This is a genomic window from Levilactobacillus yonginensis, assembly GCF_003946265.1.
Taxonomy (GTDB): domain Bacteria; phylum Bacillota; class Bacilli; order Lactobacillales; family Lactobacillaceae; genus Levilactobacillus; species Levilactobacillus yonginensis.
On sequence record NZ_RHNO01000001.1, the window covers coordinates 1 to 57,671 of the forward strand.

The following is a 57,671-nucleotide window of genomic DNA, read 5'->3' on the forward strand; positions in this document are numbered from 1 at the left end:
ATACCGCGGTGAAGCCGCTTAATCAAATCTACAAAAATTATAGTATTTCATCCGTCAACTTGACAGGGACTAGTACACACGGTCATTCCCGTGAACCATCACGTCCTTATTTAATAGGCTAGTCCATTCACGTTAGCCCGCCGCGTCTTATTGGAGGTCCAAGCTGGTACCTTCACAACGCCTAAAACCTTGTCCTTATTAACGAATCCCCAGTAACGGCTATCGTTAGACACGCTCCGGTGGTCACCAAGCACAAAGTACTTACCCTTAGGAACAACCGTGGTGCCATTACCCCAACCATTACTCTTCTGCAGACTAGCTAAGGTCCAGTTACCGGTCCCAGCATTCCGTTCGGATTCGCTGATAAAACTCTGCTTAATTTTCTTCTTATTCACGTAGATGTAGCCATTCTTACTCGTAACCGTATCACCTGGTAACCCAATGACCCGCTTAACGTAATTGGTATTTGCCTTAGCAGATGGGTCCTCACCATGGGCGTCAAAAACGATGACACTCAGGTGTTTAACCTTCGATTGCTTAAAGGCAAAAACCTTTTCGTTATTTTGTAGGTTTGGTTCCATGGATGGCCCGTCGACCCGCACCCGGGTAAAGACGAACTGTTTGATGGCAAAGGCGATAGCCAGCCCGATAATCACGGGGATGATCCAACTCATGACTTCCTTTAATACTTTCATGATGAGGCTCCTTATGTTCAGAAATATTAATATACTGTTATCATACACCCGCAACGAAATCAGACAACCGGTTCCGTTTTTATGGTCGAGTCTAATCTTACCATTTACTGGCTAAAACCCCCATGCTTTTTCCCAAGTTTATTTTAAATGTTACGAAAATGATATCCCTCGTAGAAAAACTGAGCTTGCAAATTCGTTTTTTTCCAGCAATAATGGACAAATACATAACGAATAGCCATTTCATCCGCTGGACCGCCATTCTGCCCGACAGAGTAGCGGTCCAGCGGTGGTTTGTGCCATCATTAATTTCATAATATCTCTAGAAAGGGCTGACAGTCTTTGAATTCTACACACTCACGACAGCGTCAAATCTGGCTAACCTTACTCCTGGGAACCGTTAGCGCAACGGGTCCCCTGGCTATCGACCTTTATTTGCCGGCCCTACCTCAAATGAAAGTTCAGTTCGCAACCAACGCTTCCCTCATGCAGCTCAGTATCACGGCCTGCCTGATTGGTCTGGCCCTATGTCAACTGATTGCGGGGCCGCTGTCTGACCAATATGGCCGCCGTAAACCACTAATCACTGGTTTTATCATCTTCGGCCTGGTCTCACTAGCAATGGCCTTTATCCATTCGATTGGTCTCCTAATTGGCCTCCGGTTCATTCAGGGGCTGGCTGGGGCCACTGGTCAGGTACTCGCTCGGGCAGTGGCTCGGGACCTCTTCTCTGGTAAAAAGCTGACGAAGTTCTACGCCCTCCTCAATACCGTCAACGGTGTTTTTCCCATCATCGCCCCCATTATTGGTGGCTTCATGATTCGTTACGTTGACTGGCAAGCCATCTTCATCCTGCTAGCCGTAATTGGCTGGGTCATCGCCCTCGCCGTTGCCTTTGGCCTCCGCGAATCTCTGCCAGTTGCTGACCGTCAAACGGGTGGGTTCCACACGTCCCTGTTGTCGATGGGCAGCCTGCTGATCAAACCGGCTTTCTGGCCGTTGATTCTCGCAACGGGTCTCGTTTACGGTGCCCTGTTCAGTTATATTTCTGCGTCGACCTTCGTCTTCCAGACCGGCTTCGGCATGGCTCCGCAAATGTTTAGTTTACTCTACGCCTTTAACGGGCTCGGAATCGTTGTCGGGAGTAATCTCCCCGGGCAACTGGCTGGGCGCTTCTCTAACCGGCAACAGGTCACGACCCTGTTGACGTTGGCTGCGCTAACCAGTCTGATTCTAATCGGCTCACTGCTCTTCCCCGCCAACGTCTGGCTAGTGAGTGGCTTGATTCTCATTCTTGTAATTTTAATTGGGGCCCTCCTCACTTTGACCGTCACCATTATCATGGACCAGGCTACTAGCAACGCCGGTGGCGCATCAGCTGTCATTGGTCTCTCCCAAAATGCCTGTGGGGGCTTAGCCTCACCACTGGTTGGTCTAACCGGTAGTTCCTACGCGGCAATGGCTGTCATGCTATTCATTTGTAACGTGGGCGCCCTTGGACTCGTCAAAGTGCAAGGTAAACTCGCCAAAGCTTAAACGACTGCTCTCACCCATCCGGTGGGGGCTTTTTTGATCGTTCATTTAGCCATAACCAGTTCTGCCATAACAAAAAGAGCGATTGACAACCATCGACCGCCCCGCTACCTTAACCAGGTTTACCACATGTATTCAATTGGATCTTTAATATATTTATCGTAAACATCCGTGACAATGGCCATCTGTTGGCTGGTCAACGGTTCAGCGTCCGCAGCAATCGTGTTCCGTTCAATCTGGTTAGGCGTGCTAGCCCCCGGAATAACGGCGGAAACAGCGTCAAACATCAAAATATAACGCAAGGCCGTGGTTGCCAAGTTATCCGTCCCCAATCGTTCCTTCAATTCATTGGCGGCCTTAACCCCCGTTAAGTAGTCGACACCAGAGAACGTCTCCCCTTTGCTAAAGAGCTCACCATTCCGGTTAGACATCCGATGATCATTGGGCTCAAAGTGCGTGTCCGCCGTAAACTTCCCAGTCAACAGGCCACTAGCCAGGGGGACCCGTGCCAAGATTCCCACGTTAGCCTGCTTAGCTAGATCAAAGAACAACTTAGCGGGCCGTAACCGGAACATGTTGAAGATAATTTCGACACTGGAGATGTCGTAATCCAGCGACTTAATGGCTTCCTCAACCCGTTCAACACTGACACCGTAGTTAGCGATTTTCCCTTCCTGCTTGAGATCATCCAACGTTTTAAACGTTTCTGGTTGGTAGTACACGCTCATTGGTGGGCAGTGCAGCAATACCTGATCAAGCGAATCGACTTGCATGTTCTGCAGGCTCTCTTCAACGTATCGTCTGATAAACTTGGGACTAAAATGTTCCACTGACAGGGGCATTTCCTTGCGGCCGACCTTGGTTGAATAGTGGACGTCGGGGTGGCGTTTGATGAACTGACCGAGCACCTTTTCACTTAACCCATCCTGGTAACCATCGGCGGTATCAAAGAAGTTGACGCCATGGTCATAGGCGGCCTCTAGCGTCTCACTAGCATCCTTTTCACTAAATGGGGCACCCCACTTGCCACCGAGTTGCCAAGTCCCCAACGAGACTTCACTGATGTTATAACCCGTCTTTCCTAATGTTCTAAATTTCATATTTATTAACCTGCCCTTCTACTTGTTTCTAACATACCACTTGAAGTACACTTCAAGTAAAGTAGTTTCTCTATCAAAGAATAGGACGGATAAATAATGACCGAATTAACCATCTCCGAAGTTGCCAAGGCGTATAACCTGGCCCCCTCGACCCTCAGATATTATGAACGCCTAGGGTTGATTCCTAACGTCCAGCAAAGGGGCAACCACCGCGTCTACAACGAAGCTAATCTTGAAAAATTAAACAGTATCATTTGTTTCAAAAATTCTGGCATGAGCATGAGTGAGCTTCAGACCCTGTTGAGCTATCAGGAAACCGGGGACGACCTGAACGAGATTTTAAACGTTCTGAATGAACACGCCATCAGTGTGGCCCAGCAGCTGACCAAGCTCAAGAAGTATCAACGACATATCACACAAAAGGTGGCCTTCTATTCAGCCATCAAAGAGGCCGAAGCTAAGGGCGACCCGCGACCAGACTGGGCGGATTATAAACCGACTTACGAAAAATAATATGTATAAAAATAGGACCTAAAAATTGCTTTCAGGTCCAACCGATTACGCCTCGTGGCTCCACTGTGTTAACTGAGCCACGACGTTTTTTAAAATTTTAATGCCTAATTGATAGTCGGGTTCGGACCCCATCATCCGAAAAGCCAACGTCCACGCATCGTGATACACGCTGACTGTCAATTGAAAATGCGGCATTGTCCGATAAGCACCGGCAAAGTAAATCTGGGTAACGGTGATTCCAGAGAAGTTGAGCCGCGTATGATCAATGTGACCGAAGTTCGCAAAGGAAATGGCCGCCTGAGGCCGATGTTTCCCAGCTAACCGCCGCACCAACTGTGGTGGCAAGGCTCGACTCATCCGATTGATTTCTACTAGGGGCGGTAGGTAGGCTAATTCATCACGCATTTGCGTGACCGTCGCCTGCGTCCGCTGAACCACGGCCCCTAAGGTATCACCATCCTTAACCGTCATGGCCACGGGCATTTCACTGGTCAAGTTGGCTACCTGAACAATGTTCGTTGCCGCCACCGGTCCGTGTAATCGTAAATCAACCTGATACGGGATGACTAACCGTTTTTCACCAGTCAAAGCAAATAACGCGAGCGCGTAAGCAGAAAGGAGCACAGCATTCATCGTGACCCCCTGCTCACGCGCTTTTTGCCGGAGTAACCGGCTCTCGACTCGGGGAATAGTGGCTTCACCACGGTGATGGTGAATGTCCCCACTCAACTGTGGGAAAGCTTCCTTCGCATTATCATGCAAGAGTGGCAACGCCCGGTGCGGATGACGCAAGTGTGCTAAAATTTTACGCACACTACGCTCATTCGTGAAATTCGTTAAGTCCTGACCATCATATGCTGCAGCCAGGAGATACAGGTAATGTTTGAATCCTTCTCCATCAGCCAGCAAACGACTCATTGCCAGTCGTAGTTGATCATAGGCAGCATAGTGAATCACTTGAATTTTTAACTGTGGTCCCGCTAGGACGTCGAGTTGAACGCGGCCGGGATCATGACTAGCAGCATATTCTTCTACCACATCTGTTGCCACGTCCGGTTCAACTTCAAATCGGTTCCATTTCAAATTATACCGACCCAAAATCTGGGGAACCACCGTTTGAGTCGTCTCAATCGCTTCTTGTAACCGTGCCAAATCAATGGGGTGCGTCAAACTCAGTGTACATTCAAGCAGTGGATACGTCTGTGCCGTGTCCAACGTTGGCATCAAATCTAACGGTTCACCGTGGTAAATCATGCAACACCCCTCCTTACTCATTTATCCATAGTATAGCAAGCCAACTGACCGACCTCTAGGAATTCGCTGAGTCATTGTGAAAAATTAATAGTCCTGTAATCTTTGCCAGAGTCGCCGGGATGCACGGACTCTGGTAGAATAGAGGGAGACAAATTAACTGATGAGGTGAAGCTTTTGATGAATCGAACCACGCCCGTGTCCTGCAACGCCACCCTAATCGTGACCAGTCACCGGGTTTTTCAACCAGATTTAAACGAACATGAATCCGTCTTTGGCGGTAAGATTTTGTCGCTAGTAGATGATAGCGCTTCCGTGGCCGCTGTACGACTGACCCACAAGACGGTGGTCACAGCCTCCTTTGACCACGTTAGTTTCCTAGAACCCTTCCATTTAGATGATTCCATGTTCTTGGAAGCCTATGTAACTGGGACGGGAACTCGTTCCCTAGAGGTCTTCGTTAAAATTATCGGCGAAAATCTCACGACCAGTGAACGCTTCGTTGGCTTCACATGCTTCATTACCTACGTCATTGAGGACTCCCGGTCAACGCAACCACTGCCACCGGTCAAACCCGTCACAGAGGAACAACGTTACATTGTCTCGGGTTACGAGAAGCGTACCGCGCAACGTAAACAACGTCGGGCAGAACAAGCCAGCCTGAACCATCACGTTTCAACTGAATTCCCTTGGCCTCTTTAATGTTTCACATGAAACATTCTGAGTTCGTTGTCACACCTCGTAGGTGCGCTGACGAACTTTTTTAGTTTTCTGTTTCACGTGAAACAGCGCGCCATTCACTTGCTAAAATCCCATATGAATAGAGATCCAACCAGTGTCCATCCTGAAAAATCGCTTCTCGATTGACCCCTTCTCTCGTAAAGCCAACTGCCTCGTAAGCGTGAATGGCCAAAGGATTATTGGCATTGACCTCCAAATTGACCTTATGGAGACCCAACTCATTAAATGCAAACGACAAGATTGTCTGAATGGCATCCTGCCCATAACCTTGCCCCCGGTCACTGACCACGGGTAAGGCGATTCCCATGGATGCCCGCCGATTTTTGAAATAGACGTTATTCAAAACGACTGATCCTAACAAGCCATCGTCCGCATTAGCCCGCACCATAAAGAAGTAGTGATCATCACTGTCCGGATCCGTTGCCCATTCTGCATACTCCTGCGCCGTCAGTGGGTGCAGGGCATCAGCGGATAGATTCCGCAACAGACCAGGCTCCCATTGGGTATCCTGCAACCACTCTGCATCCCCGTCTCTCATTTCTGTTAAATGAACCAACCGGCCTTGTACCACATCTTTCATTTCTGTGACCCCCTCGGTGTTTTCTCCACTGTACCATACGGTTACAATGAAGGGTCAAAATAGTTGGCGATTGACCAAACTTCCTCTATACTAATCACAATTCAAAAGGAGGACGATTTTTTATGAAAATTACAATTATTGGCGCCACCGGTATGGCCGGTAGCGCACTGGTTGCCGAGGCACTCAAGCGGGGGCATCAAGTAACCGCTCTGGCCCGCTCCACTGAAAAATTGGCCGCCTTACCCACGAACCCTAATCTTACGACCCGAGCCGTAGACGCCTTTGGTGTCACCGCCGCTGACTTACAGACGGCCGACGTCGTGGTCGACGCTTTCGCCACGGCTCCAGCTCAGGCTTACCTGCACGTAGACTTAGCCGCTCACCTGGTCCACGTTCTCCGCGAAACAACAACGCCGCGCTTAGTCTTCATTTTAGGCGCTGGTAGCCTTCTCACGGGTGATGACCGCCACTTGTTCGTCAACGATATTGCAAAGGATCCCCATGCCGCTAGCTTTATCAGTGTCCCTCAGAATCAACTGAAGGAACTCAACTTCCTCCGCGAAGTTGAGGACGTCAACTGGGTCGGCGTTTCTCCCGCTGCTAATTTTCACCCTGGAGAAGCTACCGCAGCACTTTTGGGCGAAGACGACCTGCTCTTCAATGCGCAACAAGAATCGGGTACTTCAGCTGGTACGATGGCCGTTGCCATCTTAGATGAAATTGAAGACCCACAACACCATAATAGTCGCTTCACCGTAGCCGATAAGTAAGTTTCTGACGCTCGCCGTTTCTTCGGCGGGCGTTTTTTGGTATGCTAGTCGTTGATTATGCATAGACACTGTCTGAAACTTAATAGAAAGTTGCGATTACATTGAAAACTAAATTATCCGGTCGCGAGTTACTCATCATTGGGATGATGCTCTTTGGCCTCTTCTTCGGTGCCGGTAACCTGATTTTTCCGGTCTTCTTGGGACAACAGGCTGGGCATCACGTCTGGACGGCAGTTATTGGCCTGTTGTTAACGGGAATTGGCCTGCCACTCCTAGGGGTCGCAGGTATCGGCTTAACTCGTAGTGAGGGGGTCTTCGACCTAGCAACGAAGGTCAATCGACCGTTTGCCTACGTCTTCACCATCCTCCTTTACCTCACCATTGGACCGTTCTTTGCTCTGCCACGACTGGCGACGACGTCCTTCCAAATTGGTTTAGCACCCTTTGCCAGTCAGGGGGCCCAACCCGCTGTTCTGGCTATTTTCTCCGTGATTTTCTTCTTCACCGCTTGGTGGCTGGCTCGAAATCCCGGCAAGCTCATGGTCTACGTTGGGAAATGGCTGACGCCAACCTTCCTAATTCTACTAGGTATCCTGTTGCTTGCCGCCTTTATCAAACCTATGGGGGGCTTTGCCGCCGCTGCCCGTGGCACCTACATTACCGAGCCAATTCTCAGTGGGTTCACCGAGGGCTACAACACCATGGACGCCCTCGCCTCACTGGCCTTTGGTATCGTCATCATCAATAGTATTCGTGCCCTTGGCGTCACTGAACCCGGCCAAATTGCCCGTGACGTCATTAAAGGGGGGACGATTAGTATCGTCCTCATGGGCCTGATCTATACGCTGCTAGCCTTAATGGGAACCATGAGTGTTGGGAAATTCTCACCAGCCGCCAACGGGGGCATCACCCTGGCTCAGGTGGCCGCCTATTACTTCGGTACCTTTGGTAACGCCCTGTTGGCATTGATTGTCATCATTGCCTGCCTCAAGACGGCTATTGGCCTGATTTCAGCCTTTGGGGATACCGTGCATGAAATGTTTCCGCGGATACCCTACGCTGCTTTGATTGCAGCGGCCAGCATCCTGCCCTGCTTGTTTGCCAACATTGGACTGACCAAGCTCATTACCTACTCAACACCGGTCCTCATGTTTCTCTACCCGCTGGCCATCGTGTTGATCTTCTTAGCAGTTCTATCACCGATTCTGGGAACGTCCCGTTGGTTATTTGGAACCAGCACCCTGATTACCTTAATTCCAGCCATCTTCTCCGCAGTAGCCGCCTTACCGGCTAATCTGCAGCAAACCGGTTGGGGTCACGCAATAATTAGCCTCAACGACCGGTTACCCTTTGCAGCAGCTGGGTTTAGCTGGGTTGTCCCAGCACTACTAGCCATTGCCCTTGGCTGGCTACTTGGTCGTCTGTTTGACAAATCAGTGGGTTAACTGACAATCCAATGGTTTTATCTCCCCTTTTACCCCAACTTCTGTTAAAATAAGAGCAAGCTATAACCAAAATCTCATACTCTCATTTAAACGAAACGAGGTAATTCGGATGACCGATACAAAGTACCCAGTCACCCCGCTTAAAATTGGCGTACCAATTCTGACGGTGGTGCTCTTACTAGCTATGTTATTTCTTCAAGACCCCGTTACTGTCGCGTTTTTATGTTTTAGCTCACTAATTACTGCTATGCTTCACTTTAACGTCTTTGAAAGTACTGCTGACAAGAGTCCTTTGAACCGGATCGACCTTGGCATTCAAGTTGCCTTTCTGGTTCTATCCGTCGTCCGGGCCTTGGCCATGGGCGGTCACCCTTAACAGCTAGGTTTCGCTATCCACCAACGGATAACGGAACCTTTTTTTATGCCTAGATTTTACCTAGCGTCAAACTATGCTAAACTCTGGTAAACCACCTTGAAAGGACCGTAACCATGCTAAAATACGCTATCTTCGACCTCGATGACACCCTGCTTGATTTCACCCGCGGCGAAAATGAAGGCATTACCCATTTGCTAAAAAAATACGGCGTGACTGATATTCAAGCTGGATTTAAGACCTACCTGAATATCAATCACGCCGTCTGGCAAGCTATTGAGCAAGGCGCCCCCCGTGAGCAATTACTAAATGAGCGGTTCACGCGAACCTTTGCTGCCATGGGCCTAGCTGTGGATGGTGCCACCGTCGAAGAACAATACAACGTCATTCTCGACCATAATTACTATATCCTAGCTGGTGCGGACTCCCTATTACAAACGCTGCGGGCCGCTGGACTGACACTCGTGGTCGCCACCAACGGTACCAAATCCATCCAGTTGAACCGCTTAAATGGCTCCGGCCTCCGCCAACACTTTGATAGCCTCTTCATTTCTGAAGATATCGGCTACACTAAACCAGACAGTCGTTTCTTTGCACCTATTTTTCGCCATTATCCAGACCTCACATCAGCGAACACCCTAATGATCGGTGACCGCCTCCAGTCTGATATTTTGGGTGCACGCAACGCTCAGCTCCACAACGTTTGGTTCAATCCGCAGCATCACGTCAACCAGCTCGACTTCCAACCAACTTACGAAGTAACGAGCTACCGGGACCTCCAACAGCTGTTACTCGCAGAAGTCTAGCCCCATTCGACCTGATCGGTCCGCAAATTGGTCAGATTGATGCGACTATTTTGCTTAATCGGTGCTGCTGGTGCCTCTAAGAAAGCCAATTCGGACAAGGCCTGCCATTCCTGCAAAGGTAAAACTACGGCCGCGTGCTCATCCCGTTCGTCCGTCGGCGTAATCAAAATAGTTTCCTTAAGCTGATGGACCGCTGACAAAATTTCTAGAAAGTCTTCCTGTGCCGCTACTGGTGAATATTGTTTCATGTTAAAACTCCCCCTTAAAATTAAAAACGCCCGTTAGCGCAGTTGAAGACTAACGTTAACGGGCAGCGATTCATTTAATGTATTTTACCGGTATGGTGACCCCAGCAACGTTCCCAACAACACCGCAGCCAATAATAATTGACTACTAGTAAAGTACCACGCTTGACGGCGACCTAACGCCCGAACGGCACTAGGATACTGCCGTTGGCGACGCTCCACGCCAGCCATGACAACTGCTATCAAATCAACCAATAACAGTAGGCCAACGACGCGTGCATTCAGCCAGGCCGGTTGCCAGAGGCCCACTACCACGTAGCTAAGGCCCACGTATAACAACCCGTGATAGAGAAATCGATTGCGGCTGACCCGCTCCGATGTGACCGCTTGTTGTTGCACTGCTCGTAACAATCGCTGATGTTGCCAGTGACTGCCTAACGTTAGCAGCACCCCGAAACTCAACAGACTTGTGTACATTGTAAAAACTCCCCTTGTTTCAAGTAATGCCCCGACATCACTTGCCCCGATATTAGATGGCTCTGGGAATATTTTACCAGACTTCGCAACTAAATGATTAGCTACGCAAAGTCAGTGGTACCCTGCTTACTGATAAATAAGCTGCACCACCGTTTGTTGCCGTTATCTAGGGGTGGCGTAATCACTTGCCAGCCAACCGTTTAACGTTGTCTCACTACATCCCCTACCTTACCGAAGTTATGTTGAAATCTTGCAAAGAATCAGTAAAGATTGTGTGTCCCTTTTATTAATATATTAATATCACGTGTTAATTAATAATTATTAATAATTAAAAAAGGACTGAGACAACTGTCTCAGTCCTTTTGTGCTACTTCAGCCAACCTTAATCGACCTTAGCAATTTTTCCCTGTTCAATGTAGACACTCAGGATAGCAATATCGGCAGGATTGACCCCACTAATACGGCTGGCCTGTGCCAACGTTTCTGGTTGAATTTTCTTCAGCTTCTGGTGTGCCTCAGTTGCGAGACCATCAATGGCATCGTAATCGATCTTGGCTGGAATCGCCTTGGCTTCCATCCGCTTCAGCTTGGCCACGTTCTCTTCGGCCTTCTTGATGTAACCAGCGTACTTCAGGGAGATCTCGATCTCCTCAACGATGTGCCGGTCTAACGGTTGGTCTGGCGCTGGCATGAACCGCAACAACGTTTGGTAGTCCACGTATGGCCGCCGCAAGAAGGCAGCTGCTAGCACGCCATCCTGCAGGGGCTTGTCACCGTGGCTCTGAACAAACGCGTTGATGTCATCCCCTGGCTTGATACGAATGCTGTTTAACCGGTCAATTTCGGTCTTGAGCATCGCTTTCTTAGCCAAGAAGGCCTCGTAGCGTTCATCACTGATCAATCCCAGCTCATGGCCCTTAGCAGTCAAACGTAAATCAGCATTATCGTGCCGCAAAATCAAACGATATTCGGCCCGACTCGTCAACAGGCGGTATGGTTCGTTAGTCCCCTTGGTGACCAAGTCATCGACCATTACACCAATATAGGCGTCAGAACGCTTCAGCGTGAAGCCAGGCTTGCCCTGAGCCCGTAAACCGGCGTTGATTCCGGCTAACAGTCCTTGACCAGCAGCTTCTTCGTAGCCGGATGTTCCGTTTGTTTGTCCAGCCGTAAACAAGTTCTTCAGTGGTTTCGTCTCCAGGGTTGGCCGTAATTGATATGGTGAAACGACATCGTATTCGATGGCATAACCCGGCCGCATCATTTGGGCATCTTCTAACCCTTTGATGGAATGCAAAATCTTCTGTTGAACTTCTTCTGGCATCGACGTTGATAGTCCCTGAACGTACCATTCATCAGTCTTACGACCTTCTGGTTCAAGGAAGAGTTGGTGCCGGGGCTTGTCAGCAAACCGAACGATTTTGTCCTCAATGGATGGACAGTAACGGGGGCCAACCCCCTCGATCACACCGGTGAACATGGGTGCTCGGTCTAAGTTTTCTCGAATAATATCATGCGTTTTGGCGTTCGTGTAGGTCAACCAGCATGACAACTGATTCTTCAGATCCAGGTAGGCACTGTCGGGCGTGGTGAAACTAAAGTGGTTAGGTTCCACGTCGCCGGGCTGTTCTTCCGTTTCATCGTAATGGATCGTATTGCCATCAACCCGTGGTGGCGTCCCGGTCTTAAACCGTTCCAAGTCGAAACCGTACTTAGGCAGGTTCGCCGTCAGCTTAGTCGCTGGTTGCGAGTTGTTAGGCCCGGAAGAGTACATTAATTCACCAATGATGATTTTACCGCGGGCAGCCGTTCCAGCCGCAACGACCACAGCCTTGGCACTGTAACGGGCCCCCGTATTAGTGATAACACCGTGACAGACGCCATCTTCCACGATTAAATCATCGACGATTCCCTGCCGCAAAGTCAGGTTAGGTTCGCGTTCCAAGGTGTGCTTCATTTCAGCGTGGTAAGCGTGCTTATCTGCCTGTGCTCGTAAGGCACGGACAGCTGGGCCCTTCCCCGTATTGAGCATCCGCATCTGAACGTAAGTCTTGTCGATGTTTTGGCCCATCTCGCCACCTAAAGCATCAATTTCACGGACAACGATCCCCTTGGCTGGACCACCCACGGATGGGTTACATGGCATAAATGCCACCATATCAAGATTGATCGTCATTAACAGGGTCCTATTCCCCATCCGAGCGGCGGCTAAGGCTGCTTCACTACCAGCGTGACCGGCACCAACGACGATAACGTCGTAGTCCTCTCCGGGATATTGCTTTACTTCAGTCAAGATTCTTTCCCTCCATGTCCGGTTACACCTGCGTATAACCAGACGGTCTTATGTGTTTTATTGTTATTTACCTAAACAGAACTGACTAAACAGCTGATCTAACAATTCATCTTGGTAGCTGTCCCCGGTGATTTCACCTAACAGATCCCAGGCACGGGTCATATCAATTTGAACCAAGTCGACAGGCATCCCCGCCGCAATCCCGTGTTGGACGTCATCCAACGCCGCACTGGCTTGATGGAGCAGCCCAATGTGCCGAGCGTTCGTGACCATCACGGTGTTTTGACTAGACTCGATTCCTTCATCAAAGAACAGGTGGGCAATGGTCGTTTCCAACTCATCCATCCCGGTGCTCTGCAGGATCGAGGTCCCAATCAGCGGACTGTCACCAGCCGCTACCTTAACCTCGGCCATGTCGAGCTTCTCTGGCAGGTCCGTTTTATTTAAAATTAAAATGCGTTGGGTGTCAGCCGTGGCCTTCAAAAGTTCACGGTCCTCAGCGGTCAACGGTTCACTCGCGTTCAGCACCAACATGACTAAGTCAGCCGTATTGATGGCTTTCCGTGAGCGTTCGACCCCAATTTTTTCGACCTTATCCTCAGTATCTCGGATACCAGCCGTATCGATCAATTTCAAAGGCACGCCCTTAACGTTCACGTATTCCTCAATCACGTCACGGGTAGTCCCAGCAACGTCGGTCACAATCGCCTTGTCCTCATGTAAGAGGTGGTTCAACAGGCTCGACTTCCCCACGTTTGGCCGACCCACGATGGCAGTAGCCAATCCTTCACGTAAGACCTTCCCCTGCTTCGCCGTTGAAAGTAAGACCTTGATCTGCTTTTGAACCTCTTGGGCCTTCTCTAGCAGCATCTTAGTCGTCATCGTTTCCACGTCATCGTATTCAGGGTAGTCAATATTAACTTCCACTTGAGCCAAAGCATCTAGGATATCTTGACGCAAGTTACGAATCAATTTAGACAAGTCTCCGTCTAATTGGTCTAAAGCTACCTTCATTGACTTGTCCGTTTTTGCCCGAATCAAATCCATCACAGACTCTGCCTGTGTCAAATCGATTCGGCCATTCAGGAAGGCGCGCTTGGTGTATTCACCGGGTTCAGCCAACCGTGCACCGTAGCTCAAACACAACTGGAGAATCCGGTTCGTGGCCACAATTCCTCCGTGACAATTGATTTCAATGATGTCTTCCTTGGTGTACGTCTTTGGTGCCCGCATCACGGTCGCCATGACTTCATCAACCTCTTCGCCATCTTCAGGGTCAATGATGTGACCGTAGTGAATCGTGTGACTCGCTGCCTTAGTCAGATTGGCGCCCTTAAATAGCTTAGCGGCAACGCTAAAGACTTCCTCACCGCTCAACCGAATAATGGAGATCCCCCCCTCACCAGGTGGGGTAGAAATTGCTGCAATCGTATCAAACTCTGTTGTGGTGACTGCCATGAGTCATCCTCCTTTGATTTAAAAAATCATTTTAACTACTGAATAATCATCGCGATATCTTGATCACGACGTCCTTATGAACGGGAAACCATCCCCCTTATCAGGGACAACGGCCACCCGCTACCACACTCTTTCAACCCGGGCGTATCATTTAACGCCATAAAAAAAAGCACCCACTCCACGCCACCTAACTCTGCGCGGATAAAGTACTTTCACTACTTTATCGTAAACTTGATAAGAATGATTGTCTTCACTATAAGGGCAATCACGTCATTTGTCAAACAGAAACCTATGCCGGTTCAATCACAACGGCCCGGTGCGGTTCTTTGCCCGCAGAATAGGTCGTCACGTAGCGATTCTTAGCTAGCACAGCATGAATCTGTTTCCGTTCAAACGATGGCATAGGGTCCAAATAAATGGGCTTACCAGTCGCCACGACCTCCCGAGCCGTATTCTCAGCCAAACGGGTCAGGGTCACCGTTCGCCGTTCCCGGTAGCCCGCAACGTCCAGTTCAATATCAACGTGTGCGGCCCCGTTATGGTTCAAGAACAGCTGAGCCAGACTCTGCAAGGCGTTGATGGTCCGACCGTGCTTACCAATCAGTAACCCCTCTTTGTCCGTCGTAAACGTCAAGCGGACCTGCCGGTGAGCACTGCTCTCGACCTCCAGGGAGGCGTCGATCCCCAGCTGCTCAACAATGGTCGCTAGGTAGTCTTGCACGGCATCTACGGCCGCTTCACGCTGCTGACGTCGCTCTTCTGGCGTAACCGTCGGCTGTTCTTCAGTCGTCGTTGGGGCAACTGGGGCAGTAGCTACCGCTTCACCCGCCGGCTCAGCCGTTGGTGTTGATGCGTGAGCTACCGAATAAGTTGCTGCAGTTGAATTTGCCGCTTTCACCGCTTGCTTTTCTTCCTCAGCCACGGGCTTTAACACCACATCCACCATGGCATCACGGCGACCAATTCCTAGTAGACCCTTACGCGGGGTTGCTACGACCTTAATCGCGACCTGGTCCCGTTCACAGTTCAGCGCGGCCAGTCCCGCGGCAATCGCTGCTTCTTCCGTTTTCCCCGTAAAGATCGTCATCGTTCATTCCTCCGTATCGTTTTCGCTAAAATTCAGTATACCATACTGCCCCGACACAACTAGCCATTGTCCTGATAAAAAATGGCTGGTCAGAAGGACAATTACGTACTCCCGCCTGACTAATTGCCAAATATGGGCTGGAACGGTGCGGGCCATATCTGACGGTCCCCTCGGCTCACACAGCATTTTGCTGACAACTAAATCCGGTATATATATTATCGGCTAGCCGTTATGAGGAACGTGAGTGACCCTTTCAGCAATATTTTAGACTGAACCTTAATCAAAGCCGGAGGATGCCAGGGATGCAGCCAGCTGTGGTGGTGGCGTTAACTGGTGGTTTCTACCAGTTTACACCACGGGCGACTTTGAAGACACACGGGCTTCGTGGCTTCAAATCGAGCGAGAAGACTGTTGGGCTTACCAGCCTGAAGCGTCCTCACAGCAGGCGAAATCCCTGGCAGCCGGAGTGCGACCACTTTAGCTTTCAACCCATAATTAGGCATAAGAAAAGGGCCTGGAATGAATTCCCAGGCCCTTAAAATGCATTTATGTTTAACTATTTACGCTTACTTTGCTTAGCACGACGAACAGCCTTTTTAACTGCCCGATCATGCGCGGCCTTTTCCCGGTTCTTCACGTCGCGCTCTGCTTGAATCTTCCAGGGGTTCTGGATAAGCAAGGTTTGCCCAACTTGGAAAATGTAGGAAACGGTCCAGTAAAGTGACAGTGATGAGGCCACGTTCAGGGCAGTGAAGAAGACCACTACCGGCATCCCGACAACCATCATCGTGTTCATTGAACTGGACTCTGGGGCGGACTTCGTGGTTAACCACGAACTAGCGAACGTTGCCAATGCGGCCAGGATCGGTAGGATGAAGTACGGGTCCTTGTGACCAAGTTGCAGCCATAAGAAACTCCCAGTACGTAATTCTGCCGTCCGCCAAATGGCTTGATACAGCGCCCAGATAATGGGCAATTGCACAACAGCTGGTAAACAACCCAACATAGGATTGATACCGGCTTCCGAGTACAGCTTTTGCTGCTCAGTCTGCAATTTCTGCATCGTCTCGCGATCCTTAGACGAATATTTCTTTTGCAGTGCTTTGAGTTGAGGTTGAACCTCTTGAGTCTTCCGCATGCTTCGCGTTTGGAAGATCATCAATGGCATCAAGATAATCCGAATGATTACGGTAAAGATAATGATCCCAATACCGTAACTTCCACCGAACAAGTCGGCCAACCAGATAATCGCCCGGGAGAAGTTCAAGACGATCAGACCGTCCCACAACCCAGTACTTTGATTGGTGATTGGCTTGTTGCTACAAGCAGAAAGGATAAAGACCAAACTCACAATGCCCAACATAAGTAGGGTACGTTTGTACTTTTTGACGTTTTTCACGTTTATTCCTCGCTAAAGTTGGAATCCAACAGTTTGGCTAGCTTCAACACGTGGATCATGCTGCTTTTCGCGTCGGGCATGGCAATGCCATCGGCTCGGGGACGAGCAATCACGAGAAAGTCCACATCCTGCTTGAGGTAGGGCTTTAACTCGAGGAGACTCTGCCGAATCCGACGTTTCACCCAATTACGGTGAACGGCGTTACCAATTTTCTTCCCGACGGAAATGCCGACCCGAAAGTGCTTCTGGTTAGGCTTTTCCATTGAGTACACCACGAATTGCCGATTGGCGACTGAATTCCTGGTTTCAAAGACCTGCTGAAATTCCGCTTCTTTCTTAATGCGGTAAGATTTTCGCATGTGCATCTCCAAAATTCTCGATTTACAGTCCGTGAGGGATTGGTGATCCAGTCACCCCGCAGATAAAATAAAAAGACCACTGAACCATCAGCGGCCTATGCAGACAATACTTTACGTCCCTTTTGACGGCGACGTGCTAATACTTGACGGCCATTGCTAGTGCTCATGCGCTTGCGGAAGCCGTGGACACGTGAACGGTGACGTTTCTTTGGTTGGAAAGTACGCTTCATCGTAAAAACTCCTCTCTTAACTATGACTATATTTTCATCTGGGAGTCCCAGACTTGGATACATCTAGTAAATGCATTTCCTGAACATATTAGCATAAAAACGGCTGGATTGAAATAGCAAGTTTCGATTTCATAGAAAAAGTTGTTCCCAGTAAAATTTGTTTCATGCACTTTGCTTGTGGATAACTCTAATATCTAGAAAAAGTTATTTCGGACTTGGCCACCGAGTTATCCACCGTTCCACAGGCTGTTAATTTTTAAAAATTGGGTTTTGTTAATTCTGTGGATAACTTGTGAAACACTTGTTGCTATGCGGTTATCAGAGAACAGACTTCTGTGCATAACTAAAACAAAGGAAAACTATCCACAGATTCTCACAAGCCTGTGGAAAACTCTATTCACTTCCTGTGAAACAATTATTCACAGGCTCCAATACCCTGTGGAAAACTTTTTTTCTTCATGCTACACTGGATTTACGTTTTCTTTTGGGGAGACTATGCCCAATTGATAAATGAGCATCTAAACTAAAATAGGGGGATACATCAGTGCCAGACATGTTAACTTTGTGGACTGATATCAAGGCGTTGTTCGAAGAGAACAATTCCAAGACGGCCTACGCGACTTGGATCGAAACAGCCAAGCCGATTGCCCTCGAAGGCAACAAATTAACGTTGGAACTCCCATCACCCCTGCATCGTGATTACTGGACCCATCAACACCTGGACCAGCAATTGGTAGAATACGCATACCAAGCCGCTCACGAAGATATTCAGCCCGTCCTTATTTTGGAAGGGGAGCGTCAGCAACAAGCGACGCTCAAAGCCAAGACCGCGACTCCTGGAGAAGCGGCCTCAACGGAACCAACGCCAACCTTTATGAAGGAAACGGCGTTGAATTCGCGCTACACGTTTGACACTTTCGTTATCGGAAAAGGTAACCAGATGGCCCACGCAGCGGCCCTGGTCGTCTCAGAAGAACCCGGCGTGATGTACAATCCGCTATTCTTCTATGGTGGCGTTGGTTTGGGCAAGACCCACTTGATGCACGCGATCGGCAACAAAATGCTTGAAGATCACCCGGACACCAAGGTTAAATACGTGACTAGCGAGGCCTTCACGAACGACTTCATTAATGCGATTCAAACTCGGACGCAGGAGCAGTTTCGACAGGAGTACCGTAACGTTGATCTGCTACTGGTCGATGATATTCAGTTCTTCGCTAATAAGGAAGGAACCCAAGAAGAGTTCTTCCATACATTTAATGCACTTTACGACGATGGCAAACAAATTGTTTTGACGTCCGACCGTCTGCCTAACGAAATTCCTAAGCTACAGGACCGGTTAGTTTCCCGGTTCGCTTGGGGATTGTCCGTAGACATCACGCCACCAGACCTCGAAACGCGAATTGCCATCTTACGTAATAAGGCGGATGCCGATCAAATCGACATCCCCGATGACACACTCAGTTATATCGCCGGTCAAATCGACTCCAACGTGCGTGAACTTGAGGGCGCTTTAGCCCGTGTTCAGGCTTATTCGCAACTCATGCATCAGCCGATTACCACCGACCTGGCAGCCGAAGCGCTCAAGAGTCTGAACCTCGCCAACGCTAGCGACGCCATCACCATTCCCTTGATTCAAGATAAAGTCGCCACCTATTTTCACGTCTCACTCAAAGACTTAAAGGGTAAAAAGCGGAAAAAGGCGATTGTGATGCCCCGGCAGATTGCCATGTATCTCTCACGCGAATTGACCGAAGCATCCTTACCACGGATCGGCAATGAATTTGGCGGAAAGGACCATACTACCGTCATCCACGCCTACGACAAAATTGCGGACTCCTTAAAGACTGATCCTGAACTACAAAAGGATATCGATAGTCTGAAAGAAGACCTCCATCGTTAGGAGGGGATCGTCTGAGTCTAGCGACTAAAGTTACGGACTCACGACGGTCTTTTTGTGACCGATTGGGGTATCATGAGAAGTAGCAAGCCCACGGTGTGTGGATAAAAAAGAATAACCCTTGAAGTTTTCCACAAGTTATCCACAGGTGGAAAACCGTAACTGCTTAGTAGTTTCTCAAAGTTATCCACAGAATACACCGCTCTACTACGGCTACTATTTTTTTCTTTTAATTAAGTAAATAACCCGCACCACGAAAAAGGAGTGTCCAATCTATGAAATTCTCAATTAACCGGGCTGCGTTCATTAAGGAATTGAATAACGTCTCCCGGGCCATCTCTTCCAAGACCACGATTCCCATTTTGACGGGATTAAAAATCGTTGCGAGTGACGCTGGGTTACTTTTAACCGGATCTAACGCAGATATTTCTATTGAAACGTTGATTCGTGCTGATGACCCAGACATTGGCTTAGCCATTGATGAACCTGGTTCCATTGTCTTAACGGCTCGCTTCTTTAGTGAAATCGTTAAACGATTGCCTGAAAAAGATATGACCGTAACCGTTAAAGACGGGTTTCAAACGGAAATTACTTCTGGTTCAGCCGCTTTTAACATTAACGGGCAAGATGCAAATAACTATCCGCACTTACCAGAGATCGATGCCGCTGATTCAGTCGTCCTTTCTGGTGCTGTCTTCAAGGAATTGATCAGTCAGACCGTTATTGCCGTGTCCAACCAGGAAAGTCGACCAATCTTGACCGGGGTTCACTTTGTCTTAGCAGATAACCAATTCTTGGCTGTCGCCACGGACAGTCACCGGTTGAGTCAACGCCAGATTGAACTGCCAACGCCTAGTGAAGCCTCATTTGACGTGATTATTCCAGGGAAGAGTTTGACTGAACTCTCACGGATGATCGGGGATGACGATGCTGATGTGAAGATGCAGTTCTCTGAAAACCAAGTTCTGTTCTTATTGGGTGATACCTCCTTTTACTCACGTTTGTTAGAGGGAAACTATCCCGATACCTCACGGCTGATTCCTAAAGATGCCTCAACGACCGTCGAATTCGAAGCGCCAGAATTATTGGCAGCCGTCGAACGGGCCTCTCTGTTGTCTCATGAATCACGGAACAACGTGGTTAAATTGACGCTGACTCCCGCAGACAATCAGGTCACGATCTTCAGTAACTCTCCTGATGTGGGGAACGTTGAAGAAGAATTGGCACCTAAGGCTCTGGATGGGGAAGACCTTGAAATCTCCTTCAACCCTGATTACATGAAGGATGCGCTCCATTCATTTGGTCAGGCGACGATTCGGGTGGCCTTCACCTCAGCTTTGCGACCATTTACGTTGGTCCCAACCGAAGATACGAGTAACTTTATTCAACTGATTACGCCAGTCCGGACGTTCTAGACGAACGACTTGGATTACATCGCAGTTTAAGAAAGGGTCTGAGGCACAGGTCTCAGGCTCTTTTTTTGTCGCTGATTTCAGCTCACCGGAATGTGTGACAGAAAGCAGCTAGCTCCGAGTAGCAAATAAATGGTGCCTGAGATTTTTGAGAGGGTTCAGCCACGGTCTGTCACCCGCGAATTTTGCGAATTGGTCCAGGTAAACACTCACGGTGGATGAAGCCTTGCAAACTAAGTGAAAACTGGCTTTATTTTGTCGTAAAATTAGTACTTGCGTGCGCAATTAATGCCTATTTTCGGCTAATAAACGGCAAAAGCTGGATTTGAGCACAAAAAAAGGCATATTTTGATATAAGCGGGTTCTTTTTTGTTCTGAGCAAATTTAGTGGCTTTTTACCAAAAATATCATAAACGCCCTAAATCGGCTGAGAACGCAAAAATAAGGTGGTCAACCTGTACCTTTCGTTTAAAAAGCGGTATAATATAAGAGAAGAAAATTAAGGGGTGAAATTGTGAAAAAAGAAGTTTTCATTGACACGCCCTACATCACTTTAGGCCAGTTACTCAAGGAAGAATCCATTATCAGTACTGGCGGCCAAGCCAAGTGGTATTTACGCGAAAACACCGTAAATATTAACGACGAGCCGGACAACCGGCGTGGCCGTAAGCTGTATCCTGGTGATACGGTGGAAGTGCCTGATACGGGATTGTTTTTTATACGCTCAAAGCAGGGTGAATAATGTATTTGCAAGAGTTGCAGCTGCAGCATTTTCGGAACTATCCAACGGCTGATTTGCAGTTGGGGCAGGGCATTAATGTCTTGCTTGGTGAAAATGCGCAAGGCAAGACCAATCTATTAGAGGCAATTTACGTGCTGGCGTTAACGCGCAGTCACCGTACCGCCAATGACCATGATTTGGTCAATTGGCAGGCCAAAACGGCCAAGGTCAGTGGCCGTGTCGTTAAATCTGCCGGCACGGTGCCGTTAGAGCTCACATTTTCACGCCAGGGGAAGCGCGCCAAGGTCAATCATTTGGAGCAAGCCCGGTTGTCTCAATACGTGGGACAGCTCAACGTGATTTTGTTTGCACCGGAAGACCTTGCCATTGTTAAAGGTGCCCCGACCGTTCGGCGGCGCTTCATGGACATGGAATTTGGTCAGATGAATCCGCGGTATCTCTACAACTTGAGCCAGTACCGGACGTTGTTAAAACAGCGAAATCGGTACCTAAAGGATCTCCAGCACAAGCAAAAAAAGGACCTCCTTTTTTTGTCTGTCCTGTCGGATCAGTTAGCAGCGTTCGGGGCGGAGATCATCATGGCGCGGTTGACGATGCTGAAGAAATTGGAGCATTGGGCGCAAGCCATTCATGCTGAGATTTCGCAGCAACGTGAAGAGCTGACGTTTCACTACGCCACGCAGGTGGCTGACGACCAGTTAACGGACGCCAAGACCATCTGTGATGCGCTGACCGCGCTCTACGCGAAGCAGCAGGAAAAAGAGCTCTATCAGGGCACGACCTTGGTTGGTCCTCACCGTGACGACCTGCATTTCCAGGTTAACGGGAAGAACGTGCAAACGTTCGGGTCACAGGGCCAACAGCGGACAACTGCATTGAGTGTCAAACTTGCCGAGATTGATTTGATGAAGGAAGAGACTGGCGAATACCCAGTCTTATTGCTTGATGATGTACTTTCAGAACTGGATGATGCTCGTCAAACGCACTTATTGACGGCGATTCAGGACAAGGTACAGACGTTTATCACTACCACCAGTTTGAGCGGCATCACGCGCAAACTGATCAAGGACCCGACCATTTTTCACGTGGCCGATGGGACCGTGGTGGCGGATGGGTCGCCCGAACAAGGCGATGCAGCAACAAAGGAGGATTAGGCAGTGGCTAACGAACACGAAACCAAAGCAGAACGAGCTAGGGAATATGATGCCAGCCAAATTCAAGTCTTAGAGGGCTTGGAGGCTGTGCGGAAACGTCCCGGGATGTACATTGGCTCGACGAGTGCCCAAGGCCTGCACCACTTGGTCTGGGAAATTGTTGATAACGGGATCGACGAAGCCTTGGCGGGCTTTGCCAACGAAATTCACGTGACCGTTAACAAAGATAATAGTGTGACTGTAACTGATAACGGTCGGGGAATCCCCATCGATATTCAGAAAAAGACGGGGAAACCCGCCCTTGAAACGGTCTTCACGATCCTGCATGCCGGTGGGAAGTTCGGCGGTGGCGGTTACAAGGTCTCCGGTGGACTTCACGGGGTTGGTGCGTCTGTTGTTAACGCCCTGTCTACCGAACTGGATGCGCAAGTTATCCGGGATGGTAAGAAGTATGGTATGAAGTTCAACCGCGGTCACGTGGTCGAACCAATGCGCGTGATCGAAGAGGGACTTCCCATCGATGATCACGGGACCATTGTTCATTTCCTGCCGGATCCAGATATCTTCCGGGAAACGACGACGTTTGATATCAAAACGTTGACGACGCGGATTCGTGAGCTCGCTTTCTTGAACAAGGGCCTGCGCATCACCATTCGTGATGAACGCCCAGAAACGCCAACGGAAGACGATTTCCTCTATGAAGGTGGGATTCGCCACTACGTTGACTACTTAAACGAAAACAAAGAAACGTTGTTTGAACCACCAATTTACGTGGAAGGCCAAGAAAATGGCATTACCGTAGAAGTGGCGCTTCAATACACCGATGACTATCACAACAACCTGTTGACCTTTACCAACAACATCCACACCTACGAAGGTGGGACGCATGAGGAAGGGTTCAAACGGGCCTTGACGCGGGTCGTGAACGACTATGCTCGTCAGAATAAGCTGATGAAGGACAACGAACCCAACTTAACTGGGGATGATGTCCGTGAAGGTTTGACGGCCGTCGTTTCCGTTAAGCACCCGGACCCACAATTTGAAGGTCAAACCAAGACCAAATTAGGGAACTCGGATGCACGGACCGCTGTGGATCATACGTTTGCTGACCACTTTATGCGTTACTTGATGGAACATCCTGACATTGCCCGCAAGGTTGTGGACAAGGGGACGTTGGCTTCCAAGGCACGGGTGGCTGCTAAACGGGCTCGTGAAGTTACGCGGAAAAAGAGTGGGTTGGAAATTTCCAACCTCCCTGGTAAGTTGGCTGACAACACGTCTAAAGATCCAGCTATCTCTGAATTGTTCATTGTCGAAGGGGATTCCGCCGGTGGTTCTGCTAAGCAGGGCCGTTCGCGGTTGACGCAGGCGATTTTACCAATTCGGGGTAAGATTTTGAACGTTGAAAAGGCCTCGATGGATCGCATCCTGGCCAACGAAGAAATTCGGTCAATGTTTACGGCCATGGGAACTGGTTTTGGGAACGACTTTGATGTTTCCAAGGCCAACTACCATAAGCTGATCATCATGACCGATGCCGATGTCGATGGGGCTCATATTCGGACCTTGTTGCTGACGTTGATCTACCGCTACATGCGGCCATTATTGGATGCCGGCTTCGTTTACATTGCCTGCCCACCCCTTTACCGGGTCCGGCAAGGTAAGATGCAACGGTACCTGGACACCGATGATGAATTGAAAGAACTCTTAGGACAATTACCACCAGCACCGAAGCCACAAATCCAACGGTACAAAGGGTTAGGGGAAATGGACGCGGAACAATTATGGGAAACGACCATGAACCCAGAAAACCGGCGGCTCTTACGAGTTGATGCCGAAGATGCTATCAACGCTGACCAAGTCTTTACCATGTTGATGGGAGACAAGGTGGCGCCACGGCGTCAGTTCATCGAAGATAATGCCACCTTCGCTGAGTTGGATGTTTAGTGTGTGTTAGGGAAGAACGGAGGGTAAAGATTTGGCTGATCAAGATTATTTAAGTCGGATTACCGACGTTGACCTTTCACAAACGATGCGGACATCCTTCTTGGATTACGCAATGAGCGTGATTGTTCAACGGGCGTTACCAGACGTGCGGGATGGGTTAAAACCCGTTCACCGTCGGATTTTATATGATATGCATGAACTGGGAATTACTCCCGACAAGCCATTCCGGAAATCAGCCCGGATGGTTGGGGATGTTCTTGGTAAGTATCACCCCCATGGTGATTCGGCTGTGTACGAATCCATGGTGCGGATGGCCCAAGACTTTTCGTACCGCTACATGCTGGTCGATGGTCATGGGAACTTTGGTTCCGTCGATGGTGACGGAGCCGCTGCCATGCGGTATACCGAAGCGCGGTTAAGTAAAATCGCGATGGAAATGCTGCGTGACATCAACAAAGATACGATTGATTTTCAAGATAACTATGACGGTAGCGAACGGGAACCCGTTGTGCTGCCATCACGGTTCCCGAACCTTTTGGTCAACGGGGCTTCCGGGATTGCCGTGGGGATGGCAACCAACATCCCACCTCACAACTTAACGGAAGTTATCAGTGCTTTGCACATCTTGATGGACAACCCCGATGCCAGTTTGGCTGAGTTGATGGAGGCCTTGCCAGGTCCTGACTTCCCAACCGGTGGGATCGTTATGGGTAAGGCAGCCATTCGCCGGGCTTACGAGACCGGGAAGGGCACCATTACCTTGCGGGCTAAGGTCGACATTGAGGAAGAAAAGAACGGGAAGCAACGCATTGTGGCCACGGAAATTCCGTACATGGTCAACAAGGCTAAGCTGATCGAACGAATCGCTGAATTGGCCCGGGACAAGCGAATCGAAGGCATCACGGATGTCAACGATGAAACCGACCGGACGGGGATGCGAATCGTCATTGACGTTCGTCGTGACGCCAGTGCTGAAGTCATTTTGAACAACCTGTACAAGATGACTTTGATGCAGACCTCCTTTGGGATCAACATGTTGGCCATCGTTAACGGTGCGCCAAAGGTCCTGGGGTTAAAGGCCATCTTGCAGTACTACCTGGAATTCCAGATGGAAGTTATTCGTCGGCGGACCGCCTTTGAATTACGGAAGGCTGAAGCCCGGGCCCACATCCTGGAAGGGTTGCGGATTGCCCTGGACCACATCGATGCCATTATTACGATCATCCGTCAGTCACAAACGGCGGAAGTCGCTAAGAATGAATTGATGACGCGTTACAGCCTGTCAGATAAGCAATCGCAAGCCATTTTGGACATGCGGTTAGTTCGTTTGACCGGTTTGGAACGTGAAAAGGTCGAGAAAGAATACAACGAAGTGATGGCTAACATCAAGGATTACAAGGAAATCTTGGCATCCAAGGATCGGCAACAAGCCATCATCTACCAAGAACTATTAGATATTCAAAACAAGTTTGGCGACGCTCGGCGGACTGAATTAATGGTCGGTGAAGTGTTGAGCCTGGAAGACGAAGATTTAATCGCTGAAGAAGACGTTGTGGTCTCATTGACGCATAATGGTTACATCAAACGATTACCAACGTCTGAATTCAAGGCACAAAACCGTGGTGGTAAAGGGGTCCAAGGTATGGGCGTGCACGATGATGATTTCATCGAACACCTTGTAGCGACCTCCACCCACGATATGTTGTTGTTCTTTACGAACACCGGGAAGGTTTACCGGATGAAGGGTTACGAAATCCCTGAATACGGTCGGACTGCCAAGGGGATTCCTGTGATCAACTTGCTGGGAATCAACAACAACGAGCACGTACAGGCCGTTATTAACGTCGCTAACCCTGGTGAAAACGAAGATAGGGATATCTTCTTCACCACGGTACAAGGGACCGTTAAACGGACGCCTGTGGACGAATTTGCCAATATCCGAAGTAATGGTCTGAAATCCATCAACTTGAAGGAAGATGACGAATTGATCGACGTGGACATCATCAATGGTGATGCCAACATGATCATCGGGACCCATTTGGGTTACGCCGTCAGCTTTGCTGCTCAGGATGTTCGGTCGATGGGTCGTTCCGCAACTGGTGTCCGGGGGATTCGCTTACGGGACAGTGACTATGTCATTGGTGCCAGCGTGCTCAAACCAGACAGTCACGTGTTTGTCATTTCCGAAAAGGGTTATGGGAAGCAAACGGCTGCTAGCGAGTACCCAATCAAGGGCCGTGGCGGTAAAGGAATCAAGACCGTTAACGTGACCGAGAAGAACGGGCCGTTAGCTGGATTGACCACTTTGGACGGTGACGAAGACTTAATGTTAGTCACCAATAAGGGTGTTATGATCCGGTTCAGTGGTGCCGACGTTTCCGAAACGGGACGGGCAACCTTAGGGGTTCACCTGATTCGTTTGGCCGACGATACAGCTGTGGCAACCATGGCTAAAGTTGACAAGGAAGATGACACGCCGGACGAAGCCGCTGCTGATGGAACTGCTGCTAACGAGGAGACGCCGTCAACTGACGAAGCCACTCAAGTTACCCCAGATTCTGACGCACCAACTGAAGATTAAATAATCTTGTAAAGGGACCTTACCAACTGGTGGGGTCCTTTTTTGCGTGCTCATTTGGCTAAAGATAAACGATAGTCTTGGAAATGTGCATTGGGATGAACGAGCGTTAAAGCTGATGTTAGTCAACTTTGGCTCCCAGAAAGTCGTCCGTTATTGGCAGGAAAAATAAACCTTACAAGGCGATTAGTTTTGGTGATATACCATTGTATGATTTCACCGATATTCCGCAAAATGAAAACATATATTAATTATTGAATAGCATGTACTTTTCTTCGCGACCATGTTATAGTGACTTTAGACAGATAGGCGGATGTGTTACAAAAGTGAAAGGGGTATTACCATGAGTAAAAGGTTGGGGAACAGCTCAAAACAAAAATTGGCAACCTTGGCATTACTAGGTGCCGTGGCAGGACTAGGCTACCAAATCGACGTTGCTCAGGCGGATACAGCGGCAACACCCGACCAACAAGCACCCAAGACGACGGTAACTTCACCGGCGGAAAAGACTAATCAGCTTCAGGATAAGTCGGCTACACTAGGTCGTTCACAGGAAGAACCATCTCAAAATAAATCCGGTAACGTTGAGAAGACACAAGCGGGTGAGAAAACCGAACCGCAACCAGAAAAAACGCCAGCAGCATCAGCACCTCAAGCACCGGCTACTCCCGAACAGACAACTCCAGACAAAGTAACCACACCGGCTAAGCACGATGCGCCACAGCCAGCTAATCTAGATGTTGCGCAACCACAGCAACCAGCTAAGCAAGCAAGAATGGCAGCACCGGTAGCACCCGTTGATGTTCAGACTGGCGTTTGGGGCACCAGTAAGTGGACGCTAAATGATCAGGGCACGATGACGATTTTTGCTGGGACGCTGGGCAAGGCGTTTAACCAATTTGACAGCGCTAACGACAACATTTTTGGTGCCACTAAGGTGGTCTTTGATGGCACCGCTGGTAAAATTGTTTTGCCGGCTAACGCGAATTCTTTGTTTGCTAGTTTTGAAAAGGTGACCGCCTATGAAGGGCTGGATAACGTTGACACCAGTCAAGTTGCGGTGATGAACAATCTCTTTGCTGAGAACCTGGCGTTGACTAGTATTGACCTCAGTAGCTGGGACTTCAGCCACGTTTCCAACGTAAGTTATCTGTTTGCTGGGCAATCACCGGCCATCTTGGAAGAGATGCAGTTAAAGAGTGTCAAATTAGGCAAGAGCTTCAATGCTGCCATCAATTTAACGGGGATGTTCCAGAACGCCACGAACTTGACCGACGTGGATTTTGCAAACTGGGATCTGAGCCATGCCTTGAATATTCAAAATATGTTAAGTGGCACTGGTTTCAGTACATTAGACGTCAGTGGTTGGCATGTTGACCGCGTGACGGCTACACGGGATGCTTTCTCCAATATGGCTAATCTGACCACCATTAACTTGGGCGACTGGCAGACCGGTAAAGTGGGGAACGCGATTGGGATGTTTAGAAACGACCCACTATTGACACAACTTAATTTAACCAACGTTGGTGGTCAATACATCACTAACCTGTTAGACGGAACTACCGGATTATCGCAGCTCGTACTGGGACCGAATACCGTACTGGCCAATGATTACGGCAACGTAGCATTGCCAGCAGTTCAAGTGAATGACGACTACACGGGGCTCTGGCAATCGGTTGAAACGGGCGCTACTTACACGAGTGATGAGCTAGTGGCGACCTACGACGGCGCAACGATGGCCGGCACTTACGTTTGGCAGAAGACGGCACCTAAGCCAGTTACACCGGTTGATCCTGGGACCCCGGTAAATCCAAGTACGCCAGATGTTGTGACGCCGGCCCCAACTCCGGAAGCGCCAACGCCGGATATCGTTAACGGCGGGGATGCAGCCACCATTGACGACGGTGCGGCAGATACGGTTGCACCTAAGAAGAATGTGAAAGCTGCTCCAGTAACGCCGACGGTTAAGGCATCTGGCCAAGCTGTCAAAGGCACTCGTGCAGCGGTAGCCACAACTACGATGCCAACCGCAGCGCCGGCCGCTTCCAAGACGCCGGCACCACAGGCTACACAACAAGCAACGTTGCCCCAAACTGGTGAACAAAAGTCAAGTTGGTTAGCTGTCGTGGCGGGTGCGCTCAGCATGAGCTTACTTGGCGCACACTGGTTCAAACGACAAGATTAATTAAGAAAGATAATTTGTAAACCAAAAGGCGTTGGAATCCTTGTTCCAACGCCTTTTTGGTGCCAATTTAGTTAGAATGTTTCCCATGAAACATGGTTCGCGTGAGAAACTAATTCGACAATCAGTAAAATCGGCACTTAATTGATTCGTATGGGTAGATTTTTGGTCATTTCGCGCCTATACTATTGTTAGACAGTTTGACTGATGTGTAACATGTTTAGGGGGATTAATCATGACCAAAAAGTTGAGGAACGCGACAAAAACAAGGTTGACAACCTTAGCAATCATGGGGGCCATCGCAGGGGTTGGTGTCCAGGTGAATACGGCATATGCTGACACAAATGTAAGCGCAAACAATTCTGACAATCAGGTCAGTGATTCAGCAGTCAGCACGGCTAACGACACAACGAAACAATCAGCAACTCTAGCTAGTTCACAATCAAAACCAACTAACGAAGAAGATACTCAGAAAACGTTAGCTAAACCGACTAGCGACGCTGTGCCAGAACCGGTAACGCCAGCGGCCGATAAGCCAACCACCACCCCTGCTCAACCAGCAGGGGCAACTGGTGAATCGACGACCAAGCCAGTGGCAACGGTCACGACGTCGACACCCAAGAAAGTGGTCGGTGAGGAACAGGCTGCGCCCAAGGTTGCTCAGGTTAACCGGGGCAAGATGGCTCGAGCGATGGCGCCCGTTGCGCCAGAGAGCCTCGCGGATACTGCGGCGGCAGCCCCAACGATTGTTAAGACGGGGATGTCTGGGACTAGTAAATGGACGATGGATAGCGATGGCGTGATGACCTTTTATGCTGGGACGCTAGCCAACATCGGGCGGTACCATAGTGCCACTAAAGTCGTTTTTGATGGTAGTCAGGGGAAAGTTGTCCTGCCAGCAAACTGTCTGATGTTGTTCTGGGACTGGGAAAACGTGACGGCGTTTGAGGGGATGGACAACGTCGATGCCAGTCAAGTTAAGAACATGACGCAGATGTTCAGCCAGGACTTCGCCTTGAAGAGCTTGGATCTCAGCAGCTGGGATCTGAGTAATGTGACGGATATGACCGAGGCCTTTAGTGGCCGCACCTATGATCCAGAGACCAATACAAACTACAAGATGGGACTGGTTGACCTTAAATTAGGGACGACTACCAGCAACGTGAAGACCATGGATTCGATGCTTTTCAACGATGATGCTTTAACCACGGTCGATGCGGCTGACTGGGACGTCAGCAGTTTGACCTCAGCCGCTTCACTATTTTATGGGACCGCCATTGCTAACCTGAACTTATCTGGCTGGCAGACCAGTAATCTGAAATCGTTGAGTGGAACCTTTGCTAGTATGCCAAACCTGACATCATTTGACGGGAGTAACTGGGATACCAGCAGTGTCGCTATCTTCGTTCAGGCCTTTGAAGGGGATCCATTACTGACGACGGCTAAGGTCAGTGATTGGGACGTTTCTGGTGGCAGTCAGTTCACGAGTATGTTCCACAATGATCCGTCGTTGGCTACGCTGGACTTGAGCCAATGGCATCCCACGATTAACTACATGATCCGGATGTTTGCTGGAGACACGGCCTTAACGAAATTAGATCTCTCTGGGTTTAACTTGGCGGCCGTGGACGGTGATCACGTTAATGAGGCCTTAGATGGGACAACTGGGTTGCAGGAATTAATTTTAGGACCGAATACACATCTGGGAGACACAACGACTGGTAATGTGTTATTACCAGACCTCCCCGTGACGGACGTTTACACGGGCCTCTGGCAAGCAGTTGGGACTGGAACGGTTGATAAGCCTAACGGTGCCACCTTCACAAGTGCACAACTTAATACCGGTTACGATGGTAGTACCATGGCGGACACGTACGTTTGGCAAAAAGTGGCGACCCCAACTGACCCTGACACTAATCCCGGTGGTGGGGGCAATACTGGGACGCCGACTGAACCGGAAACGCCGGCCCCAACGCCGGAACCAGATACCAATACCAATGAAGGCGATAAGTTTTCTGGCGGCAATGGTGCCAACGTAGGGAGCACAACGGTTAAAAAACCGACAACCAAAGCACCGGTTAAGCAAACCAAAACCAAGAAGAATCAGTCAGAAGTTGTGATGAGCGGGTCAGCGGCTAAGATTCGCAACCGAACTGCTGGTCAGGCCGCAATCGTGAACGGTTTAGCAGCCGTAAAGGTGGGCCATGGCACGCAGCAGCCAGGGCAGCAGCAACTGAGTGCACAGCCAAAGTCATCGTCAACTGCAACGCAGCAACGGGCGGCCACGACCTTGCCACAAACCAACGAACAAAAGTCGAGTTGGGTTGCCGTATTAGCAGGCTTCCTGGGACTAAGTTTGTTGAGTATTCACTGGTTTAAGCGGCAAGATTAGAAAAGTCTATTTGATAGGGCGATCATCCAGAAATTGAGATGGGCGTCCTTTTAGTTTGGTCAATTTTTTTGGGCGGGAAGGCGAGATGTTTTACGATTAAATTTGTATTTAATATTTTCTTTATTGTAAATAGTTTAACGGGTTTACTTTTTTGGCGGGATTTGCTACTCTGGGAGTAACTTATTTACGGATGAAAGTGGGGCGATGGGTGTCATGGCGGATGATTTATCACAGGCTGGCCAGTTACTAGGTCGCGGCTTGCGAGCGCGGCGGTTGGAGTTAGGAATCGCACAAAATGTTTTGGCGACAGGTCTGTGTGCCCAGTCGCTGATCAACAAGATTGAACAGGGGCGAGGAATCCCCAATGCCATTTTGTTAACCCAACTTTGTGAGCGTCTACGGTTACCCATGAAGCAGGCGTTGCGTCAGAACTATCCGATTCGTCGTCAGCCAACGTTTAGTCGTAAGGTCCACAAGTTATACCAGGCCGGCCGCTTCGCTGAGGTGGTGGCCTACATGGACGATTCCGACCTACTGCCCACGCTAAAAACGGATGAGGACTTAAAGACTTATTATTACTACTATGGTTGGGCCCTCTATCAGGCAACTCAGGAGTCGACAGGTGCGTTGCAACACGTTCGGACAGCCTTGACGATGATGGTGCCCCAGCGGCCGACCCAGTATCGGTCGTTGGAGGTTTTACTGATTGCGGTGGAAAATTATTTGGTAGCGGCCAGCCAACCCGGAAACTTTGAAGGCTTTGAGCGAGCACTAGCCATTATGCAGACGGAGCGGGTCATGGATCCTGATGAAAATTTAAATGTCGTTTTCTATCAGTATGCGCAGGTCTTGTTGCAGCAGGGTCAAGTCAACCGAGCTGTTCAGACCATTAGTGCAGGTGTTAACTGGGCGACCTCCCACGATTCACATTACCTGTTGGCTGACGATTACACCTTGTTAGCGCAGGCTTATCTACAGGCTCATCAAAGTATGGCCGTTGCGCAAAGTTAGGACAGGTGTGGACTAATGAGAAGCACTGCAGCAATTGTTGAGTAGAAAGACGGTCACCGGTGTCTGGGATGTTCTCGGACGCCTTTTTGATAGTGAGGATAGTTAAGTAATTTTTTGACGATGTTACCACGGGTGGAAGGCCCTGTTCGGCATAGTCCAGGGCCAGAGAAATTTAAATAGCAGAAATTTTCAATTTTTCAAAAAACAACGAGAACTTTGCGTAGTTAATCCTTGTAACGTCAGCAACACCCGTCGGTCGGCCCCGATTTGCTTAACTGCTACGTTTATGCTATACTACTAGCTTGTGAGTATCTGGCTTACGCTAGTGTCTCTCCTTGCTTCCGCATTGCAGCGGGGGCCTGAAGTCCATAAGGAGGTGTAACATTCATGGAATCTACTAAATACGAAATCACCTACATCATTCGTCCAGATCTTGACGATGCTGCGAAGACCGCTCTGGTTGAACGCTTCGACAAGGTACTGACTGATAACGGTGCAGATATGATCAGTTCAAAAGACTGGTCAAAGCGTCGGTTCGCCTACGAAATTGGCGGCTTTAACGAAGGTATTTACCACATCAACCTGGTTAACGCTACTGATGACGCAGCATTGAACGAATTCGACCGTTTGGCTAAGATCAACGACAGTATCTTACGTCACATGATCGTTAAGCGCGAAGACTAAATTCAAAACTAACTATATGTAGAGAGGGAGTTATTCAGCAATGATCAACCAAGTAGTACTTACTGGCCGACTGACACGGGATGTTGACTTACGTTACACCCAAAGCGGTGCTGCTGTTGCCACATTCACGCTGGCCGTTGATCGGCGGTTCACCAACCAACAAGGTGAACGGGAAGCTGATTTCGTAAGTTGCGTCATTTGGCGTAAATCCGCGGAAAACTTTGCTAACTTCATGCACAAAGGTTCTCTTTGTGGGATCGAAGGACGCATCCAGACCCGGAATTATGAAAATCAACAAGGCCAACGTGTTTACGTGACCGAAGTTGTCGTTGAGAACTTTTCGTTCTTGGAACCCCGTTCGAGCAATCGTAACGCGGGTGGCAACGCCGGTGGTAATTACAATGGTGGTTCCGCGAATAACGCTCCTCAAAATCAGAATCAAAATGCCAATCCGTACACGAGTGGGAATCCGACACCGTCGGCCCCATCTGCGCCTACGAACTCGAATCCTAACCCGGTCAATAACAACCAAGGTAACGCTGGGAACAACTCAGCTGATCCGTTTGCGAACTCCGGCGATTCAATTGACATTTCCGATGATGATTTACCGTTCTAATCTCAAATAACGAGGAGGGAAATTTTCATGGCAGGACAACGTCGTGGCGGCCGTCGCCGTCGGAAGGTTGACTTTATTGCAGCCAACCACATCGAATACATTGATTACAAGGATACTGACTTATTACGTCGGTTCATCTCTGAACGGGGTAAGATCTTACCTCGCCGGGTTACTGGTACTAGTGCCAAGAACCAACGGAAGTTAACCATTGCTATCAAGCGTTCACGGATTATGGGCTTAATGCCTTTCGTCAGTGAAGAAGGTTAATAAAGAATTAGACCTAACTACAGAAATGTAGCGGGTCTTTTTTTTTACCCATTTTTTGTGATTGTGAATTGATAATCCCTTTATGTAGCCTGTTTTCAGAACAATTCACAAGAAAAGAAAACGGAAATTGACCAAAACTTTCACAAGATATCTTACTTGCACCCTTAACTAAATCGGGGCATACTCTGGTCATAAGCTTAATCACAGGCCAGGATTAGGTCAGTAAATCATGGGGGAGACGTCCACCCGTAACTACTGGAATCTCACGGTAAGCGCCAGTCATATGGCAGGTTACCTGTTCATTCGCACCTAGTTGATTAGAATGAAACCTTTCTTAAGGATGGAGGTATTTTCAATGATTACGGCATTTGCAAGTCCTTCGACATACGTTCAGGGTGATCAGTTACTACAACACGCGGCGCGCTACATCGCACCATTTGGGGATCATGGGCTCTTGATTGCGGATGATATTGTTTGGAAACTGATTGGTGAGCAGTTCTACCAATACTTGACCGCTGATGGATTGGAAATCGAACATATTTCATTTAACGGGGAAAGTTCACCGGAAGAAATTGAGCGGATTCAGGGTATCGGTGAGCAAAAGGATGCCAAGTTCGTCATTGCGCTTGGTGGTGGCAAGACCAACGATACGACCAAGGCCGTTGGTGACCGGCTCCACGTTCCAGTGGTCATCGTGCCCACACTGGCTTCGAATGACTCACCTTGTACCCGGTTGAGTGTTATTTACTCCGCTAACGGAGAATTTCTGAAATACCAATTTTACGATAAGAACCCAGATTTAGTTCTGGTAGATTCCTCCGTGATTGCGGGTGCACCCGTTCGGTTCCTGATTGATGGGATTGCCGACGCGTTATCGACTAACGTAGAAGCACAGACCGTGGCGCGGGCTCGGGCGACAACCTTACTCCCATTGCAGACTGACCAAACAGCTGCCGGAATTGCTTTGGCCGAGAAGTGTGAAGAATTACTGTTCAAATACACGGATCAAGCGGTGGCGGCTGCTCAGGACCACGTGGTGACGCCAGCGTTATCCCACATCATTGAGGCCAACATCCTATTGAGTGGGGTGGGTGCCGAAAGCTCCGGCTTAGCGGCCGCGCACAGTTTCCAAAATGGGTTGACCGCGCTGTCTGGTGACGTGCATAAGCTTTCACACGGGCAAAAGGTCTCCTTCGGAACGTTAGTCAACTTAGTCCTGGAAGGGGCGACTGACGACCAGTTCCGGCGCTACCTGGAGTTTGAAGCGGCATTAGGCTTGCCAACCACTTTGGCCGACCTCCACCTGGAAAATGTGAGTGACGAAGACCTGTTAAAAGTGGCCACCTTGACTACGCAAAAGGGCGAGACGATCCACAACATGGGCTTCCCCGTAACGCCACGAGACGTTCTGGCAGCCATTAAGGCAACCGATAGTCTGTCACGGAAAATGCAAGGATTGGCTTAATTAAAGGCAAGCATTAAAAAAGCAATGCGTCAGCACTGGGGGTCGGATCCCATGCGAACGCATTGCTTTTTAACGAGGTTTAGAACTCGCGGTGACCGCCAAGGTAGACTTGTTTGTCTGCCTGAACCACGTTGGCGGTGTCAGCGAGGGGGTCCTTCTTAAGGACTTGGAAGTCGGCGAATTTGCCAACTTCAAGGGTGCCGTATTCATCGGCAACCCCTAATAATTTAGGGGAGTTCAACGTTGAACACTGGTAGGCTTCAGCGTTGGTCATGCCTAACTTGGTGAGTAAGCCAAATTCCTCGGGCGTCTTATCGAAACCGTTGTAAGGGGTACCCGCGTCGGTCCCACAGGTGAATTTGACGCCTAACTTGAAGGCTCGCTTCATGTTAACGTAGGTATCGTCTAAGGCGTCGGCGGCCTTCTTCACTTCCCAGTCAGGGAGGTCACCGTTACCAAATTCTGGGATGACCCATTCGGCAATCAGGGTTGGGGTGAGGTAGGTGCCCTGTTTAACCATTTGCTTGGCTTCAGACTCGTTGACGTAGAAGCCGTGTTCGATGGAATCAACGCCCGCATCCAAAGCATTTTGGATACCGGGGTTCCCCTCGGCGTGGGCAGCGACGACGCGACGCTTATGGTGGGCCTCTTCAACGGCCACGTGCATTTCGGCTACGGATAATTGGGCGTCTTCCATGAAATCGTTAGGTGTCATGACGCCACCAGTGGCCATGACTTTGACACTCTCAGCACCATTCTTGAAGGCGGTTCGGACGGCCTTACGCATCTCATCGGGTGAGTCAACGGCGTGCCCACCAGTTGCGGAATCACCGTGGCCGCCAGTCATAGAGAAGGCCTTGCCGGAGGTCAGCATCCGGGGAGTGTGTGGGAGTTGACCGGTCTTTTGCAGGCGCTTGAGTTTCACGTCAACGTCGTAATCGTTCCCGCAGCCGCGGACGTAAGTTACCCCGGACTTTAAGAGTGCTTGGAGGTTGGTCCAGGCAAAGACGGAGACTTCGGATTCGGAGTTGTGACTCCCGTTCAGCGCTAAAGGATTGGCTGAGACGTGGGTGTGAACGTTGAAGAATCCTGGCATGACGTACTGACCGCCTAAATCAACCTGTTCATCGGCCTCAGCGGGCGTGCCCTGCCCGCGGTCGACTAATTTGCCTGTTTCCGTATCGACGGTGAACCAGGCGTCGGCTTCATTCTGATCGGTGGTGCCATCAAATAAGGTGAAGTTAAAGAAAGTTTTTTTGCTCATATGTGTTTCCTCCTATATTTTAAGTGACTCATTTCGTTATTGGTGGTTACGAGTATGTTGCTAGTGGCATCGTTTATTTCCAGTAAGCGTATTGGTATTTAGCATCGTGCAGGAGCGTGTAGGTCAGACCGCCCACCTTGCTGGAGACCAACTTAGCTTCTGAAGGTTGGTAAACGGGGATGTAGCCTTTGACTGCCATTAAGCGCTTGTCGGCGGCCATCAGACCGTTGTAGCGTGCCAAACCAGTCTTACTGTTGGCGTCGTTCAGCAATTCGTTGAACTGATCGTCGTTCCAACCGGTGAAGTTCACGGTGTTGGTCTTGGCAGCTAGGCTGAGGTAATCAGAGGCGTCCAACCAACTGCTGGACCAGCCGGTAAGGTTTAGTTCAAATGTCCCGGCAAAGTCACGAGCGACGTGTTGGGCGTGAGGGATTGAGGTCACGTTGACCGTCAAGCCCTTAAAATTCTTCTGCATAACTGATTGCAGGTAGGTGCCAACGTGTTTGTCATCATCGGTATCATCGGTCAGAAGGTTTAACGTGACCTTAGTCTTCCCAGTTTCCTTGAGGTACTTGGCCCAGTATTCCTTAGCCTTAGTGACGTCTTGAGGTAACAGGTTGCCAACTTGAGCGGCCATATCTTGACCAGTCTTGGGATTGGCTTGATCACCACGAGGAACGGCGCTTAGCGCTGGCTTGGAGCCATCTTGAAGGACCTTGTTGGTCAACGTTGACCGGCTCATGACGAGTGAAACAGCTTGACGCAGGTTTTCTGAATCCGTTGCTTTCTTCTTACTGTTGACGTAAAGGTATTGCAACCGGCCTAACAAGTGGGTGTGAAGCTGCTTGTCGTTAGCATTGGCCCGGACGTACTGGCCACTAACCGTGGTTTCTTGGATCTTACCGCTCTTAAAAAGATTGGAAGCGGTGCTTTCGTCCTTGGTGACGGATACGGCGACTTTCTTGATCTTAACGTTCTGAGCGTTCCAATAATGGGTGTTCTTCACGTAAGTCCATGAGGAATTACTACCAGTCCAGCCAACCAGCTTGTAGGCACCATTGCTGACGGTCTTAGCGGCGCTAGTCCCGTACTTCTGCCCGTATTTCTGAACGGCGTCGGTGTTCAGTGGATAGTAACCAGCGACTAAGTCATCGAAGTAGGGAACCGCCTTAGTTAATTGAAATTGGAGCTTAGTTTTGCTTAACGCCTTGACCCCTAATTTATCAGGGGTGTCGGTGCCTTTCTGAACGGCATCGTAGTTTTTAAAGGCACTCAGGAGACTGGCATATTGGGCCTTGGTCTTGGGGTCGACCCACCGTCGCATGGAAGTCACGAAGTCTTGAGCGGTAACTGGTTGGCCGTTGGACCACTTGGCATTCTTCCTTAACGTGAACGTGTAGGTCTTACCATTGTTGGTGGGTTTAACCATCTTGGTGGCGACGCCGGCGGTTAATTTGCCGGCTTTGTTATAGGTATAGAGGCCTTCCATTGTTTGGGTGATGACGTTACCACTATTGGTATCGGTCGACTTGTTTGGGTCGGCGGTGGCGGGTTCACTGGCCAGCGTGACGTTTAACGTTTTGTTCTTGTTGGTCGTATTCCCAGATGCTTGACCACAGGCACTGAGAGTGACGAGTAATAATAAAGATGCGGGCATTGCCCAAACTGAATGTTTCATGTGAAACAACCTCCTAGATTCAATTGATTAGAAGTGATTAGCGGAGAAATAAAAAGCACCCCTACAGAAAATGTTTCTCTGTAAGGGTGCAGTTCGCACGGTACCACCTTAGTTTTTGCTACTCAAAAAGTAGCCTTATCTATGAACGGCGGGCTCCTAGAGGACGAGCCTCAAAAGCTAGGAACTTTTGGGAAACGACCACTCCCGCGATTCACTGCATTGATAACGGATGCTTCCGGTATAAACTTACTTGAATTTCAGCTAACAGCTCCGAAGGGATGTTCATGCTAAGAATCTTGACCCGCTCTCACTTAACCGGGCTCGCTGACAAGATCGTTCAGCACTACTGGACTTCATCATCACTTTTTAATTTTCTAATCAATTGTTAATAATTGCTAGTTTAGCACCGAAATTTGTTTTGTCAACGGTGAATTTGAAAAAAAGGCGCGCCATTTTTAGTGGTGGTTAGTCGAGGGTCTACAGGAAGTATGGTTGGGTGGTGCGGGACAAGTGTGATAGTAGCAGCAATGTAAGCGGTAACGTGTGGCGGCTAATTTTCCGGACCATTCACTGGATACGTGAGGTAGTTTGGGAGTCAGCAAAATTTATTTCTAACGATGGTTGCCAGTATTTTTAGGCTAGTTACCCGGTAAAACCGGCCCCAGGAGGTTGGAAAATGAGAAAGACGGCAGATGCTGATGGCAAAAATGTTGATTATCAAAAACGAGGCCGGGAAAAATTCCGACCTCGTTTTTATATTCTGTAGTGTAAGAAATTTTGGTGGAGAATTGGTTTTAGTCGTTGCCTGATCCAAGCCAGCGACGAGAACTTACCCAGTTGGCAATCTCGACAGCAACCGCCACGCTGATGATTAGGATGATAAGCGTGAAGACGATGCTGATATTGTTACTTACTAGGAGAAACCCTGATAGTCGACCCAATAGCATAAAGAGGGCAAAGCTAGTGATTAGAAAGGTGGGTAACCAAATGATTAAACGCGTGAGTAAGCTAAGGATAAGGATGACCTCCTGACTGATTGGAAACCAAGCTTAGCATAGGAAAATTGAGGAGACAAGCAGAATAACGCTAGCATAATTGAATAAATATGGCGCATTGCATAGCTAATATTTATACACGTTAATGGATTATTATTAATCACGGCAATCCAAATGAAATCAAGGCGTTTATCAACCAAATAGGTGACGTGGCAGACTGAATAGCCTTGTTTCACATGAAACAGCAGAACCTGGTTAGAGAATGCTAAGTGGTTCAAGCCAGTGATTGGTGAGCGATATTAAGGGAAAAATCAGTTGCAGTCGCCACTGGATTGAGAATAACAAACGATTCAAGGCCCTTTACTACTATCTCAAGGAAAAGCTTGCTACACTTAGGATATTCATAGTCAGGAGATGGTTATTTATGCAATCCAGAATTATTCCCAGCTTTGCCTTTGAAAGTGCCAAGGAGGCCTTGGCCTATTACCAAACGGTCTTTGGTGCCACAGATGTCTATCGCTTTAGCCCACAACCAGAGCAGGCCAAGCAGTTTCACCTGCCAGCAGATGCCGACCTAGAGAGTCTGACGATTCATGCTGGATTTACAGTACTGGGCATGAGCTTTCAGTGTGCCGATAGTTTTCGGGGTCCCGTTCAGTCATCCAATCAGGTGGATATGATCTTAGATATCAATGGTGATGATACCGCTAGTGTTGAAGCAGCGGACGCTTTTTATCAGCACTTGGTTGCCTCAGGCGAAGTGACGATTGATATGCCATATGAGGAGCAGTTCTGGGGTGGTAAAATGGGCCATTTCACTGACAAGTACGGTATTTCTTGGATGCTTCACGTGATGCCCTGGAGCCAAATCAAGGACCCTAATCAATAAACCGGTTCTGACCCGTAATATAGGATATTTGCCAATTGAAAATAGCGACCATGACACTTTCATGGTCGCTATTTATTGTCGTGGTTAAAAACCGGCTGACGGGTTGCGATGCAAACTATGCCGTATACTGATTGATCACGGCCACTAGGGTAGCTGCGGCATTGGGTAAGCCAACCCGTTGATTGTAGTAGTCGGCAAAACGGGAATCATGCGTGTACATTTGAGCCAAGCCACGGTGAGCGACTTGCGAGTAGTTGTTCCACGTGAAACATAACCATTGCCGATGGCACTCGTAGACTCGTCGGGCGGCTTCACTCGTGAGATCACCCGTTGTGGCGACCATTTTGAGAGCAGTAAATAGCTCAGCCTCGGTGGCCTGCATGTCGTGGTACTCGGTTTCACTTAGGTTGGCAAACCGGTGTTGGCTAGCCATGACGGTTTCTTTTCCATATAATTGACGCGCTTCCACACCAAAGGCCTGCTCGTTGTCAGCGAGTTGTTCCTGTTTAAATGTGGCAAATTTTTCTGAATCAGTCATCTGAGGACCTCCGTTACGGGCCGCTAGGGTGCGGTCCAAAGTATTCAGCAAGGTTGTGAGGTGTTCGCGCTCCGCGGCCAACTGGGCCCGTTGCGTAGCTAATGCGGCCGTCTGGACGGCGCGGGGCTGGTCGAGCAGTTGTTGAATGGTGGTCAGTTCGAATCCAAACGTTTGAAAATAACGAATCAGTTGGAGCCGGTCCACGGCAGCCTCACCGTATTCACGGTAGCCGTTATGAACGTTGCGGTTAGCGGGTAATAGCTTGATTTGGTCATAGTAGCGTAGGGTCCGAGTGCTGACACCAGCTAAACTGGCTAACTGTTGAATACTGTAGGTCATGGCGACCACCTCCTGTCTTGCTTGTAATCTACTATAGTGGTTGACGTAACGTCAAGGTCAACTGGGAATTTTTAATCATGCCTAAACCCTTGCCGTTCCCGTCATGACGCGGTTTATTGCGTCGGGTGGGTTTGTCATTACCCGCGAGTGTGATAAAATAAGGTTATTATTTGACACTTTTTGATCCCGTGAGTTTTTGCCCGGTACGGGTGGGTCAAAATATCTTTTCCAGATGAATCAGATGAGGAGCAAAATGAATAAATTATTTTCACGAGCAAATGTGCCCGAGTTCTTACAGAACCGGCGCTTGCGAGGCATTGCAATGATGACTGCCATACTGGCAATTCTTGGCATTGTGCTCTCGTTTCTGCTCAATTGGATTTTTGGGATCGTCGTTTTAGTTCTGGTGGGAATCGCAACGCTGATAGCATTTAATACGATGGCGGAAATTGGTGCCGATACGACGCAGTACATCTCTGATCTGTCCTTTCGAATTCAGCAGGGTGAGCAAGAAGCGCTGCTGCGGATGCCACCTGGTGTGATTATTCTCGGGGAAAATGATCAGATTGAATGGGTCAATCCTTACTTACAACACTACTTTGGTGATCAGGACGTCTTGAACCGCACGATTGGCGCGGTTGACACGGACCTGGCAAAGTTGGTGGAAGGTGCGGAGCCCCAGACCATGACGACCGTGAAATGGCGGGATAAACGCTTCACGATGTACGTTCAACCAGATTTTCATGCGATTTATTTGTATGACATCACCCATTACCAATTGATTCAGGAACAGTACGATAATGAGAAAATTGCGATTGGGCAGATTTTCTTGGATAACTATGATGAAGTCACACAGTCAATGACCGACCAAGACATTTCTAATCTGAGAAATTACGTCACGAATGAATTGTCGGCGTGGGTCCAACAATTTGATATGTACCTCAAGCAATTGGATGATGACCACTACTTCATTCTAGCCTATGCCAAATCGCTGGCCGGGATTGAAGCGGATAAGTTTAAGATTTTGGACACCATTCGGGAGAGTACGTCTAAGCAAAACTTCCCCCTGACCTTGAGTATGGGGATTGCGTACGGCGACCCTAACCTGAACAAACTGGCCGATCAAGCTCAGAGTAATCTGGACTTGGCACTCGGTCGGGGTGGGGACCAGGTCGTGGTGAAAGCCGCTGACCAGGAAGCCCGCTACTATGGTGGGAAGACGAACCCGATGGAGAAACGGACGCGGGTTCGGGCACGGATGATTTCACAAGCACTGCAAGAACTGATGAATGAATCCGACCAGATCTTTGTTCAAGGGCACACCCAACCGGATATGGATTCGTTGGGAGCTTGCCTAGGGATTCGGCGGATTGCGAAGATGAATAATAAGAAGGCGTGGATCGTTCTCGACAAAGAGACCGTCCATTCCGACGTGCAACGGTTACTGGATAATTTAAAAGAATATCCGGACGTCGATGCCGCCATCATTTCACCGGAGGAAGCCCTGGAGAAAGCGACCGATCAGAGTATGTTGCTGATGGTTGACCACTCCAAGTCGTCGATCTCCATTTCGTCTGAACTCTATCACCGCTTGGAGAACCGGGTCATGATTATTGACCATCACCGTCGTGGTGAAGAGTTCCCTGAGAATCCACTGTTGGTCTACATTGAACCATACGCTAGCTCAACGTGTGAGCTGATTACCGAAATGTTTGAGTATCAGTCACAAGAGGGTGAACCAATCAATAAGCTGGAAGCTACAGCGATGCTGACGGGGATCTTCGTCGACACCAAGCACTTCTCGCTACGGACCGGGACGCGAACGTTCGATGCCGCCAGTTACCTACGGTCTGCCGGGGCGGACGCGATTCAAATGCAACAGTATATGAAGGAAAATGTCGATAGTTACCTGCAACGCAACCACTTGATTGAAATGGTCGAGTTCGTCAACGAAGACATGGCGCTGATTGCTGGCGAAGAGGATCAAACCTATGATCCCGTTACAGCTGCTCAGGCTGCCGATGATCTCTTAAACATGTCTGGTGTCGATGCGTCGTTTGTCATTACGCGTCGGGCCGATGGTCGGGTCGGTATTTCTGCTCGGTCGCTGGGTGAAATTAACGTGCAACTGTCCATGGAAGCCATGGGCGGTGGTGGTCACCTGTCGAACGCAGCTACGCAAATCAGCGACAAGACGGTGGCTGAGGTCAAGCAACAGCTGATCGATATTTTAAATCATAGCGATGATCCGGAGGAATCGACGACTTAGTTAATTGCTAAACGCGCCGTCTTAGCGTAGGATTAATATTATAGTTGGAATAAGTGAGGAGTGAACGACGTGAAAGTTATTTTTATCAAGGACGTTCGCGGTAAGGGTAAGCGCGGGGAAATTAAGAATGTTCCCGATGGTTATGCCCAAAACTTCCTGATCAAGCGGGGATTAGCTAAGGAAGCTAACCAAGCCACGATGAGTCAGTTGAATGCCGAACGCAAAGCTGAACAACGGCGAGATGCCGAAGAATTGGCAGAAGCCAAGGACTTACAAAAGAAGCTAGAAGCCGACAAGACGGTTGTTGAAATCGTGGCTAAGGCGGGGGAAGATGACCGGTTATTCGGGTCCATTCCTAGTAAGCAAATTGTTCAAGCGCTGCAAAAGCAATTTGATTTAAAGATCGACAAGCGGAAGGTTGAACTCCCAGAACCAATTCGGTCTTTGGGCTTCACGAACGTGCCAGTCAAGCTTCACAGTGACGTGACTGCTAAGATTCGGGTTCACGTGGTTGCCAAGCAAAAATAAATATTTCAAAAGCCGCCCTATACAGGACGGCTTTTTTCATGGAGCCAGTCATCGATGGAGGTAACTTATATTTCCCCCATCCTGGCTTACATGGTAAAATGTAAGTTCAGAAGTCCGTTACGGTAGACAAAATTGAGTTAAGAGGTAATCAGTTAAGCATGGATAACAACGTACTCACAGATCACACACCACCACAGAACCTCGATGCCGAAAAGGCCGTCCTTGGGGCGATCTTTTTGAGTACCGACGCGTTGGTGGATGCCATGGAATATCTGTCCCCGGAAGACTTCTATCGCCGGGAACATCAGATTATCTTTCAGGCCATGATCGACCTGAACGACCGTGATGAAGCCATTGATGTGGTGACCATTACCGACCGATTGACGGCGAAAAACGAGCTGGACGACGTCGGTGGTGTGACCTACATCGCTGAGTTAGCGGGTTCCGTGCCTACTGCGGCCAACGCCACCTACTACGCTAAAATTGTTCAGGAAAAGGCCATTTTACGGCGGCTGATTCAGACGGCCACGAACATTGCGACGCAGGGTTATCAACAGGACGAAGATGTTTCGGACCTATTAGATAACGCCGAACGAGATATCATGAGTGTGGCAGAAACGCGGAACCAATCTGGTTTCAAACCCATTCGTGATGTGTTAAATAACTCATTTGAAGAAATTAATAAGCTTTCCGAACAGGGTGACGTGATTACCGGGTTATCTACCGGTTACGCCGAGCTGGATAAGATGACGACTGGGTTACACGACGATGAATTAATGATTCTTGCCGCGCGGCCAGCCGTTGGGAAGACCGCGTTTGCCCTGAACATTGCGCAAAACGTGGGGACCAAGACGGATAAAACCGTGGCCATCTTTAGTTTGGAAATGAGTGCGGAATCGTTGGTCAACCGGATGCTGTGTGCGGAAGGGTCCATCGATGCCAACCATTTACGGACTGGACAATTGTCCGAAGATGAATGGCAGAACCTCATTGTGGCTATGGGAAGTCTGGCCAAGGCCAACATTTATATCGACGATACGGCCGGAAATAAGATTACTGAAATTCGGGCTAAGTGTCGGCGGTTAGCAAAGGAAAAGGGTAACCTGGGGTTAATCGTGATCGATTACCTGCAACTGATCGAAGGGACCAACCACGAAAGTCGGCAACAAGAAGTTTCTGATATTTCACGGCAATTGAAGAAGTTAGCCAAGGAATTGCACGTACCCGTTATTGCATTATCCCAGCTCTCACGGGGAGTGGAACAGCGGCAAGACAAGCGCCCAGTGTTATCTGATATTCGTGAATCTGGATCAATCGAACAAGATGCCGATATCGTTTCGTTCTTGTACCGTGATGACTACTACGAGCGGGAAGGCGACGAAGACGGCGGTGGTGGTGACAACAACAGTGACCCACGTGAAGAGGGCGACCAAGACGTCGGTGAGGTTGAAGTCATTATTGAAAAGAACCGGTCGGGTCCTCGGGGCACGGTCAAACTACTTTTCGTTAAATCGTTCAACAAGTTCTCCTCGGTGGCTTATACACCGGAAGGGTAAGAGCAAGAGTGCAGAGTCAGCCGCCTAGACTCTGAGCATTAGTGGAAATAAGGTTTCTGTTCAGCAACGCTGGACAGGGACCTTATTTTTGCTAAGCGGAGGAGTCTGGCTGACGGCGCACGTTTCAGAAGCCGCCAGAACGAACTGGCCCGAGTTGAAATTATTCTTCTGCATAAAGCAATGTATAAAACGTTATACGCTGTATAAATTGAAAATGAACGGCTGAATTGCACGAAATATGACTAAAATAGTGATGCCACACAACCCTTCCCCCCGTAAGGAAATAACGTCTTAAATAGTGACTATGTGCAAAATTCATAAGAGTGTGCCAGAAAGTTCACACTTTCATCATATTTTCCAATTATTATATGAAGCATAGAAGTTAACCAGTAGGTTGCTTCTACCAAAGATTAACAATCTTTTTTCATGTACTCCTCCTCCCCTGGAATAATGAAAAAATAGTTAACGTCATTCTTATATAGTGACGTTACCCCTACTCCGATGACCATCGCTTTCCCCGAGCGGTGGTTTTTTATTTGCCATTAATTTATCAACCGATAAATGAAAAAAGACCTGAGACATTTTTCTCAGGCCTTTTTGTATTTCCAATAAACCGGGTGTCAGAAGGTAACTGGCTACCCATTTTGGGGAGATTTAGCTTTTAATGAGTGATTTAACGTAGAAACGATCCATCGTTTGATGTACCGCGGTTTTTAAAGGTTTCGGCACCAGTTGGTAGTGCATTTCCTCATAGAGGTGCATGGCCGGCTTCAACGCGTGGTGGGTTTCCAAATACATTTGTTGGTAACCAGCCTCGCGGGCCATGACTTCGACCGTTCGGACTAATCGGTAGCCCACGCCTTGACCCTTGGCAGTGTCTGCTAGGTACAGTTTCTGGAGTTCCGCGATACCCTGATCAGGAAGGTACTCGGCAAAACCACCACCGCCGAGGATTTCGCCAGCATCGTTGAGGGCGACTAGGTAGTCGCGCCCAGCTTGCTGGTAGAAGTCGCTGAGGTGTTCGAGGTCGTCGAAGTAGGCGGTCCCCGGGATGTCTAATCCGTTGGCCTTAAGGTTGCCGCGTAAGATTTTAGCTAACGCGGGATTGTCGGTTGATTGGATAAGTCGAAATTGCATGGGTGAAGCCTCACTTTCTGAATAAATTCAACTTTTACTCTAGCATAGTTCGCGGGTCAATAGGGCATTTAGGTAAAATAAAATGACCGGTTGCATGCTGAGCGTGCCAACTGGTCAAAGAAGTTTAGCTGTTTAGTTATGTTTCACATGAAACATTTAGGCTTGATGCTGCTGCAGAATGTCGCGTAAACGGCGTACGCTAGCAGGCAACTCCGCCATCTTAGCAACGTCCGTGGGACCGTCTGCCGTAACGGTCGCCGTCCCTTGAAAGTCCATCTGTAACCAGTCACAGGACTCCTGAACGGCTTGGGTGATGCCGGTAGCCTTGGTGGTTGGTTCATCAGCACCAACGACTAGCAGGTAGAGACGTTTGCTAGCAAAAGGGAAGTCGTTAGTGAAGCTGTCAAACCAGCGGTCCATGAAGACCTTGAGTTGCCCGGTCATACCATACCAGTAAACTGGTGTTCCCAGCACAATGTCGGTTGCTTGAGCAAATTGGGCCATCAACGCTTCGTAATCATCGGTTAGGTCCTGTTGTGGATGGGCTGTGTCTCGGTAATCCTGAACGAAGTTGAGTTGGTGGTCGGCTAGATGAATGGTGCGATAGGGTAAGTTAGTGAGCAGTCGATCGCCCAGAGTTGCCGTGTTGCCAGTCTTTCTGGGGCTGCCGTTGATCAGTAAAATTGTCATCGTGGTGGTCCTCCTTAGGGACTAAGTGTAGGGAAAGCCGCGTAGAAATGCAATTGAAGCGTTTGACAAATTGGCTGGGGCCTCGTATAGTGTGCGGGGTTCAGGAAAAGTTCGTTCGGCATTGTCGAACCCCCATTTAAAATTGGGAGGTTTTGAACCATGAAAACTGTAATTATTACCGGTGCCACGTCCGGGATGGGGCTCAGCGCCGTCAAACTCTTTAGTCACCGTGGCTGGCGCGTTGTTCTGGCTGATTTAAACGCTGAAAAGGGGACCCAAGTGGTCGCAGACTTGCAGCAAGCGGGGTATGCCAACCTCTTCTTTCACGCGACGGATGTTAGTCAGGCCGCTTCCGTTCACGCTTTAGCTACGGCCATTCAGGCCCAAGGTTGGGTCGTTGACAGCCTGGTAAATAACGCTGGGATCTTTGTTCCGGGAATGCTCCACCAGGTCGATGAGGACGATTGGGACCGGATCATGGCGGTCGACGTCAAATCCATCTATCTGATGAGTGCGGCCTTTGTTCCCGGTATGATTGAACGGGGACACGGGACGATTGTGAACACGGGTTCCATTTCTGGGTTGCGGGGCGACTATAACATGGCGGCCTATAATGCTGCCAAAGGTGCCGTTGTCAACCTGGTGCGCGCCATGGCGTTGGACTACGGGCAGTATAATATTCGCGTGAACAACGTGGATCCAAGTGCGACCAAGACGCCGATGTTTATGGCCAACCCACCGGAGGTCGTGGCACAGTTTGAACAGGCTAATCCATTGAAAAGAATTGCCCAACCGGAAGACATCGCGCGGGTCATGTATTTCTTGGCTAGCGATGAATCTGACCCAATCAACGGGGAAAACTTGCCGGTATCGGGTGGCTTGGAGCAGCATTCTGGCCAACCGGTTCAATAAATTCACTGTTAGGTTGCGGGTCGGGAACGAAATCCCTGGCCCTTTTTGTTGTTCAATAAAGCTTGCTGGTTGAACCGCGGACCAGCTAGTAGCCAGTATCCCCCTCTTTCGGGGTTAAATGCGGGGCGCCAAAGCCGCAGTTAATGCGAGTAGTTGCTGCTCACCAATCTGCAGGTCAGTTGCACTAGCGGTGGCTGGCAGGACGAGACTGACGCTGGCAATCACCTGACCACGGTGGTCGCGTAGACCGGTGGCAACACAGGCAATTTGGTGCGTCTGTTCGCCGTAGTCGTATGCCACGTTTCGCTGGCTGATGTCGGGGAGCTCGGCTCGTAATTGTTGGGCTAGTGGTGCGGCCAGGTTTGCTAAATAGCTGGCTTGAAAGTCAGCTGGGCTCACGCTAAGCAGTAACTTGCCAGTTGCCGTGATGGCCAATGAGTCGTCCTGTCCAGGCTGTGCTGACACGTGTTGGGGGTGGGGCGCCTCAATTTTGGCTAAGTAGTGTGCGCGGTCAGCTTGACGGACGGCGACGTGAACGGCCAGATTCTGATTGCTTGCCAGCTGTTGTAGGTCGGGGCGTAGTAGCCGGACCAGCTGGATGGCGGTGAGCGGTCGATTCCCAACCAACGCGGCCGGCCCCAGTGAATAGGCGGCAGTCAACGGATTCTTATAAAGGATGTGTTCGGCGACCAGCGTCGCCACTAGGCCGTAAATTGTGGTTTTAGGGAGCTGAAGCGCCTCCTGAATCTCGTGGAGGCTCGTTTCTGGTTGTGAGGCTAGCAGCCGACAGATGGCCGCGGCGCGTTGGACGGATTGAATGAGTTTTGTCATGGGATGACCTCCTAGATGTGGGGTGGTCACGTTCGCCCCACGAGTGCTAGAATAAAGCTTAACATCTTTTGAGAAAAGGAGGGGTTTTATGCAAGAAATCCGTATCCGGTGGCTCCTACTGGGTGCATTGTTCAGTAGTATCGGCATGAGCTTTATTTGGCCGCTGACCACCATTTATTTACATAATCGGCTGGGAACGTCGTTGACCGAGGTGGGAATCATCTTGCTGTTTTACTCCCTCGCCAATGTCGTGGGTAGTGTGTTGGGGGGGCGTTTGTTTGACCGCCTTAATCCTTACCATTTGACCATCGCTGGGGTATGCATGTCCCTGGTCACATTTGGCACGCTGGTCGTCACGCATGGCTGGCCAGCTTACCCAATCGCATTGGTCTTCCTGGGGTTTGCCTCAGGGTGGACGTTAACGATGGTCAATTCACTGGCCACGACCATTCATAGTCGCGATGGCCGGTATATCTTCAACATGTTGTACTTTGCGGAGAATCTGGGGATCGTGCTCGGGACTGCCATGGTGGGGTTCGTCTATACAACCAGCATTACGTTGCTGTTTGGAATCGCCTTTGGCCTGTTCGTGGGTTTTCTCATCGTGGCCATCGTGTGCTACAAGGTCCCGGCCGTGGTGAACCGTAAAGTGGTGACCAGAGCCAAGACGACCGTCCACATTGCGCTGCCCAACCGGCGGATCATGGCGACGTTCTTCATTTCATTGGTCATCATTTGGACGATGTATGAGCAGTGGGCATCGAACCTGTCCGTCTATATGACGGGGATGGGCATTCCAATGAAGGAATACAGTCTGTTGTGGACGTTAAATGCCGCGCTTATCGTGGTTTTCCAGGCAGGTCTGAACTGGTTAGCCAACTATGTTAGCAATCTCTACGTGCAGGTTTACGCCGGGATCTTCTTCGTGGCGTTGTCGTTTATCACGCTGATTTTTGCCAAGGACTACCTGCACTTCGTCATTGCCATGGTGATTCTAACGATGGGTGAAGCAACTGCGTTTCCCGCGATTCCAGCGCTCGTTAACGACCTAACACCGACCGTAGTCAAAGGAAAGTATCAGGGGATGGCTAACGCCTGGGCGTCCGTTGGGAAGGCGCTGGGTCCGCTCTTCGGGGGACTGGTGATCGACCACGCTTCCTACACCGTGCTCTTCGTGGTAGCCGCTGCGGCCAACCTGATTGTCTTGGTCCTGACCGGGGTTGTCGTGACGGGAAACCAACGGCGTGTGGAAACTTATCGATAAGTTTTGGACAACTTAGGTGTATAATGTCGCTAGAGGACTAAAACGCACATAGGGAAATCAGGGGAAAGCACATGAAAAAAAGTATTCGGGGAATCAGCGGTCTGTTGATCGGTCTGGTTTTAGGCGCTTTTCTGTTCATTCAGGCACCTAAGAGCCAATCGACCGTGACCGACTCTGTGGTTCAACCGACATCTGGTCAAACAGCCGTTCAGCTATCAAATGGTGGCAAAGGCAAGGGTCACGTTGCAGTTAAGACGCAGACCACGACCAGTCAGGCGGGGAAGACCGTGAGTCGGCAGACAACGACCACCACACAAAACCATCAACGTTGGACGCATAAATAAAAAAATTATCGCGATTATTTAGGGAATTTTCACGATTATTCATTTTGACCAGCCTACGGCGACGTGGGTTGGCCATTTTTTTACCCAGATACTCATAAAATATACATAAAAATGAATGTTTATAAAAGGATTGACAGATAAAATGAATGATGATAAATTTAATATCAATCAAGCAGACGTTAAACAGAAGAGTAGCTCGTGAGGGTTTGTTGAGCGAGTCCGGGCAGATGAAAGCCGGATCAAACCACACGAGTGAAGCGCATCTGGAAGTCGTAACGGTGAATGAAGTAGCCGTTACTGGTTCGTGTCCATTACCGCACGGAGAGTTCTAAGGAACTCCATGAGAGATAAAACAAGGTGGTACCGCGAGTCGTTCGCCCTTGTTAGCCAGAGATGGCTGACAAGGACGGGCGACTTTTTTAGTGATAATCAATGATGAGGGGTAATTAAAATGAAAAAATTAATGGGATTAGGATTTGGATTGTTAGCAGTTGCTGCGTTGGCCGGTTGTGGGTCCACGCAAGCCAAGAGTGATGCGGATAAAGAATTGAACGTGACGATGGTGGGGAACCCTGCCACGGCTAACCCAGCTATTTCGGGTGATAGCAATAGTTCCAGCATGATTGCTCAAACCGAAGAGGGGCTGTACACGTTGAACGCCAACGGGAAAGTCGTTGCCGGGGTTGCTGAAAAAGTGGTTAAGCCCACGAAGAATGGCACCGTTTATACGTTTAAGATCAAAAAGAATGCTAAGTGGGCCAACGGGGATGCCGTCACGGCTCAGGACTTCGTTACTTCCATTGACTGGCAGGTTAATCCCAAGTCTAAGTCGCAAGTAGCCAACAAACTGAAGTTCTTGAAGAACTACGATGACGTTCAGAATGGGAAGAAGGCGCCTTCGGCTATTGGTGCCAAGGCTTTGAATAAGCAGACGTTACAACTGACGCTGTCCAAACCACAACCTTGGTTACCAGATATCTTGGCAACGGCCGTTTATCCAATCAAGACGAATTTATTTAATAAATATGGCAACAAGTATGGGACTTCCGCAGCTAAGACTATGTCCGAAGGGGCCTACAAGTTAGTCGGCTGGAGTGGGAGTGCTGATTCATGGACTTACGTGAAGAACGACAACTACTGGAACGCTAAGAATGTGAAAATCAAAAAGGTGGGCGTTCAGGTTGTGAAGGACCCAGGGACCTCAGCTAGTTTGTTCAAGTCTGGCAAGGTTCAAGAAACGGTTCTGTCAGGACAATACATCAAGCAAAATGCCAACAATCCAGAATTGAAGACGACGCTGAACAGCTCCATGCGGTTCCTGGAATTTAACGACAAGAAGACCGTGACGCACAACACCAAGGTTCGGCAAGCATTCTCCTACGTTGTGAACCGGAAGGCTGTGACCAAGAGCGTGCTGCAAGATGGTTCGACAGCGGCTAAGAGTTTGATTCCTTACGGCGATGGTAATGACCCAACTACTGGTAAGGATTTCTCACAAGACGTGGGTAACCTGTTGAGTTACAACCCTAAGAAGGCAACGCAACTGTGGAACCAAGCGAAGAAGGAAATGGGCATCAAGAAGGCTAATTTAGAGCTCCTGACGGCCGATACGGACGAACAGAAGCACGTGGCCCAATACTTACAACAACAGGCTCAAAAGTACATGCCAGGGCTGACAATCACCATTAAGTCGATGCCACTGGCACAGCAGATTGCTAAAGGCGCTGCTGGAAACTTCGATATTGATTTGGACGGTTGGACCACGGACTGGCGGGACCCATCAGATTTCTTACAAATGGCAGATGGCACCAGCTCAGTTAACTTCACGAAATGGAACAACGCCCACTTCAGTAATATGATGAAGGAAATCGACAACACGGCGAAGTACACCACGCAACAACGGTGGGACATGTTAAAGAAGGCGGATACGTACGTCACGGAACAGGCGGGCTTAGTCCCACTGTACCAACAAGCCAAGGCACACTTAGTATCTAAGACGGTTGGCGGGTTGAAGTACACCATGATGAGTGATGCACAGTATAAGTATGCTTATTGGAAATAGAGTGTGGAAATAGGCGCTTAGATTCTGAGCATTAGCGTAAAACAAGCTTCAGACTGGATTTATTCAGTTTGGAGCTTGTTTTGTGCTAAGCGCAGGAATCTGCCTATTTCCATACGTTTCAGAAGCTGCCAGGCTCGGGATAGGTATCCGGAGACGAATGTTCTAAAACAGTAGAGGCTAAGCACAGGGACCTGCCCCAGGGAACACGTTTCAGAAGCTGCCAGGCTCGAGATAGGTATCCGGAGATGAACGCTCTAAGCCAGTAGAAGCAATATAGAGGAGCTTGTTTTGTGCTAAGCGCAGGAATCGACCTATTTCCACCCCCAGCCAAGGGTAGTTAAGTCTGGAGACAATCCCAATAAACACCGCACCCAAGCGATCAAGCCCCAACAGTAACCAAAAAAGCTGCCCCAGAACTCGGGACAGCTTTTTCGGGTATCAGAATGAGGACCTAAGCATAGCTGGCAATCAGGACGACGTCAACGCCTTTCACAGATAAGCGCTTTTTTGCGCAAGAACAATCAGTAAATGCTACGAAAGCTGACATTCTAATTATCAAAGTAATAACTAGCGACATGAGTTCGTCACCAAGCTAAGCGGCGACGAACTAGTCATCCTAACTAGCAAAAACAGTTATATAAGCAAGTTGTCGACAAGCTTTAGTTTTTTCATACAACTTAGTTCAGGGGCATAGTTATTGTGGGGTGACCATGGTATGATGTCTCCATGGGGAACTCGGGGATGAGTACAACCGGGACTGATTATGGGGTGATGGCGGTGGTTAATCGCTGTCAGATCAGGTTTCGGCGATGATGGATCATCGGAGGAGGTTGTGTGATGGGTTTTCGGAAGATTCTAAGGGAGCAAGTAACCCAATCGGTTGACTTGTTAGAGATTTATCTGTTCTTTTTATTACCGGTATTTCTGTTTAAGGGAGCCGTTGATTTCATCACGCAAGGCCAGTTGTTCTGGCGAAGTTATGGACTCCTATTTATTGCTAGTGTGGGCGGATTCATCGTGTTATTTGCGTTGATTGACCTGGTAACGGCGCTGCATCATTGGTACCTGCACTAAGCCATACATAGAAAAGCGGTCGTCACGGGTTAAACCGTCACGACCGCTTTTCATTTTGAATCAGAACTAAAGTTTGAAAGATGAATTAGTTGCTTCAATCCAGTATTAGTACTCTAAATTGAACGCATTCCGGCGGCCAGAAATGTAGCCTGCTGTGGGGACGCTTCAGCCAAAGAACGGGCTTCTCGCTCGATTTGAAGCCACGAAGGAACCGCGTCTCCAAAGTCGCCCGCACCGTTCCAGCCCATATCTGGCGGCCGGTAAGGCGAAAAGATAGACTTAGTGGAGCATGTCTTCCGTGTAGATGGTGTGGTCAGACACGTGTTCAAAGAGTTCGTGTCCGTTACTAGTATGGGTGTCGAGGAACATGCCTTGGCCGTCATTGATAACGTAGTATTTACCGGCGGCACTCTTACCCAACATGACCAGCACGTCTTCGCCGGGATGCAGGACCTCGCTGTCGGTAACGGCCATTTGCGTAGTCCCCCCTTGGGTGAAGGTGACCGTTGTCCCAGCGGCGGCGCCCTTAAACTTGTCCGAAACCTTTAACGTCTGGGTCGTGTAGTAATTCTTAGGGGCCTTATGGTGGCCAACACTCTTGGTGATGGTCCCTTCAACAATGGTGCCGGCGTCGTGGACCAGTCCTTCAACGCCATAAATACTGTTGGAATAGTCCTTAATGTGGTCGACGGAGAGGGATGGCTTGGCAGCGGAGGCCAGAGCCTTACGCGTGGCGACAGGTGTGCTGTAGGCCTTCTTAACGCCACGAATATCAACGTTGCGTAGCGGCTGGACCCGGTTAGCCGGATTCATCACACTAACGGAGCCTTTAGCGTTGTGGCTGAGACCCAGAGCGTGGCCCATTTCGTGAATGGCGACGTTCGTCCGTTGCTTCTTATTGTATTTGTACTTTTTCAGAACGGAACGGTTCAGATACATGGCCGAACCAGTCTGGTGGCCGGCTTTGTCAAAGGACATGCCATTGTAGGCCATTCCGGTTGCGTTAATCCAGATACCAGAGGCCTTGCTGACGGTCGTGGTAAACGTTCGCGACTTTTTATTCTTGGTCGTGGACCACTTGAAGGCCTTGGATTTATTCCAAGCCTTACGAGCGGCCGTCCAAATGGACCGGTAGTAAGTGCTGGTTGATTTGTTATAGTAGGAGGCTTTCTTACTAACGTAACGGTATTTACTGATGGGTGTCGGATTTTTAGTGGCAGCTGCGGCTGGCAGACTGGTCAGCAGGGCCAAGCAACTGGCGAACAGGACGACGGATTTTCTCATAGTGATGGATCCCCTCTAAGCTGTGGGGATAAACTAGTCGATAAAATAATTATCCGAGAAATAGTCCACTCCACTTATTTTTATTAAGCGTAATCCCCGGGGCGGGGACTTGTCCAGTCCAAATCAACGCTTTAGTCGCCCATTTTTCTTCTGGTGATGACGCCAAATGGTTTCGACTAACCAGGAGAGAAAGAAGATAACGTTATAGAGGGCAAAGACGATACTGATCTGCACCACGTAGCGCGGCCAGAGAAAGTTGAGCAGCCAAAGAATGCCGAAGGGTAACTCGAGGAAATCTAAGGTTCTAACCCAGCGTGAATAGGAATCAAGAAATTTTGACGTAAATCGCATGATGGTGCCTCCTTAATAAATGTCAGTATACGCAGGTTGCACGGCCAAAAACAAATTTGGGGAAACGAAAAAAATCCGCTGACCAACTAGTGGTCAACGGATAAGGTTACTTTAATGAGAAACTCTAAAGTTGTGGTACAGGTGTGGCATGATGTGTTTGTCAGCGGCGGCGATGATGACTCCGTTAAAGATAATGGAGTACAACGTCCCTACGTTGACGGAGTAAAACTGCCGGGTAGCGATGTAACAAACGGCGATCATGATGATCGGCGGAATGAAATCGACCAGTTGTGAAGCCGTGGCGCGCCCACCTAGGTACATGAACCGCAGGATGTTCGACGTGTCATCGTTGGGATGCATGATGAGGTTTGCTCGCTGATAGATGGAAATGGAGCTAGCAAAGATGGTGACCCCTACGATGCTGAGGAGCATGCGCCAACCTAAAGAAAGGTTGGGAACCCCCCATTTGCCAAACATGGAGACGAACACGTCAATGAAGTAACTGAAACAGGAAATGAAGGCCACCTCACCCACGAATCGGGGGATGTCGATCTGGTGAATCAGAATCTGATTCAAAAGCGCGCTCAGAACCCCGACGATGAGGAGAATGACCCCCACGTTGCCGTGAATCCAGTAAGCGATGTTAACGGCCGCCGCGGTCCAAATCCCACTCCCAGCGTTAGCTGAAACACTGAGGGCGTTGCCGAAGGCGTTTAAGACCAGGCCAATCAAGAGAGCGACGACCCGGTAAGACATGCAATTCTTCTGATGTTGCTGTTGGATAACGCATCACCTCTGCAAGTTTCCGTTGCGGGTGTCATCCATATATGTAGGAAGTGTCGGTGAAACAGGCTTACTGTGGCGGCTTCTGAGGGGGTTCACGCGGCCTGTCACTGCTGTCTGGCCAAAAGAGGACATCACAGGTAGCGTGCAGGAACGTGAGAACTCACTATGAATAAACATGAGGTCAGCGGATATTTATTACCTCAGGGTACAAAAAAATCAGCAACCACGAAGTTAGCTTCGTGAAAGCTGATTAGTAAGTGATGGGCAGTCAGGGGATCGAACCCTGGACCCACGGATTAAGAGTCCGTTGCTCTGCCAGCTGAGCTAACTGCCCATATCGGTTATGTCGTATGTCTTCCATATCAACGAGAACTATCATATCATGAGGATTAGGGGGGCGCAACCCCTTTTTCGAAAAAAGTTGATTTTTATTCAAAAAAATTGCAAATTTCATAATGACGAAGGGGCGAAAAATCCCGGTTTACCGTGGTTATTTCCGAATCTTAAAAAGTTTTCGGAATTTTGCGGTTTTTTTGAAATTGGGCCAAATATGTTGGATTTTTCGAAAGCTCATCGCTAATTAATCGGCAATTTTTGCAAAAAAAATTTTAAAATCAGCCAATTCTCCCAAATAATAGACAATTATTGGTGAATCTAGCAGGTAGCTCACTGAAAATAACCGGCTCAAAATTATTTCCCAGTTTGTTTATTTAACAAGTCGGGTGGTCAGCAGAGGTTGGCTGGCCATCCAAATCTGACGAAATAGAAATTAATCTTCGTAAAGAGATTGTGGTGAAACTGTTAGGAAGTCAAACGGCTAGTGAAATTGTAACCGCTGTCTTACTATCCACTAGGTGACTAATAGACTAAATGAGGCCATATGTTCATTAGAAAAGTGCATTTCCCGGGAAATAACACGTTAAGGGAAGCTTAAATCCTTGATGTGCCTAGGCTGAAAGAAACTTCATGATGTGTTATAATTCAGGTAACGTTGTTCTCTCGGTACCGGAAATATCTCGGACCGTTCAACGTTACTTTTGAAAACATTTTGGGCCATCAGTTGTACGGTGGCCCGTTCTATCCTTGACTTTAAACGATGAACCAAACTGTACATTAAAACGTAGTGGCCCCGTTGACGGTGGTAGTATGACACCCAACGGCCGGCCTGCCGGCAATCC

50 protein-coding genes, 1 tRNA gene and 2 other annotated features are annotated in these 57,671 nt (G+C 49.1%); of the genes, 29 read left to right on the forward strand and 22 right to left on the reverse strand.

Translation table 11 applies throughout. The features are described 5' to 3' along the window. Nucleotides 1-110: 110 nt before the first annotated feature. Entirely contained in the window at nt 111-695 is a 585-nt protein-coding gene (gene lepB / locus EKM87_RS00005) for a signal peptidase I (RefSeq protein WP_125680547.1), read from the reverse strand. A 339-nt stretch (nt 696-1,034) separates the two neighbouring features. On the opposite strand from lepB, the gene EKM87_RS00010 reads away from it, so the two are divergent. Beyond that, nucleotides 1,035-2,228, forward strand: coding sequence for a multidrug effflux MFS transporter (locus tag EKM87_RS00010; RefSeq protein ID WP_125680550.1), 1,194 nt, complete (start codon nt 1,035-1,037; stop codon nt 2,226-2,228). Between the two features lie 119 nt (nt 2,229-2,347). Here the strand turns inward: EKM87_RS00010 and EKM87_RS00015 are convergent, their stop codons facing one another. Further along, nucleotides 2,348-3,325, reverse strand: coding sequence for an aldo/keto reductase (locus EKM87_RS00015; RefSeq protein WP_125680552.1), 978 nt, complete (start codon nt 3,323-3,325; stop codon nt 2,348-2,350). Between the two features lie 96 nt (nt 3,326-3,421). Between EKM87_RS00015 and EKM87_RS00020 the strand changes: the two genes are divergently transcribed. Next, the gene (locus EKM87_RS00020; protein WP_125680554.1) at nt 3,422-3,838 is read left to right on the forward strand and encodes a MerR family transcriptional regulator; all 417 of its coding nucleotides are present in this window, start codon (nt 3,422-3,424) and stop codon (nt 3,836-3,838) included. 45 nt (nt 3,839-3,883) lie between these two features. On the opposite strand, the gene EKM87_RS00025 is transcribed toward EKM87_RS00020, so the two are convergent. Further along, the gene (locus EKM87_RS00025; protein ID WP_125680556.1) at nt 3,884-5,092 is read right to left on the reverse strand and encodes a condensation domain-containing protein; all 1,209 of its coding nucleotides are present in this window, start codon (nt 5,090-5,092) and stop codon (nt 3,884-3,886) included. A gap of 177 nt (nt 5,093-5,269) precedes the next feature. On the opposite strand from EKM87_RS00025, the gene EKM87_RS00030 reads away from it, so the two are divergent. Further along, nucleotides 5,270-5,791, forward strand: a complete 522-nt coding sequence (locus tag EKM87_RS00030; protein WP_125680999.1) for an acyl-CoA thioesterase — start codon at nt 5,270-5,272, stop codon at nt 5,789-5,791. 61 nt (nt 5,792-5,852) lie between these two features. Here the strand turns inward: EKM87_RS00030 and EKM87_RS00035 are convergent, their stop codons facing one another. Continuing rightward, nucleotides 5,853-6,410: a GNAT family N-acetyltransferase gene (locus tag EKM87_RS00035; protein WP_125680558.1), complete on the reverse strand. Its 558-nt coding sequence runs from the start codon at nt 6,408-6,410 to the stop codon at nt 5,853-5,855. Between the two features lie 122 nt (nt 6,411-6,532). Here EKM87_RS00035 and EKM87_RS00040 point away from each other — a divergent pair, with 122 nt between their 5' ends. The 4 genes from EKM87_RS00040 to EKM87_RS00055 all read left to right on the forward strand — a co-directional run bounded on the left by EKM87_RS00040 (nt 6,533) and on the right by EKM87_RS00055 (nt 9,804). Then, nucleotides 6,533-7,180: an NAD(P)-dependent oxidoreductase gene (locus tag EKM87_RS00040; RefSeq protein WP_125680560.1), complete on the forward strand. Its 648-nt coding sequence runs from the start codon at nt 6,533-6,535 to the stop codon at nt 7,178-7,180. 101 nt (nt 7,181-7,281) lie between these two features. Then, nucleotides 7,282-8,625: a branched-chain amino acid transport system II carrier protein gene (brnQ, locus tag EKM87_RS00045; RefSeq protein WP_191988542.1), complete on the forward strand. Its 1,344-nt coding sequence runs from the start codon at nt 7,282-7,284 to the stop codon at nt 8,623-8,625. Nucleotides 8,626-8,734: 109 nt separating this feature from the next. After that, nucleotides 8,735-9,001 carry a hypothetical protein gene (locus EKM87_RS00050; protein ID WP_125680564.1) on the forward strand — a complete coding sequence of 89 codons (267 nt, stop codon included), beginning with the start codon at nt 8,735-8,737 and terminating at the stop codon, nt 8,999-9,001. Nucleotides 9,002-9,114: 113 nt separating this feature from the next. After that, complete coding sequence (locus tag EKM87_RS00055; protein ID WP_125680566.1) at nt 9,115-9,804, forward strand: YjjG family noncanonical pyrimidine nucleotidase; 690 nt, start codon at nt 9,115-9,117, stop codon at nt 9,802-9,804. Here EKM87_RS00055 and EKM87_RS00060 read toward each other — a convergent pair. The 8 genes from EKM87_RS00060 to rpmH form a co-directional block, all read right to left on the reverse strand. Continuing rightward, on the reverse strand, nt 9,801-10,052 hold the full coding sequence (locus EKM87_RS00060; protein ID WP_191988543.1) for a type II toxin-antitoxin system Phd/YefM family antitoxin: 252 nt from the start codon (nt 10,050-10,052) through the stop codon (nt 9,801-9,803). The two genes, EKM87_RS00055 and EKM87_RS00060, sit on opposite strands and share 4 nt — an antisense overlap. An 84-nt stretch (nt 10,053-10,136) precedes the next feature. Continuing rightward, the gene (locus tag EKM87_RS00065; protein ID WP_125680568.1) at nt 10,137-10,526 is read right to left on the reverse strand and encodes a hypothetical protein; all 390 of its coding nucleotides are present in this window, start codon (nt 10,524-10,526) and stop codon (nt 10,137-10,139) included. Nucleotides 10,527-10,908: 382 nt separating this feature from the next. Beyond that, nucleotides 10,909-12,819, reverse strand: a complete 1,911-nt coding sequence (mnmG, locus tag EKM87_RS00070; RefSeq protein WP_125680570.1) for a tRNA uridine-5-carboxymethylaminomethyl(34) synthesis enzyme MnmG — start codon at nt 12,817-12,819, stop codon at nt 10,909-10,911. A 63-nt stretch (nt 12,820-12,882) separates the two neighbouring features. Next, entirely contained in the window at nt 12,883-14,277 is a 1,395-nt protein-coding gene (mnmE, locus tag EKM87_RS00075) for a tRNA uridine-5-carboxymethylaminomethyl(34) synthesis GTPase MnmE (RefSeq protein WP_125680572.1), read from the reverse strand. Between the two features lie 289 nt (nt 14,278-14,566). Continuing rightward, complete coding sequence (gene jag / locus EKM87_RS00080) at nt 14,567-15,364, reverse strand: RNA-binding cell elongation regulator Jag/EloR (RefSeq protein ID WP_125680574.1); 798 nt, start codon at nt 15,362-15,364, stop codon at nt 14,567-14,569. Nucleotides 15,365-15,920: 556 nt separating this feature from the next. Further along, a complete protein-coding gene (locus EKM87_RS00085) occupies nt 15,921-16,727 on the reverse strand; it encodes a YidC/Oxa1 family membrane protein insertase (RefSeq protein ID WP_125681000.1) in 807 nt (268 codons plus the stop codon). Nucleotides 16,728-16,765: 38 nt separating this feature from the next. Further along, nucleotides 16,766-17,122, reverse strand: coding sequence for a ribonuclease P protein component (rnpA, locus tag EKM87_RS00090; RefSeq protein ID WP_125680576.1), 357 nt, complete (start codon nt 17,120-17,122; stop codon nt 16,766-16,768). A 95-nt stretch (nt 17,123-17,217) separates the two neighbouring features. Next, nucleotides 17,218-17,352 carry a 50S ribosomal protein L34 gene (gene rpmH / locus EKM87_RS00095; protein WP_081624573.1) on the reverse strand — a complete coding sequence of 45 codons (135 nt, stop codon included), beginning with the start codon at nt 17,350-17,352 and terminating at the stop codon, nt 17,218-17,220. A gap of 544 nt (nt 17,353-17,896) precedes the next feature. Here rpmH and dnaA point away from each other — a divergent pair. The 13 genes from dnaA (at nt 17,897) to EKM87_RS00160 (ending at nt 35,702) form a co-directional block, all read left to right on the forward strand. Further along, nucleotides 17,897-19,255 carry a chromosomal replication initiator protein DnaA gene (dnaA, locus tag EKM87_RS00100; RefSeq protein ID WP_125680578.1) on the forward strand — a complete coding sequence of 453 codons (1,359 nt, stop codon included), beginning with the start codon at nt 17,897-17,899 and terminating at the stop codon, nt 19,253-19,255. A 272-nt stretch (nt 19,256-19,527) separates the two neighbouring features. Continuing rightward, nucleotides 19,528-20,667: a DNA polymerase III subunit beta gene (gene dnaN, locus EKM87_RS00105; RefSeq protein ID WP_125680579.1), complete on the forward strand. Its 1,140-nt coding sequence runs from the start codon at nt 19,528-19,530 to the stop codon at nt 20,665-20,667. 511 nt (nt 20,668-21,178) lie between these two features. Beyond that, nucleotides 21,179-21,406 (forward strand): S4 domain-containing protein YaaA, encoded by a 228-nt coding sequence (gene yaaA / locus EKM87_RS00110; protein WP_125680581.1) that lies wholly within the window; start codon nt 21,179-21,181, stop codon nt 21,404-21,406. After that, nucleotides 21,406-22,560, forward strand: coding sequence for a DNA replication/repair protein RecF (recF, locus tag EKM87_RS00115; RefSeq protein ID WP_125680583.1), 1,155 nt, complete (start codon nt 21,406-21,408; stop codon nt 22,558-22,560). Before yaaA ends, recF begins: the two co-directional genes overlap by 1 nt. A 3-nt stretch (nt 22,561-22,563) precedes the next feature. After that, nucleotides 22,564-24,507, forward strand: coding sequence for a DNA topoisomerase (ATP-hydrolyzing) subunit B (gyrB, locus tag EKM87_RS00120; protein WP_125680585.1), 1,944 nt, complete (start codon nt 22,564-22,566; stop codon nt 24,505-24,507). 85 nt (nt 24,508-24,592) lie between these two features. Further along, on the forward strand, nt 24,593-27,088 hold the full coding sequence (gyrA, locus tag EKM87_RS00125; RefSeq protein WP_404819643.1) for a DNA gyrase subunit A: 2,496 nt from the start codon (nt 24,593-24,595) through the stop codon (nt 27,086-27,088). A 340-nt stretch (nt 27,089-27,428) separates the two neighbouring features. Further along, a complete protein-coding gene (locus EKM87_RS00130; RefSeq protein ID WP_164506390.1) occupies nt 27,429-29,270 on the forward strand; it encodes a BspA family leucine-rich repeat surface protein in 1,842 nt (613 codons plus the stop codon). A gap of 232 nt (nt 29,271-29,502) precedes the next feature. Further along, nucleotides 29,503-31,659: a BspA family leucine-rich repeat surface protein gene (locus EKM87_RS00135; protein WP_125680591.1), complete on the forward strand. Its 2,157-nt coding sequence runs from the start codon at nt 29,503-29,505 to the stop codon at nt 31,657-31,659. 213 nt (nt 31,660-31,872) lie between these two features. Further along, nucleotides 31,873-32,670 carry a helix-turn-helix domain-containing protein gene (locus EKM87_RS00140; protein ID WP_164506391.1) on the forward strand — a complete coding sequence of 266 codons (798 nt, stop codon included), beginning with the start codon at nt 31,873-31,875 and terminating at the stop codon, nt 32,668-32,670. Nucleotides 32,671-33,057: 387 nt separating this feature from the next. Beyond that, nucleotides 33,058-33,354, forward strand: a complete 297-nt coding sequence (gene rpsF, locus EKM87_RS00145) for a 30S ribosomal protein S6 (RefSeq protein WP_125680595.1) — start codon at nt 33,058-33,060, stop codon at nt 33,352-33,354. 40 nt (nt 33,355-33,394) lie between these two features. Continuing rightward, complete coding sequence (gene ssb, locus EKM87_RS00150) at nt 33,395-33,970, forward strand: single-stranded DNA-binding protein (RefSeq protein WP_125680597.1); 576 nt, start codon at nt 33,395-33,397, stop codon at nt 33,968-33,970. Nucleotides 33,971-33,997: 27 nt separating this feature from the next. Beyond that, nucleotides 33,998-34,237, forward strand: a complete 240-nt coding sequence (rpsR, locus tag EKM87_RS00155; RefSeq protein WP_048733694.1) for a 30S ribosomal protein S18 — start codon at nt 33,998-34,000, stop codon at nt 34,235-34,237. Nucleotides 34,238-34,592: 355 nt separating this feature from the next. Continuing rightward, nucleotides 34,593-35,702: a glycerol dehydrogenase gene (locus EKM87_RS00160; RefSeq protein WP_125680599.1), complete on the forward strand. Its 1,110-nt coding sequence runs from the start codon at nt 34,593-34,595 to the stop codon at nt 35,700-35,702. Nucleotides 35,703-35,781: 79 nt separating this feature from the next. Here EKM87_RS00160 and EKM87_RS00165 read toward each other — a convergent pair whose 3' ends face one another. Continuing rightward, complete coding sequence (locus tag EKM87_RS00165) at nt 35,782-36,966, reverse strand: metal-dependent hydrolase family protein (RefSeq protein WP_125680601.1); 1,185 nt, start codon at nt 36,964-36,966, stop codon at nt 35,782-35,784. A gap of 73 nt (nt 36,967-37,039) precedes the next feature. Then, nucleotides 37,040-38,644 carry a peptide ABC transporter substrate-binding protein gene (locus tag EKM87_RS00170; protein WP_125680603.1) on the reverse strand — a complete coding sequence of 535 codons (1,605 nt, stop codon included), beginning with the start codon at nt 38,642-38,644 and terminating at the stop codon, nt 37,040-37,042. 79 nt (nt 38,645-38,723) lie between these two features. After that, nucleotides 38,724-39,013: a binding site (T-box leader), on the reverse strand. A gap of 1,050 nt (nt 39,014-40,063) precedes the next feature. Here EKM87_RS00170 and EKM87_RS00175 point away from each other — a divergent pair. Further along, nucleotides 40,064-40,528, forward strand: coding sequence for a VOC family protein (locus EKM87_RS00175; protein WP_125680605.1), 465 nt, complete (start codon nt 40,064-40,066; stop codon nt 40,526-40,528). Between the two features lie 115 nt (nt 40,529-40,643). Here the strand turns inward: EKM87_RS00175 and EKM87_RS00180 are convergent, their stop codons facing one another. Next, complete coding sequence (locus tag EKM87_RS00180; RefSeq protein ID WP_125680607.1) at nt 40,644-41,405, reverse strand: MerR family transcriptional regulator; 762 nt, start codon at nt 41,403-41,405, stop codon at nt 40,644-40,646. A 253-nt stretch (nt 41,406-41,658) separates the two neighbouring features. Here EKM87_RS00180 and EKM87_RS00185 point away from each other — a divergent pair, with 253 nt between their 5' ends. From EKM87_RS00185 to dnaB, 3 genes are all read left to right on the forward strand, one after another. Then, nucleotides 41,659-43,674, forward strand: coding sequence for a DHH family phosphoesterase (locus EKM87_RS00185; RefSeq protein ID WP_125680609.1), 2,016 nt, complete (start codon nt 41,659-41,661; stop codon nt 43,672-43,674). A 69-nt stretch (nt 43,675-43,743) separates the two neighbouring features. Further along, the gene (gene rplI, locus EKM87_RS00190) at nt 43,744-44,202 is read left to right on the forward strand and encodes a 50S ribosomal protein L9 (RefSeq protein ID WP_125680611.1); all 459 of its coding nucleotides are present in this window, start codon (nt 43,744-43,746) and stop codon (nt 44,200-44,202) included. A 158-nt stretch (nt 44,203-44,360) separates the two neighbouring features. Continuing rightward, a complete protein-coding gene (gene dnaB, locus EKM87_RS00195) occupies nt 44,361-45,758 on the forward strand; it encodes a replicative DNA helicase (RefSeq protein ID WP_125680613.1) in 1,398 nt (465 codons plus the stop codon). Between the two features lie 654 nt (nt 45,759-46,412). On the opposite strand, the gene EKM87_RS00200 is transcribed toward dnaB, so the two are convergent. Both EKM87_RS00200 and EKM87_RS00205 read right to left on the reverse strand, forming a co-directional pair. Beyond that, the gene (locus EKM87_RS00200) at nt 46,413-46,895 is read right to left on the reverse strand and encodes a GNAT family N-acetyltransferase (protein WP_125680615.1); all 483 of its coding nucleotides are present in this window, start codon (nt 46,893-46,895) and stop codon (nt 46,413-46,415) included. Nucleotides 46,896-47,051: 156 nt separating this feature from the next. Next, nucleotides 47,052-47,585, reverse strand: coding sequence for a flavodoxin family protein (locus tag EKM87_RS00205; RefSeq protein ID WP_125680617.1), 534 nt, complete (start codon nt 47,583-47,585; stop codon nt 47,052-47,054). Nucleotides 47,586-47,744: 159 nt separating this feature from the next. Between EKM87_RS00205 and EKM87_RS00210 the strand changes: the two genes are divergently transcribed. Then, nucleotides 47,745-48,497: an SDR family NAD(P)-dependent oxidoreductase gene (locus EKM87_RS00210; RefSeq protein WP_125680619.1), complete on the forward strand. Its 753-nt coding sequence runs from the start codon at nt 47,745-47,747 to the stop codon at nt 48,495-48,497. 114 nt (nt 48,498-48,611) lie between these two features. On the opposite strand, the gene EKM87_RS00215 is transcribed toward EKM87_RS00210, so the two are convergent. After that, entirely contained in the window at nt 48,612-49,328 is a 717-nt protein-coding gene (locus tag EKM87_RS00215; RefSeq protein ID WP_164506392.1) for an IclR family transcriptional regulator, read from the reverse strand. Nucleotides 49,329-49,416: 88 nt separating this feature from the next. On the opposite strand from EKM87_RS00215, the gene EKM87_RS00220 reads away from it, so the two are divergent. From EKM87_RS00220 to EKM87_RS00235, 4 genes are all read left to right on the forward strand, one after another. Beyond that, a complete protein-coding gene (locus EKM87_RS00220; RefSeq protein WP_125680623.1) occupies nt 49,417-50,592 on the forward strand; it encodes an MDR family MFS transporter in 1,176 nt (391 codons plus the stop codon). Between the two features lie 71 nt (nt 50,593-50,663). Next, nucleotides 50,664-50,936: a hypothetical protein gene (locus tag EKM87_RS00225; protein ID WP_125680625.1), complete on the forward strand. Its 273-nt coding sequence runs from the start codon at nt 50,664-50,666 to the stop codon at nt 50,934-50,936. A gap of 170 nt (nt 50,937-51,106) precedes the next feature. Further along, nucleotides 51,107-51,321, forward strand: a binding site (T-box leader). A 66-nt stretch (nt 51,322-51,387) separates the two neighbouring features. After that, the gene (locus tag EKM87_RS00230) at nt 51,388-52,998 is read left to right on the forward strand and encodes a peptide ABC transporter substrate-binding protein (protein ID WP_125680627.1); all 1,611 of its coding nucleotides are present in this window, start codon (nt 51,388-51,390) and stop codon (nt 52,996-52,998) included. Between the two features lie 837 nt (nt 52,999-53,835). Next, nucleotides 53,836-54,072: a hypothetical protein gene (locus EKM87_RS00235; RefSeq protein WP_125680629.1), complete on the forward strand. Its 237-nt coding sequence runs from the start codon at nt 53,836-53,838 to the stop codon at nt 54,070-54,072. A gap of 279 nt (nt 54,073-54,351) precedes the next feature. Here EKM87_RS00235 and EKM87_RS00240 read toward each other — a convergent pair whose 3' ends face one another. The 4 genes from EKM87_RS00240 to EKM87_RS00255 form a co-directional block, all read right to left on the reverse strand. Next, nucleotides 54,352-55,356 (reverse strand): matrixin family metalloprotease, encoded by a 1,005-nt coding sequence (locus EKM87_RS00240; protein ID WP_125680631.1) that lies wholly within the window; start codon nt 55,354-55,356, stop codon nt 54,352-54,354. Nucleotides 55,357-55,479: 123 nt separating this feature from the next. Then, on the reverse strand, nt 55,480-55,707 hold the full coding sequence (locus tag EKM87_RS00245; protein WP_125680633.1) for a hypothetical protein: 228 nt from the start codon (nt 55,705-55,707) through the stop codon (nt 55,480-55,482). Nucleotides 55,708-55,818: 111 nt separating this feature from the next. Then, complete coding sequence (locus EKM87_RS00250; protein ID WP_225428369.1) at nt 55,819-56,439, reverse strand: hypothetical protein; 621 nt, start codon at nt 56,437-56,439, stop codon at nt 55,819-55,821. A 315-nt stretch (nt 56,440-56,754) separates the two neighbouring features. Next, a tRNA-Lys gene (locus EKM87_RS00255) sits at nt 56,755-56,827 on the reverse strand. Nucleotides 56,828-57,671: the final 844 nt, after the last annotated feature.

Excerpts from the sequence above, each read along its gene's own strand:
- lepB (WP_125680547.1), bottom strand. The coding sequence starts at position 695 with ATGAAAGTATTAAAGGAAGTCATGAGTTGGATCATCCCCGTGATTATC.
- EKM87_RS00015 (WP_125680552.1), bottom strand. The coding sequence starts at position 3,325 with ATGAAATTTAGAACATTAGGAAAGACGGGTTATAACATCAGTGAAGTC.
- EKM87_RS00020 (WP_125680554.1), top strand. The coding sequence starts at position 3,422 with ATGACCGAATTAACCATCTCCGAAGTTGCCAAGGCGTATAACCTGGCC.
- EKM87_RS00025 (WP_125680556.1), bottom strand. The coding sequence starts at position 5,092 with ATGATTTACCACGGTGAACCGTTAGATTTGATGCCAACGTTGGACACG.
- EKM87_RS00030 (WP_125680999.1), top strand. The coding sequence starts at position 5,270 with ATGAATCGAACCACGCCCGTGTCCTGCAACGCCACCCTAATCGTGACC.
- EKM87_RS00035 (WP_125680558.1), bottom strand. The coding sequence starts at position 6,410 with ATGAAAGATGTGGTACAAGGCCGGTTGGTTCATTTAACAGAAATGAGA.
- EKM87_RS00040 (WP_125680560.1), top strand. The coding sequence starts at position 6,533 with ATGAAAATTACAATTATTGGCGCCACCGGTATGGCCGGTAGCGCACTG.
- EKM87_RS00050 (WP_125680564.1), top strand. The coding sequence starts at position 8,735 with ATGACCGATACAAAGTACCCAGTCACCCCGCTTAAAATTGGCGTACCA.
- EKM87_RS00055 (WP_125680566.1), top strand. The coding sequence starts at position 9,115 with ATGCTAAAATACGCTATCTTCGACCTCGATGACACCCTGCTTGATTTC.
- EKM87_RS00060 (WP_191988543.1), bottom strand. The coding sequence starts at position 10,052 with ATGAAACAATATTCACCAGTAGCGGCACAGGAAGACTTTCTAGAAATT.
- EKM87_RS00065 (WP_125680568.1), bottom strand. The coding sequence starts at position 10,526 with ATGTACACAAGTCTGTTGAGTTTCGGGGTGCTGCTAACGTTAGGCAGT.
- mnmE (WP_125680572.1), bottom strand. The coding sequence starts at position 14,277 with ATGGCAGTCACCACAACAGAGTTTGATACGATTGCAGCAATTTCTACC.
- jag (WP_125680574.1), bottom strand. The coding sequence starts at position 15,364 with ATGACGATCTTTACGGGGAAAACGGAAGAAGCAGCGATTGCCGCGGGA.
- EKM87_RS00085 (WP_125681000.1), bottom strand. The coding sequence starts at position 16,727 with ATGTTGGGCATTGTGAGTTTGGTCTTTATCCTTTCTGCTTGTAGCAAC.
- rnpA (WP_125680576.1), bottom strand. The coding sequence starts at position 17,122 with ATGCGAAAATCTTACCGCATTAAGAAAGAAGCGGAATTTCAGCAGGTC.
- rpmH (WP_081624573.1), bottom strand. The coding sequence starts at position 17,352 with ATGAAGCGTACTTTCCAACCAAAGAAACGTCACCGTTCACGTGTCCAC.
- dnaN (WP_125680579.1), top strand. The coding sequence starts at position 19,528 with ATGAAATTCTCAATTAACCGGGCTGCGTTCATTAAGGAATTGAATAAC.
- recF (WP_125680583.1), top strand. The coding sequence starts at position 21,406 with ATGTATTTGCAAGAGTTGCAGCTGCAGCATTTTCGGAACTATCCAACG.
- gyrA (WP_404819643.1), top strand. The coding sequence starts at position 24,593 with ATGCGGACATCCTTCTTGGATTACGCAATGAGCGTGATTGTTCAACGG.
- EKM87_RS00130 (WP_164506390.1), top strand. The coding sequence starts at position 27,429 with ATGAGTAAAAGGTTGGGGAACAGCTCAAAACAAAAATTGGCAACCTTG.
- EKM87_RS00135 (WP_125680591.1), top strand. The coding sequence starts at position 29,503 with ATGACCAAAAAGTTGAGGAACGCGACAAAAACAAGGTTGACAACCTTA.
- EKM87_RS00140 (WP_164506391.1), top strand. The coding sequence starts at position 31,873 with ATGGCGGATGATTTATCACAGGCTGGCCAGTTACTAGGTCGCGGCTTG.
- rpsF (WP_125680595.1), top strand. The coding sequence starts at position 33,058 with ATGGAATCTACTAAATACGAAATCACCTACATCATTCGTCCAGATCTT.
- ssb (WP_125680597.1), top strand. The coding sequence starts at position 33,395 with ATGATCAACCAAGTAGTACTTACTGGCCGACTGACACGGGATGTTGAC.
- rpsR (WP_048733694.1), top strand. The coding sequence starts at position 33,998 with ATGGCAGGACAACGTCGTGGCGGCCGTCGCCGTCGGAAGGTTGACTTT.
- EKM87_RS00160 (WP_125680599.1), top strand. The coding sequence starts at position 34,593 with ATGATTACGGCATTTGCAAGTCCTTCGACATACGTTCAGGGTGATCAG.
- EKM87_RS00165 (WP_125680601.1), bottom strand. The coding sequence starts at position 36,966 with ATGAGCAAAAAAACTTTCTTTAACTTCACCTTATTTGATGGCACCACC.
- EKM87_RS00170 (WP_125680603.1), bottom strand. The coding sequence starts at position 38,644 with ATGAAACATTCAGTTTGGGCAATGCCCGCATCTTTATTATTACTCGTC.
- EKM87_RS00175 (WP_125680605.1), top strand. The coding sequence starts at position 40,064 with ATGCAATCCAGAATTATTCCCAGCTTTGCCTTTGAAAGTGCCAAGGAG.
- EKM87_RS00180 (WP_125680607.1), bottom strand. The coding sequence starts at position 41,405 with ATGACCTACAGTATTCAACAGTTAGCCAGTTTAGCTGGTGTCAGCACT.
- EKM87_RS00185 (WP_125680609.1), top strand. The coding sequence starts at position 41,659 with ATGAATAAATTATTTTCACGAGCAAATGTGCCCGAGTTCTTACAGAAC.
- dnaB (WP_125680613.1), top strand. The coding sequence starts at position 44,361 with ATGGATAACAACGTACTCACAGATCACACACCACCACAGAACCTCGAT.
- EKM87_RS00200 (WP_125680615.1), bottom strand. The coding sequence starts at position 46,895 with ATGCAATTTCGACTTATCCAATCAACCGACAATCCCGCGTTAGCTAAA.
- EKM87_RS00205 (WP_125680617.1), bottom strand. The coding sequence starts at position 47,585 with ATGACAATTTTACTGATCAACGGCAGCCCCAGAAAGACTGGCAACACG.
- EKM87_RS00210 (WP_125680619.1), top strand. The coding sequence starts at position 47,745 with ATGAAAACTGTAATTATTACCGGTGCCACGTCCGGGATGGGGCTCAGC.
- EKM87_RS00215 (WP_164506392.1), bottom strand. The coding sequence starts at position 49,328 with ATGACAAAACTCATTCAATCCGTCCAACGCGCCGCGGCCATCTGTCGG.
- EKM87_RS00220 (WP_125680623.1), top strand. The coding sequence starts at position 49,417 with ATGCAAGAAATCCGTATCCGGTGGCTCCTACTGGGTGCATTGTTCAGT.
- EKM87_RS00225 (WP_125680625.1), top strand. The coding sequence starts at position 50,664 with ATGAAAAAAAGTATTCGGGGAATCAGCGGTCTGTTGATCGGTCTGGTT.
- EKM87_RS00230 (WP_125680627.1), top strand. The coding sequence starts at position 51,388 with ATGAAAAAATTAATGGGATTAGGATTTGGATTGTTAGCAGTTGCTGCG.
- EKM87_RS00235 (WP_125680629.1), top strand. The coding sequence starts at position 53,836 with ATGGGTTTTCGGAAGATTCTAAGGGAGCAAGTAACCCAATCGGTTGAC.
- EKM87_RS00240 (WP_125680631.1), bottom strand. The coding sequence starts at position 55,356 with ATGAGAAAATCCGTCGTCCTGTTCGCCAGTTGCTTGGCCCTGCTGACC.
- EKM87_RS00245 (WP_125680633.1), bottom strand. The coding sequence starts at position 55,707 with ATGCGATTTACGTCAAAATTTCTTGATTCCTATTCACGCTGGGTTAGA.